49 protein-coding genes, 1 pseudogene and 1 riboswitch (2 of these 51 running past the window's edge) are annotated in these 56,475 nt (G+C 66.5%); of the genes and pseudogenes, 33 read left to right on the top strand and 17 right to left on the bottom strand.

The window, feature by feature from the left end:
- Positions 1–689: the 5' portion of an acrylyl-CoA reductase family protein gene (locus AC1PK7_RS05085; protein WP_481100057.1), read on the bottom strand. 316 nt of this gene lie to the left of the window's left edge; the window shows 689 of its 1,005 coding nt (coding positions 1–689); the start codon lies at positions 687–689; the stop codon falls past the left edge of the window.
- 141 nt (positions 690–830) lie between these two features.
- On the opposite strand from AC1PK7_RS05085, the gene hflK reads away from it, so the two are divergent.
- The 14 genes from hflK to AC1PK7_RS05155 all read left to right on the top strand — a co-directional run bounded on the left by hflK (position 831) and on the right by AC1PK7_RS05155 (position 19,366).
- Complete coding sequence (gene hflK, locus AC1PK7_RS05090; protein WP_481100058.1) at positions 831–1,973, top strand: FtsH protease activity modulator HflK; 1,143 nt, start codon at positions 831–833, stop codon at positions 1,971–1,973.
- Positions 1,970–2,836, top strand: coding sequence for a protease modulator HflC (hflC, locus tag AC1PK7_RS05095; RefSeq protein ID WP_481100059.1), 867 nt, complete (start codon positions 1,970–1,972; stop codon positions 2,834–2,836). The genes hflK and hflC overlap by 4 nt, the downstream gene beginning before the upstream one ends.
- Before the next feature lie 329 nt (positions 2,837–3,165).
- The gene (locus AC1PK7_RS05100) at positions 3,166–4,458 is read left to right on the top strand and encodes an adenylosuccinate synthase (RefSeq protein ID WP_010340110.1); all 1,293 of its coding nucleotides are present in this window, start codon (positions 3,166–3,168) and stop codon (positions 4,456–4,458) included.
- A gap of 139 nt (positions 4,459–4,597) precedes the next feature.
- Positions 4,598–5,833 carry a DUF1444 domain-containing protein gene (locus tag AC1PK7_RS05105; protein ID WP_481100060.1) on the top strand — a complete coding sequence of 412 codons (1,236 nt, stop codon included), beginning with the start codon at positions 4,598–4,600 and terminating at the stop codon, positions 5,831–5,833.
- A gap of 398 nt (positions 5,834–6,231) precedes the next feature.
- The gene (locus AC1PK7_RS05110) at positions 6,232–8,346 is read left to right on the top strand and encodes a GGDEF domain-containing protein (RefSeq protein WP_481100061.1); all 2,115 of its coding nucleotides are present in this window, start codon (positions 6,232–6,234) and stop codon (positions 8,344–8,346) included.
- A gap of 107 nt (positions 8,347–8,453) precedes the next feature.
- Positions 8,454–8,717, top strand: coding sequence for a YlcI/YnfO family protein (locus AC1PK7_RS05115; RefSeq protein ID WP_481100062.1), 264 nt, complete (start codon positions 8,454–8,456; stop codon positions 8,715–8,717).
- 6 nt (positions 8,718–8,723) lie between these two features.
- Positions 8,724–9,032, top strand: a complete 309-nt coding sequence (locus AC1PK7_RS05120) for a type II toxin-antitoxin system RelE/ParE family toxin (RefSeq protein WP_481100063.1) — start codon at positions 8,724–8,726, stop codon at positions 9,030–9,032.
- A 190-nt stretch (positions 9,033–9,222) separates the two neighbouring features.
- Positions 9,223–10,113, top strand: coding sequence for a restriction endonuclease (locus AC1PK7_RS05125; protein WP_481100064.1), 891 nt, complete (start codon positions 9,223–9,225; stop codon positions 10,111–10,113).
- A gap of 91 nt (positions 10,114–10,204) precedes the next feature.
- On the top strand, positions 10,205–10,735 hold the full coding sequence (locus AC1PK7_RS05130) for a MarR family transcriptional regulator (RefSeq protein ID WP_481100065.1): 531 nt from the start codon (positions 10,205–10,207) through the stop codon (positions 10,733–10,735).
- 51 nt (positions 10,736–10,786) lie between these two features.
- Positions 10,787–10,999, top strand: a complete 213-nt coding sequence (locus tag AC1PK7_RS05135) for a helix-turn-helix domain-containing protein (RefSeq protein ID WP_481100066.1) — start codon at positions 10,787–10,789, stop codon at positions 10,997–10,999.
- A complete protein-coding gene (locus AC1PK7_RS05140; RefSeq protein WP_481100067.1) occupies positions 10,996–13,911 on the top strand; it encodes an ATP-dependent helicase in 2,916 nt (971 codons plus the stop codon). The genes AC1PK7_RS05135 and AC1PK7_RS05140 overlap by 4 nt, the downstream gene beginning before the upstream one ends.
- A complete protein-coding gene (locus AC1PK7_RS05145; RefSeq protein WP_481100068.1) occupies positions 13,911–15,677 on the top strand; it encodes a site-specific DNA-methyltransferase in 1,767 nt (588 codons plus the stop codon). Before AC1PK7_RS05140 ends, AC1PK7_RS05145 begins: the two co-directional genes overlap by 1 nt.
- On the top strand, positions 15,667–18,351 hold the full coding sequence (locus AC1PK7_RS05150) for a TnsA endonuclease N-terminal domain-containing protein (protein ID WP_481100069.1): 2,685 nt from the start codon (positions 15,667–15,669) through the stop codon (positions 18,349–18,351). The genes AC1PK7_RS05145 and AC1PK7_RS05150 overlap by 11 nt, the downstream gene beginning before the upstream one ends.
- A 739-nt stretch (positions 18,352–19,090) precedes the next feature.
- Positions 19,091–19,366: an XAC0095 family protein gene (locus AC1PK7_RS05155; RefSeq protein WP_481100070.1), complete on the top strand. Its 276-nt coding sequence runs from the start codon at positions 19,091–19,093 to the stop codon at positions 19,364–19,366.
- Between the two features lie 54 nt (positions 19,367–19,420).
- Here the strand turns inward: AC1PK7_RS05155 and AC1PK7_RS05160 are convergent, their stop codons facing one another.
- The 4 genes from AC1PK7_RS05160 to AC1PK7_RS05175 form a co-directional block, all read right to left on the bottom strand.
- The gene (locus tag AC1PK7_RS05160) at positions 19,421–20,005 is read right to left on the bottom strand and encodes a hypothetical protein (RefSeq protein ID WP_481100071.1); all 585 of its coding nucleotides are present in this window, start codon (positions 20,003–20,005) and stop codon (positions 19,421–19,423) included.
- A gap of 64 nt (positions 20,006–20,069) precedes the next feature.
- Complete coding sequence (locus AC1PK7_RS05165) at positions 20,070–20,492, bottom strand: hypothetical protein (protein ID WP_267119292.1); 423 nt, start codon at positions 20,490–20,492, stop codon at positions 20,070–20,072.
- A gap of 78 nt (positions 20,493–20,570) precedes the next feature.
- Positions 20,571–20,831: a hypothetical protein gene (locus AC1PK7_RS05170; RefSeq protein ID WP_481100072.1), complete on the bottom strand. Its 261-nt coding sequence runs from the start codon at positions 20,829–20,831 to the stop codon at positions 20,571–20,573.
- Positions 20,832–20,978: 147 nt separating this feature from the next.
- On the bottom strand, positions 20,979–21,440 hold the full coding sequence (locus tag AC1PK7_RS05175) for a GNAT family N-acetyltransferase (protein ID WP_481100073.1): 462 nt from the start codon (positions 21,438–21,440) through the stop codon (positions 20,979–20,981).
- 223 nt (positions 21,441–21,663) lie between these two features.
- Here AC1PK7_RS05175 and AC1PK7_RS05180 point away from each other — a divergent pair, with 223 nt between their 5' ends.
- Both AC1PK7_RS05180 and AC1PK7_RS05185 read left to right on the top strand, forming a co-directional pair.
- The gene (locus AC1PK7_RS05180) at positions 21,664–22,305 is read left to right on the top strand and encodes an HD domain-containing protein (RefSeq protein ID WP_481100074.1); all 642 of its coding nucleotides are present in this window, start codon (positions 21,664–21,666) and stop codon (positions 22,303–22,305) included.
- Between the two features lie 127 nt (positions 22,306–22,432).
- The gene (locus AC1PK7_RS05185) at positions 22,433–24,949 is read left to right on the top strand and encodes an excinuclease ABC subunit UvrA (protein ID WP_481100075.1); all 2,517 of its coding nucleotides are present in this window, start codon (positions 22,433–22,435) and stop codon (positions 24,947–24,949) included.
- Positions 24,950–25,116: 167 nt separating this feature from the next.
- Here AC1PK7_RS05185 and AC1PK7_RS05190 read toward each other — a convergent pair whose 3' ends face one another.
- Positions 25,117–25,746, bottom strand: a complete 630-nt coding sequence (locus AC1PK7_RS05190) for a DUF4291 domain-containing protein (RefSeq protein WP_481100076.1) — start codon at positions 25,744–25,746, stop codon at positions 25,117–25,119.
- Between the two features lie 175 nt (positions 25,747–25,921).
- Here AC1PK7_RS05190 and AC1PK7_RS05195 point away from each other — a divergent pair, with 175 nt between their 5' ends.
- From AC1PK7_RS05195 to AC1PK7_RS05205, 3 genes and pseudogenes are all read left to right on the top strand, one after another.
- A complete protein-coding gene (locus AC1PK7_RS05195) occupies positions 25,922–27,307 on the top strand; it encodes a DUF763 domain-containing protein (protein WP_481100077.1) in 1,386 nt (461 codons plus the stop codon).
- Between the two features lie 391 nt (positions 27,308–27,698).
- Complete coding sequence (locus AC1PK7_RS05200) at positions 27,699–28,271, top strand: phosphatase PAP2 family protein (RefSeq protein ID WP_420009126.1); 573 nt, start codon at positions 27,699–27,701, stop codon at positions 28,269–28,271.
- 124 nt (positions 28,272–28,395) lie between these two features.
- Positions 28,396–28,890: pseudogene (locus AC1PK7_RS05205) on the top strand (DUF6496 domain-containing protein); the annotation flags it as partial.
- A gap of 473 nt (positions 28,891–29,363) precedes the next feature.
- On the opposite strand, the gene AC1PK7_RS05210 reads toward AC1PK7_RS05205, so the two are convergent.
- Complete coding sequence (locus AC1PK7_RS05210) at positions 29,364–29,714, bottom strand: nucleotide pyrophosphohydrolase (protein WP_481100078.1); 351 nt, start codon at positions 29,712–29,714, stop codon at positions 29,364–29,366.
- Between the two features lie 179 nt (positions 29,715–29,893).
- Here AC1PK7_RS05210 and AC1PK7_RS05215 point away from each other — a divergent pair, with 179 nt between their 5' ends.
- Positions 29,894–31,057 (top strand): zinc-dependent alcohol dehydrogenase, encoded by a 1,164-nt coding sequence (locus AC1PK7_RS05215; RefSeq protein WP_010340268.1) that lies wholly within the window; start codon positions 29,894–29,896, stop codon positions 31,055–31,057.
- Between the two features lie 646 nt (positions 31,058–31,703).
- On the opposite strand, the gene AC1PK7_RS05220 is transcribed toward AC1PK7_RS05215, so the two are convergent.
- Entirely contained in the window at positions 31,704–33,815 is a 2,112-nt protein-coding gene (locus tag AC1PK7_RS05220) for a catalase (RefSeq protein ID WP_481100079.1), read from the bottom strand.
- Positions 33,816–34,047: 232 nt separating this feature from the next.
- Positions 34,048–36,909, bottom strand: a complete 2,862-nt coding sequence (gene gcvP / locus AC1PK7_RS05225) for an aminomethyl-transferring glycine dehydrogenase (protein WP_481100080.1) — start codon at positions 36,907–36,909, stop codon at positions 34,048–34,050.
- Positions 36,910–37,010: 101 nt separating this feature from the next.
- Positions 37,011–37,114: riboswitch (glycine riboswitch) on the bottom strand.
- A 289-nt stretch (positions 37,115–37,403) separates the two neighbouring features.
- Between gcvP and AC1PK7_RS05230 the strand changes: the two genes are divergently transcribed.
- From AC1PK7_RS05230 to AC1PK7_RS05275, 10 genes are all read left to right on the top strand, one after another.
- Complete coding sequence (locus AC1PK7_RS05230) at positions 37,404–38,654, top strand: multidrug effflux MFS transporter (protein WP_481100081.1); 1,251 nt, start codon at positions 37,404–37,406, stop codon at positions 38,652–38,654.
- A gap of 50 nt (positions 38,655–38,704) precedes the next feature.
- Complete coding sequence (locus AC1PK7_RS05235; RefSeq protein WP_010340260.1) at positions 38,705–39,115, top strand: hypothetical protein; 411 nt, start codon at positions 38,705–38,707, stop codon at positions 39,113–39,115.
- A 4-nt stretch (positions 39,116–39,119) separates the two neighbouring features.
- Positions 39,120–39,650 (top strand): GNAT family N-acetyltransferase, encoded by a 531-nt coding sequence (locus tag AC1PK7_RS05240; RefSeq protein WP_481100082.1) that lies wholly within the window; start codon positions 39,120–39,122, stop codon positions 39,648–39,650.
- A 512-nt stretch (positions 39,651–40,162) separates the two neighbouring features.
- Complete coding sequence (locus AC1PK7_RS05245; RefSeq protein ID WP_040900440.1) at positions 40,163–40,801, top strand: hypothetical protein; 639 nt, start codon at positions 40,163–40,165, stop codon at positions 40,799–40,801.
- Positions 40,802–40,850: 49 nt separating this feature from the next.
- Positions 40,851–41,978 (top strand): TrbL/VirB6 family protein, encoded by a 1,128-nt coding sequence (locus tag AC1PK7_RS05250; protein WP_481100083.1) that lies wholly within the window; start codon positions 40,851–40,853, stop codon positions 41,976–41,978.
- Positions 41,965–42,525, top strand: a complete 561-nt coding sequence (locus AC1PK7_RS05255; protein WP_481100084.1) for a DUF4189 domain-containing protein — start codon at positions 41,965–41,967, stop codon at positions 42,523–42,525. The genes AC1PK7_RS05250 and AC1PK7_RS05255 overlap by 14 nt, the downstream gene beginning before the upstream one ends.
- Positions 42,526–42,672: 147 nt before the next feature.
- Positions 42,673–42,999: a hypothetical protein gene (locus AC1PK7_RS05260; protein WP_481100085.1), complete on the top strand. Its 327-nt coding sequence runs from the start codon at positions 42,673–42,675 to the stop codon at positions 42,997–42,999.
- Positions 43,000–43,023: 24 nt separating this feature from the next.
- A complete protein-coding gene (locus AC1PK7_RS05265; protein WP_481100086.1) occupies positions 43,024–43,548 on the top strand; it encodes a hypothetical protein in 525 nt (174 codons plus the stop codon).
- A 70-nt stretch (positions 43,549–43,618) separates the two neighbouring features.
- A complete protein-coding gene (locus tag AC1PK7_RS05270; RefSeq protein ID WP_481100087.1) occupies positions 43,619–44,209 on the top strand; it encodes a hypothetical protein in 591 nt (196 codons plus the stop codon).
- Positions 44,210–44,302: 93 nt separating this feature from the next.
- Positions 44,303–45,595 (top strand): Tle-like phospholipase domain-containing protein, encoded by a 1,293-nt coding sequence (locus AC1PK7_RS05275; protein ID WP_481100088.1) that lies wholly within the window; start codon positions 44,303–44,305, stop codon positions 45,593–45,595.
- An 86-nt stretch (positions 45,596–45,681) separates the two neighbouring features.
- Here the strand turns inward: AC1PK7_RS05275 and AC1PK7_RS05280 are convergent, their stop codons facing one another.
- The 3 genes from AC1PK7_RS05280 to AC1PK7_RS05290 form a co-directional block, all read right to left on the bottom strand.
- Complete coding sequence (locus tag AC1PK7_RS05280) at positions 45,682–47,670, bottom strand: M2 family metallopeptidase (protein ID WP_481100089.1); 1,989 nt, start codon at positions 47,668–47,670, stop codon at positions 45,682–45,684.
- Between the two features lie 126 nt (positions 47,671–47,796).
- The gene (locus AC1PK7_RS05285; protein WP_481100090.1) at positions 47,797–49,458 is read right to left on the bottom strand and encodes a phosphoethanolamine transferase; all 1,662 of its coding nucleotides are present in this window, start codon (positions 49,456–49,458) and stop codon (positions 47,797–47,799) included.
- Complete coding sequence (locus tag AC1PK7_RS05290; RefSeq protein WP_481100091.1) at positions 49,455–50,234, bottom strand: phosphatase PAP2 family protein; 780 nt, start codon at positions 50,232–50,234, stop codon at positions 49,455–49,457. The genes AC1PK7_RS05285 and AC1PK7_RS05290 overlap by 4 nt, the downstream gene beginning before the upstream one ends.
- Before the next feature lie 304 nt (positions 50,235–50,538).
- On the opposite strand from AC1PK7_RS05290, the gene AC1PK7_RS05295 reads away from it, so the two are divergent.
- On the top strand, positions 50,539–51,240 hold the full coding sequence (locus AC1PK7_RS05295) for a response regulator transcription factor (RefSeq protein ID WP_010340248.1): 702 nt from the start codon (positions 50,539–50,541) through the stop codon (positions 51,238–51,240).
- Entirely contained in the window at positions 51,230–52,546 is a 1,317-nt protein-coding gene (locus AC1PK7_RS05300; protein WP_420009143.1) for a sensor histidine kinase, read from the top strand. Before AC1PK7_RS05295 ends, AC1PK7_RS05300 begins: the two co-directional genes overlap by 11 nt.
- 4 nt (positions 52,547–52,550) lie before the next feature.
- Here AC1PK7_RS05300 and AC1PK7_RS05305 read toward each other — a convergent pair whose 3' ends face one another.
- From AC1PK7_RS05305 to AC1PK7_RS05325, 5 genes are all read right to left on the bottom strand, one after another.
- Positions 52,551–53,042, bottom strand: a complete 492-nt coding sequence (locus AC1PK7_RS05305; protein ID WP_481100092.1) for a hypothetical protein — start codon at positions 53,040–53,042, stop codon at positions 52,551–52,553.
- 126 nt (positions 53,043–53,168) lie between these two features.
- Positions 53,169–53,426: a cell division topological specificity factor MinE gene (gene minE / locus AC1PK7_RS05310; RefSeq protein WP_010340245.1), complete on the bottom strand. Its 258-nt coding sequence runs from the start codon at positions 53,424–53,426 to the stop codon at positions 53,169–53,171.
- A 2-nt stretch (positions 53,427–53,428) separates the two neighbouring features.
- Positions 53,429–54,238, bottom strand: a complete 810-nt coding sequence (gene minD, locus AC1PK7_RS05315; protein ID WP_010340244.1) for a septum site-determining protein MinD — start codon at positions 54,236–54,238, stop codon at positions 53,429–53,431.
- 36 nt (positions 54,239–54,274) lie between these two features.
- Complete coding sequence (gene minC, locus AC1PK7_RS05320) at positions 54,275–55,036, bottom strand: septum site-determining protein MinC (RefSeq protein WP_209245820.1); 762 nt, start codon at positions 55,034–55,036, stop codon at positions 54,275–54,277.
- Between the two features lie 2 nt (positions 55,037–55,038).
- Positions 55,039–55,632, bottom strand: coding sequence for a GNAT family N-acetyltransferase (locus AC1PK7_RS05325; protein WP_010341204.1), 594 nt, complete (start codon positions 55,630–55,632; stop codon positions 55,039–55,041).
- Between the two features lie 140 nt (positions 55,633–55,772).
- Between AC1PK7_RS05325 and AC1PK7_RS05330 the strand changes: the two genes are divergently transcribed.
- On the top strand, positions 55,773–56,475 hold the 5' portion of the coding sequence (locus tag AC1PK7_RS05330; RefSeq protein ID WP_041500026.1) for a sensor histidine kinase. 488 nt of this gene lie beyond the right edge of the window; 703 of the gene's 1,191 nt are visible here — the first part of the coding sequence; the start codon lies at positions 55,773–55,775; its stop codon lies off the right edge, out of view.

Here is a 56,475-nt window from a genome sequence, read left to right on the forward strand (position 1 = left end):
AGCATCGCCCCGCCCACGTTGTCCAGACCGCCGCCGAAGCGCACCGACTCCAGCGGCCGGCTGGTCTGCAGGGCGTCGCGGCCCAGCACCTGGCTGGCGCCCCAGGCCTGGAGTTGCGCGGCGCGGTCGGCCTTGCCGCTGACCGCATGCACCTCGAAGCCGGCGCGGCTGAAGAGGTCGACCGCCAGCGAGCCGACCCCGCCGGTGGCGCCGGTCACGCACAGCGGGCCGTGCGCCGGGGTCTGACGGTTGTCGAGCAGGCGCAGCAGCGCCAGCGCCGCGGTGAAGCCGGCGGTGCCCAGCACCATGCTCTCGCGCAGGCTCAGTCCGGCCGGCAGCGGCACCACCCACCTGGATTCCAGGCGCACGTACTCGCTGTAGCCGCCGTCGCGGGTCTCGCTGAGGCCGCAGCCGGTGACCAGCACCGCATCGCCTTCCTTGAACGCGGGGTCGCGGGAGGCGGCCACGTGCCCGGCCACGTCGATGCCGCCGACCAGCGGGAAGCGGCGCAGGATCTTGCCCTGGCCGGTGCCGGCCAGCGCGTCCTTGAAGTTCACCGACGACCAGGCCGCGCGGATCACCACCTCGCCCTCGCTGAGCTGGTCCAGCGACAGCGGGACGAGGCCGGCGTGGTAGCCGCTGGCGTCCTGGTGGATGCGGAAGGCGGAGAACTGGGCGGGAACGGACATGGAACACCTTGGTCGGCACGCAGGAATGCACCAAGATACCCTTTCGAAACGGCGGGTCTGCCCCATCTTGTAGAATCGGCGACTCATTTCCGGTGACCGGCGCGTGACCGACGCGGCGCCACCTTCCTTCTTGGAGCATGCATGGCCTGGAACACACCTGGCGGCAAGGGCGGAGACGGCCCGGACAATCACGGGCGCGGTCCCTGGCCGCCGCGTGGCGGCAATGGGGGAGGCAAGTGGGGTGGGTTGCCCGGTCCGTTGAAGGACCTGTTCGGCGACGGCGGCGGCATCGGCCGCTGGGTCCTGGGCGCGGTGGTGCTGGTGCTGCTGTTCAGCAGCTTCCAGTTGATCGGCGAGCAGCAGCGCGGCGTGGTGCTGCGGTTCGGCCAGTTCTCGCGGATCCTGCAGCCCGGCCCGAACTTCAAGCTGCCGTGGCCGATCGAGACCGTGCGCAAGGTCGACGCCACCCGCATCAAGACCTTCGACAGCCAGTTGCCGGTGCTGACCGGCGACGAGAACATCGTCAACGTCTCGCTCAACGTGCAGTACCGGGTCGAGGATCCGCGCACCTACGTGTTCGGTGCGCGCAGCGCCGACCTGGTGCTGGAGCAGGCCGCGCAGAGCGCGGTGCGCGAGCAGATCGGCCGCTCGGATCTCAACACGGTGCTCAACAACCGCGGGCCGATGGCGGTGGCCGCGCGCGAGCGCCTGCAGGCCGCGCTGAAGGCCTATCACACCGGCCTGATCGTGACCGGCCTGACCCTGCCCGACGCGCGTCCGCCGGAAGAAGTGAAGTCGGCCTTCGACGAGGTCAACGGCGCCCAGCAGGTCAAGGAGCGGCTGATCAACGAGGCCCAGGCCTACGCCGCCAAGGTGGTGCCGGAGGCGCGCGGCCAGGCGGCGCGCACCCGTACCGTGGCCGAAGGCTACAAGGAAGCGGCGATCGCCCGCGCGCAGGGCGACGCCGAGCGCTTCACCCTGCTGCAGCAGCAGTACCAGAACGCGCCGGACGTCACCCGCAAGCGGCTGTGGCTGGAGACGATCCAGCAGGTGCTGGCGGAGAACCGCAAGGTCATCGGCGGCGACGGCCGCCAGCTGATCTATGTGCCGATGCCGGCCGACAGCAAGGCGCCGGCGGCGGCGACCCCGCCGACGCCCACCACGTCGCTGCCGACGTTGCCGCAGGAGGTGTTGCTGCCGGCCTTGAACAGCACGTCGGCCGAAAGTGTCCGCAACCCGGAGCGCACGCCGCGCCCGACCGGCCGTGAGGAGATCCAGCGATGAGACTGTCATTGTGGGCGGGCATTGCCGTCGTCGCGCTGTTCGCGCTGCTCAGCTCGGTGTTCGTGGTGCCCGAGGACAAGGCGGCGATGGTGCTGAACCTGGGCCGCGTGGTGCGTGCCGACCTCAAGCCGGGCCTGCACTTCAAGGTGCCGCTGGTCGAGTCGGTGCGCATGTTCGACCGCCGCTTCCAGGTGATCGACACCAATCCCGCGCGCTACTTCACCGCCGAGCAGAAGGACGTCAGCGTCAGCTTCTTCGCCATCGGCTACATCTCCGACGTGCGCGCCTTCTTCCGCGCCACCCAGGGCGGCGACGAGAAGGTGGCCAACAGCCTGCTGGCGCCGATCATCACCGATTCGCTGCGCAACCAGATCAACTCGCGCACCCTGCAGCAGCTGGTGTCCGGCGACCGCAGCGAACTGATCGCCAAGCAGTTGGTGGCGATCAACGCGGCGAGCAAGACCCTGGGCATGCAGATCGTCGACCTGCGCATCAAGCAGATCGACCTGCCGACCGACAGCCAGGTGATCAACGACGTGTACGAGCGCATGCGCGCGCAGCGCAAGCAGGAAGCGGCCAAGCTGCGCGCCGAAGGCGAGGAGCAGGCGCTGACCATCCGCGCCCAGGCCGACCGCGAGAGCACGGTGCTGGTCGCCGAGGCCGAGCGCGACGCGCAGAAGCTGCGCGGCGAAGGCGATGCCGAAGCCGCCAGCGTGTACGGCAAGGCCGGCTCCGCCGACCCGTCGTTCTACGCCTTCTACCGCAGCCTGGAGGCCTACCGCGGCGGCATGGCCGACGGCAACGGCGTGATCGTGCTCGACAAGAACGATCCGTTCCTGCAGTACCTCAAGAGCGAGCGCTGAGGGGGCGGGATTGGGGATTCGGGATTGGGGATTCGCAAGAGCGGGTTCCCGGTCGCCAAGCATCTGTAGGAGCGGCTTCAGCCGCGACAGGCGTTACTGAACGCGGCCGGTCAGGGGGTGGTGACCGCCACCCAAAACCCGGATAATGCACAAAAGCCGGCCGGGCCCGCTCCACGTGAGCGTCTCGACCGGCTTTTTCCGTGTATGGGCCCTGCCGCCGCCTGGACGCTCCCCGATGGAGCGGCCGCACCGGCGCCGGTCGGACCCCGCACGGCCACCACATCCGCGTGGCCCCGACGGTCGCGCAGCAAACCAGGAGTTACCCAGCCATGGGTCAGTCAGTTGTCGTGCTCGGCGCCCAGTGGGGCGATGAAGGCAAAGGCAAGATCGTCGATCTGCTCACCGAGGAAATCGGTGCCGTCGTGCGTTTCCAGGGCGGCCACAATGCCGGCCACACCCTCGTCATCAACGGCAAGAAGACCGTCCTGCACCTGATCCCGTCCGGCATCCTGCGCGCCGACGCGCTGTGCCTGATCGGCAACGGCGTGGTGATCTCCCCGGCCGCGCTGCGCAAGGAAATCGAAGAGCTGGAGACCTCCGGCGTGGAAGTGCGTTCGCGCCTGAAGATCTCGCCGGCCGCGCCGCTGATCATGCCGTACCACATCGCTCTGGATCAGGCCCGCGAGAAGGCCGCCGGCGGCAAGGCCATCGGCACCACCGGCCGCGGCATCGGCCCGGCCTACGAAGACAAGGTGGCGCGCCGCGGCATCCGCGTCGCCGACCTGCATTACCCCCCGCAGCTGGAAGAGCTGCTGCGCACCGCGCTGGACTACCACAACTTCGTGCTGACCAAGTACCTGGGCGTGGAAGCGGTCGACTTCCAGAAGACCTTCGACGAAGCGCTGGCCTTCGGCGAATACGTGCAGCCGATGAAGTCCGACGTCGCCGGCATCCTTCACGACCTGCGCAAGCAGGGCAAGCGCGTGCTGTTCGAAGGCGCGCAGGGCGCGCTGCTGGACATCGACCACGGCACCTATCCCTATGTCACCAGCTCCAACACCACCGTCGGCGGCGCGCTGGCCGGCACCGGCGTGGGCGCGCAGGACATCGACTACGTGCTGGGCATCGCCAAGGCCTACGCCACCCGCGTCGGCGGCGGCCCGTTCCCGACCGAACTGGACGACGAGATCGGCCAGGGCATCCGCGATCGCGGTGCCGAGTACGGCGCTTCTACCGGCCGCCCGCGCCGCTGCGGCTGGATGGACATCGTCGCGCTCAAGCGCGCGGTGGCCATCAACGGCATCTCCGGCCTGTGCATCACCAAGCTCGACGTGCTCGACGGCATGGAGAAGCTGAAGGTGTGCATCGCCTACGAATACCGCGGCAAGCGCACCGAGTACGCACCGCTGGACGCGCAGGGCTGGGAAGAGTGCACCCCGGTGTACCTGGAGTTCCCGGGCTGGAGCGAGAACACCCACGGCATCACCGTGTGGGACGAACTGCCGCCCGCCGCCCGCGCCTACCTGCGCGCGCTGGAGGAACTGGCCGGCTGCCCGATCTCGATCGTCTCCACCGGCCCGGACCGCGAGCACACGATGGTGCTGCAGGATCCGTTCGCCTGATCCTGGCGCGCGCTGCGGCGTTCAGCGAAAGCCCCGCCTTGGCGGGGCTTTTTTGCGAGAGGATGGTGGGCCAGCAGCCACCCGCGCGATAGGCGTGCGACGGCGCGTTGCACGCACCCGACTCCAAGGAAGATCGCCGATGTTCAATGGCCTGTTCGACATGCTGTTCAACCGCAAGCCGCCGGGGCCGGATGCGTTCGCCCGCTTGTTCCTGGAGGCGTTGCAGGCGCGCGGCTATACCGAACCCCTCACGTACCAGCCGGACGCGTTCCGCCTGGTCGGCCAGAACGGCCGCACCATCCATCTGCACAACGCTTACCACTCCTACACCCAGGCCGACCGGCGCAGGCGCGACGAGGCGCTGCACAGCTATGTCGCCGCCTTCCTCAACGAGCAGGAGGAAAGCCGCCAGCAACGCAGCTTCGAGGTACTGCGCGCCACGCTGATGCCGGTGATCCGCAACCGCGGCATGTTCGAGGACCTGCGCCTGGAGCAGCAGTGCGAGAAGGGCATGGACGTGCCGTTTCCCTATGCCTGCCGCGACATCGCCGAGGATTGCGTCGAGTTGCTGGCGCTGGACCTGCCCGATTCGACCTCCACCCTGATCGCCGGGCCGCGGGCGGAGTGGGGCATCACCCTGGACGAGGGGTTGGCCATCGCCCGCGACAATCTGCGCGACGCCACCGAGGATCGCTTCGCCGAAGTCGCTCCCGGCGTGTTCCGCGGCGCCTGGTACGACGCCTACGACACCAGCCGCGCCTTGTTGCCGGATGTGCTGCATCGCGCGCCGGTGGCGGGGCGTCCGGTGTTCATGCTGCCCACGCGCGATTGCCTGCTGGTGGTCGGCGAGCGCGACCACGTGGCCATGGCGCTCATGCTGGAACTGAGTCTGCAAGCGGCCGAGCACGGTCGCTGCATCTCCTGGCTGGCCTTCACCTATGACGACGCGCGCCGCATGGTGCCGTTCGCCCTGACGGCGCCCGAGCACCGGCAGCGCCAGGCCGACCTGCGGCGGAGGCTGGATACGCCCGCCTACGCCGGCCAGAAGGCGCTGCTCGACAGGCTGCACGAGGCCAACGACGTGGATGTGTTCGTGGCTTCGTTCAACGTCTACCAGGACCGCAACGACAGCACGCAGCAGGTGTCGGTCGGCACCTGGACCGAGGGCGTGGACACCTTGCTGCCCAGGACCGACCACATCGCCTTCGTCGTCCCGCGCGACGACGGCGAAGCCGACGTGACCGTCGCCGAGTGGGAGCCGGCGTTCGCCCTGCTCGGCGACCTGATGGAGCGCCAGCCGAACCTGTATCCGCCGCGCTACCGTGTGCGCGCCTTCCCCAGCGCGGAGCAGTTGCGGCAATTGCCGCCGGTGTGAATGCCGGCGTGCGGGGTGGTGCCGTGGCGAAGAGGGCATATGTGCAGGATCGCCTCGTGTCGCAAAGCTGCACGTCTCGCGCCTGAGTGCCCTCGGGCGGTGCGTCATGTGCGCTACGTGGCTTCCCGCATGAGATGGGGCTCAAGAATCCGGCTGCCCAGCCGATAGCAGCGCACGGATCGGCGTCGCTGCACATCGGCAGCGACACGCGGGGAACCAGATTGCGACGGCAACTGCCGCGCCCAGGGCTCCGGCGTGCGCCGCGGCATCTTGGGGAGAACGCAGTGCGCAGTCGCTTGGTTTGGCAGTCGCTCGGGGCGCTGCTGTGGTGGGGAGTGCTCGTGCCGTGCGTATCGGCACAGACAGCGGCAGCGCCCGCATGTGCGCCGGCGCAGGCGTTGCCCGCATGCGTGGCGGCGGTGCGTGCCGACAACCCGGCGGCCGCATTGCGCATGGGTATGCCGGCCTGGGACGCCGCCGCCGACAAGCAGGGCCTGGTGCCCCTCGGGCTGGAACTGGTGGATGCGGCGTCCGCCGCCGGCAAGCCGGAGACCGTGGTCGCCCTCGGCTCGGCCCTGCTCACCCAGCCGTTGTCGCCGCTGCAGCGGCTTCGTTTGTTCAAGCAACTCAACGGCGCCATCTGGCAGCCGCGCGACGCCGCCCGCATCGCCGAACTCGAAGCCGACCTGCAGCGGTTGGAGAAGGAACTGCCGGACGACCCGCATATCGCCGAACTGTGGCGGCAACTGGCCGCGTCCTACTACCGGATGGGTGCGCAGGACGACGCCCTGCGCGTGGCCCGGATCGCGTTGTCGAAGGTGCGCAAGCATCCGGACCTGGTGGAATACAACGCCAACCAGATCATCTTCATCGTGTCCTCGCAGCAGGGGCGCATGCCCGACGCGATCGCCGCCCTGCTCGAGGTCGAGCGGTTGGGCAAGGCGCTGGGCAAGCCGGACGACGCCGCCATGCTGCACAACGCCACCGCGGTGTTCATTTACGCCCACGAATGGGAGAAGGCGATCGCCTACGGCCAGCGTGCGCTGGCCGCCTACGACGCCAAGCCGCGCAAGGGACTGCCACGCGCAGCCGTGCTCGGCAATCTGGGCGCGGCCTATGAAGGTGCCAACGAACTGCAGCGCGCCGAGGCCATCTACCGGCAGGCGCTGGCGTCGGCGCGCGCCGATGGCAACGCCTCGCTGATCGGTCCGCTCAACAACCTCGCCAACGTGCTGTCCAGCCAGCATCGCCCACAGGAAGCCTTGCCCTTGCTGCGCGAAGCGGCTGCACTGCTGGAGAACGCGGCGCACACTGGCGATCACGGCGACAACGGCGAAGGCGCCATCGTTTATTCCACCCTCGGCGCCGCGTTGGCCGATCTCGGCCAGCGCGAAGCCGCCGCCGACGCGTTCGCGCGTTCGCGGCAATTGTTCGCGCAGTCGGACAACGTGACGCGGCGCTTGGAACTGTACCCGCGCATGATCGACAACCTCGACGCGCTCGGCCGCGACCGCGAGGCGCTGGCGCTGATGCGCGAATACAAGGCGGTCAACGACGAGGCGGTGAACGTCGAATCCAAGACCCGCATCGCCGAGCTCGAATCGGCGGTGGACCTGGCGCGCAAGAAGAGCGAGCTGGCCGCGCTCGGCCGCACCCGCGCCGCCGAACAGGCCGCTTACGCGCAACTGCAGGCGCGCGAACAGCGCCAGCGCAGCGTGCTCTACGGCCTGCTCGCCGCACTGCTGGCGCTGGCCGGGTTCTTCCTGCTCAAGGTGCGCGAAGGCCGCGTGCGCCGGCGCATCAACGCCGAACTGGCGCGCAAGAACGACGAGATCCAGACCCAGCACCGCGAACTGGAACAGCTCACCGCCACTATCCGCCGCCAGAGCGAAGAGGACGCCCTTACCGGCCTGCGCAACCGCCGCTACGTCACCGCCTGGTTGCAGGCACGCGAGGCCGCGGCGACGCCCGAGCGCACGCAGGAGCCGCTGCTGATCGCGCTGCTGGATATCGACCACTTCAAGCGCGTCAACGACCTGCACGGCCACGAAGGCGGCGACCACGCCCTGATGCATCTGGGCGACTTGTTGCGCGAGTGCGCACGCAGCTCGGACATCATCGCCCGCTGGGGCGGCGAAGAATTCCTGTGGATCTGCCCCGGCGGCACCCTGGCCGACGCCCCGCGCCTGTTCCGCCGCCTGCGCGAACGCCTGCAGGCCGACCCGCTGCTGCGCCCGAGCGGCCGCATCGCCCTCACTGTATCGATGGGCGTCAGCCTGTTCCCCGCCCACCCCGGCGGCGACTGGCCGCTGAGCCTGCGCATCGCCGACGCCGCGCTTTACCGCGCCAAGCATGCCGGCCGCGATCGGTGGGTGGGGTTGACGTTGGAAGGTGGGGCGACTGACCTCGGCGCCGATGTGTCGCTGGAGGCGCTGGAGGCAGAGGGGCGGTTGCGGCAGAGCGGGGGTGGCGGCGATGGGGTGGTGTTTGTGGTGGGGCAGGGGGTGGCTTGAGGAATTGGCCTGGCGATTCGAGTGGCGCCCACACGAGTTGGTTCTTGGTTGAAGACATTGCGTCCGCCTGTCATCATGCGTTGCAATTGCAACGCATGAGGTGTCGCATGAAGTCAGCATCCCTACCTTCGCTCCGGGTCGATCCTGCGCTGCGCGAGGCCGCCGAGGCGGTGCTGCAAAAGGGCGAAACCCTGTCCAGCTTCGTCGAGCAGTCCGTGCGCGCCCAAGTTCAGCTGCGACAGCAGCAGGACGCGTTTATCGCGCGCGGCCTGGCATCGCGCGATAGCGCCCGGCAGTCGGGCCGCTACATCGACGCGAAAGACGTGCTGGCTGGGCTGCAGTCCCGGCTGGATGCGGCCCAGAAGGGCTAAGGCAGCGTGGGATTCACCGTCCGCTTCACGGAGGAAGCGCGCGAAGACCTCTCGCGCCTCTACGACTGGCTGCTGCAACGCGCAGAGGGCGATTTCACCGTGGCCGAGCATGCGCTGCAGGCCATCCGAGACGGCATCACCGTGCTTGAACTTGCGCCGTTGAGCTGCCGCAAGGCAGGCCCAGGGGATCCATTTCTGCGCGAGTTGGTGATCGGCTTTGGCGCCAGCGGCTATGTGCTGCTGTTCGAGATCGAGGACAGCCAATGCGTCACGGTGCTGGCGGTTCGGCATCAGCGCGAAGACGACTATCACTGACTTACGTGGCGGGCTGTGCGTTACCGACCTGCTACTTATTGAAGACGCTGAGAACCGAAGATATGAGCCCGCAGATGCCTTCGCTTCGACAAAGCGAGTGCGAGGCAAAGCGTGGCCGGAATCTCGCAAGGCGTGAAGGCGGCTATCATGCCCGCGCCCCGCGCCAATACACCGGAGACATGGAGAGCCGATGGCCAACATCACCAAGCGCCGCAAAGGCGAACTGATCCGCATGCTGTTCCAGATCCTCAAGGCGCAGCCGGAGGGGATGCGGGCCAGCGATGCGCTGGAGGTGCTGGCGAAGCAGGTCACGATGACCGAGTACGAGGCAGGGGACTACCAGACCGGCGGCCGCCGCTTCGAGAAGATCGTGCGCTTCAGCACCGTGGCGCCGGTGAAGGCCGGTTGGATGGTCAAGGACAAGGGCATCTGGACCCTGACGCCCGATGGCGAAGCTGCCTTGCAGGCCTATCCCGACCCCGAGCAATTCACCCGTGCGGTCGGCCAGCTCTACCGCAAATGGAAGAGCGCCCAGCCGGACCCCGTGGAGGACGACGAAGGCGAGGAAGAACTCGGTGAAGGCTCGGCCACCATCACCCTGGAAGAAGCCGAGGAGATGGCATGGACCGAGGTCGAGGCATACCTGGCGGCGATGCCGCCGTACGATTTCCAGGAACTGGTCGGCTCGCTATTGAAGGCGATGGGCTACCACGTCGCCTGGATCGCCCCGCCCGGCAAGGACGGCGGCACCGACATCATCGCCTACAACGACCCGCTCGGCACCCGGCCGCCGCGCATCAAGGTGCAGGTCAAGCGCAACGCGAACTCTCCGCGCATCGACGTGATGGGCCTGCGCAGCTTCATGGCCGTGCTCGGCGAGGGCGACGTGGGCCTGTTCGTGGCCTTGTCCGGTTTCACCAAGGATGCGGACTACGAGGCGCGGCAGTCGCATCGCCGCATCAGCCTGATCGATGCGCGCAAGCTGCTGAGCTTGTGGACGACGCACTATGCCCAGCTCGACGACATCGCCCGCGCGCGTTTGCCGCTCAAGCCGGTGTGGTTTCTTGCTGGGGGTGAGTGATTGGTTGATGCTGCAGACATTTCGATTTGTCGCTTGAAATAGCATCTTTGCTAAGTCAGTATTCGCTATTCGCGAATAGCGAATACGAGCCGTGGACCTGAAACCCCAAGAACTGCTGGTGCTGCTGAAGGTTTGTGCCCATCCGGAGCGAAAGTTCACCTTCGCTGCGCTTGCGCAGGAGTTGTTCATGAGCGCGGCGGAGGTCCACGCTAGCGTCAAGCGGGCCACGGCTGCCGGATTGGTGAACGAACGGGGCAGGGGGGACTGGCTGCCGATCCACTCGGCGTTGCAGGAGTTCCTAGTTCATGGCGCCCGTTACGCGTTCCCAGCCGAGATTGGTTCGGTCAAGCGGGGTGTGCCGACTGCGCACGGTGCCGAGCCACTTGCGAGCCTAACGCATGTTTCGGATGACACGCCTGTATGGGCGCATCCCAAAGGCTCGGCCAAAGGCCCGTCGGTCTCGCCGATCTATCGCACTGCGCCGCAGGCGGCGCTTGCCGATCGAGCGTTGTACCGTCTGCTGGCCGTCTTGGATGCATTGCGGATCGGGCGGGTTCGGGAGCGAGAACTTGCCATCCAGATCCTGTCCGACACGCTGAAGCTGCTTGATGCAGCGGCCTGATTCCAGCCTGCCGCATCTTGATGTGATCACCGAAGTGTTATGGGAAAGACGATGAGCGACTGCCCCAGCGAAATGCTCAATATTGAGGAGCTAGCAGCCAATTTGAATGCAGGCGAGCACTTGGTCTATCGTCGTGTGGCGAGCAGAAAGCTCGCAGCCGTCAAATTGAGAGGGGTGTGGCGCTTCCGGCGCGGCGATCTGGATCAGTGGATCGTCAGCCGCATGGACAAGGCGATGGCGGATGATGACGGGGAGGCTGAATGATCATCAGCGCTGCCGCCCTTCAATCCAAGGCGAACCCGCAACAGCTTGAGGCCATCCTTGCCACCGATGGCCCGGTGCTCATCATCGCTGGGCCTGGTTCCGGCAAGACTTTCACGTTGGTCGAGCGCATCGTCTACCTTGTAACGCAGAAAAGCGTCGCACCGGAGTCGCTGTTCGTCGTCACTTTCACCGACAAGGCAGCGCGCGAGCTGACCACGCGTATCTCGAACCGTCTGACCGAGATGGGCATCAAGTTCAACCTGAATGAGATGTACCTGGGCACTTTCCACTCCATCTGTCTCCGGCTGCTGGAGGACTTCCGCGAGTTCACTCGGCTCAAGCGCAGCTTTACGCTGTTCGACCAGTTCGACCAGCAATACTTCCTGTACCAGCGCATCAAGGACTTCCGCGAATTGCCCGACGCTCAACTTGTCATGGGCGACGACCAGTCGGGGCGCTGGGCGCAGTCGGAAAACCTGCTCAAGTGGCTCAACAAGGTCAGTGAAGAGGCGCTCGACGCCGCCACGCTGGCAGCGGCCTCAGAGACAGAAATCCGCGCTCTGGCTGCGTGCTTCGCCAAGTACCAGGAGCTGCTGCACGAGAACAACTCGCTCGACTTCTCGGGCATCCAGTACGAGGCGTTGCAACTGCTGAAGAAACACCCCGAAGTGCTGGCGCAGGTACGCGAAAAGCTGTCATATCTGATGGTGGATGAATATCAGGACACCAACACCATTCAGGAGCACATCCTGCTGCTCCTCGCGGGCGAGAAGAAGAATCTTTGCGTGGTGGGCGATGACGACCAGGGCTTATACCGCTTTCGCGGAGCCACCATCCGCAATATTCTGGAGTTCCCTGCGCTGTTCGACGGTGGCCAGTGCAAGCAGGTCAAGCTGACCGTCAATTACCGCTCGCACCCGGACATCATCCGCTTCTACAACGAGTGGATGAAGGAGCAGATGTGGGACGACGGCACACGTGCCTTCCGCTTCGCCAAGCAGATGCTGCCGCGCGAGGGCGACTTCCCTGACATGCCCACAGCGGTTCGGCTGGCCGCCAGCGACGCCAAGGGCGAGACCACCAACTGGCATGCCGAGGTGCTGGCTTTCCTCAATGGGCTCAAGGCGTCGGGCAAGCTTACGGACTGGAATCAGGTGGCTTTCCTGTTCCGCTCGGTGAAGAACGACAAGGTAGTGGCGCTGGCGCGCTTTCTAGAAACCGAGGGTGTACCCGTGTTCTCGCCCCGATCAAACATGTTCTTCGAGCGCGAGGAGATCCGTCTGATGATCGGAGCACTGATCTTCCTGTTCCCGCAGTTCCCCAAGGTGCGGGCATGGGCAGAAGGCGTCCAGCTAGACATCTGGGAGTACTACGACCAGCTCTGCTTCAAGCTCTTCACCGACGAGCTGCGTAAACCGGAGAACAAGCCGCTGCTGGATTGGGCGCGCCCTTTAGCCAAACGGCACGCCATACTCACGCAGAACACCGACTACGCCTTCTCCGGCCTGTTTTACCAACTGCTCAAGTTTCCGCTATTCTCGCGCTTTCTCACCGAAGAAGCTGCGCAAGGCGTTGACAAGGGGCGCGCGGCACGCAACCTTGGTACCTTCTCCAAGCTTCTCACCAAGTTCGAGTACCTGCATTTCGTCAGCGTATTGAACCCGGAGTGGCTGGAGAAGAACATCCGCGACCTGTTCAACCAGTTCCTGCGCTTTCTTCAGGATGGCGGCATCGGCGAGTACGAGAACGAATCCGAGTACGCGCCCAAGGGCTGCGTGTCGTTCCTCACCATCCACCAGTCGAAGGGGCTGGAGTTCCCGATCGTCGTCTGCGGCTCGCTGGAAGCAGTACCGCGCAAGCAGTACGGCGCACTCGACGTGCTGCTGGAGGATGGCGGCTACCTCTCGAAGGAGCGCTTCGAGCCGCTCGACCACATCAAGAACTTCGACTTTTCGCGGTTATTCTACACAGCCTTCTCGCGCGCGCAGAACCTGCTGGTGTTGGCGGCGCAGGAAAAGCAAGGCCGGGGAAAATCGCCCTCGAAGTATTTCGAGCGCCTGTTCTACGAGGTGCCGAACTGGCGTGATGTCGATCTGTCGGCGCTGACCTATGAGTCGGTCAAGCAGATCAATCTCAAGCGCGAATACTCGTTCACGTCTGACATCACCGTGTTCGAGAACTGCGCCGAGCAGTACCGCTTCTTCAAGGAACTGGAGTTCGCCGCCATCCGCGAAAGCCCGATGCTTTTCGGTACCTTAGTGCATCAAACTATCGAGGACATCCACAAGACTGTGCTGCGCGGCGAGGAAGGCAGCATCACCCTCGACAGCATCAAAAGCTGGTTCGCGGTCAACTACGCCGTGTTGTCAAAGAAGGAGCGCGTGTACCTTGCGCCCAGCTCGCAGCAGGCGGCTTTGCTGCATGTGCTTCGGTACTACGAGCGCGAGAACGGAAATTGGGATCGCATCAGGGAGGCGGAGGTGGAGATTTCGCTGGTCAAGGACCGGTACATCCTCAAGGGTAGCGTCGACCTGATTCGCGGCGAGCACGACACGGTCGAGATCATCGACTTCAAATCAGAGAAGAAGCCCGACATGGAGAAGGATCGGGATCGGCTGCGCCGGTATCAAAGCCAGTTGGAGGTGTACGCCCATCTGGTCGAGGAGCGCACCGGGCATAAGGTCAGCCGTATGCACCTCTACTACACCGGCGAGGACAGTGCGAACCCTTACGTCTCCTTCAGCAAAGACGACCGCGCCATCGGCAAAACCATCGCGCGCTTCGACGACATCGTGGCGCGCATCGAGCGTCAGGACTACGGCATCACCTCGCGCCCGGCGAAGCTGTGTCAGAACTGTGATATGCGCGCCTACTGCGATAGCAAGAACTGGAAATTCAGGAATAGCGATTGATGAGCAAGAGCACACACTTGCAGGAAAGCCTGCAACTGGCTACAGCCGATGGCGGCACCGCCAACGTTGAGAAATATGAGTTCGAACCGATCAAGGGCTACCCGATGCTGAACTGGCGCGGCAAGCGCCCGTTTACCTCGACGCACTACTACCCGGCACAGTTGAAAGAAGTCCACGGGGAGGAAGTGGATGGCTGGCGCAACAAGATCTTCTGGGGTGACAACCTTCAGGTGATGAGCCATCTGTTGAAGTTATATCGGGGAAAAATCAAGCTCATCTACATTGATCCACCATTTGACTCGGGTGCTGATTATAAGATGCGCATCAGCCTGCGTGGTCAGATGGTCAATGGTGACAACGCATTCTTCGAGGAGAAGCAGTACACCGATTTGTGGACTAACGACGAGTACCTTCAGTTCATGTTCGAACGCCTAGTTTTGCTTAAAGAACTTTTGGCGGAGGATGGTACGTTCTATTTGCATTGTGACCCAACTCGAGGGCATTACATCAAGATCCTTCTTGATGATGTCTTCGGTCATTCCAAATTTCGGAATGAAGTTGTTTGGACATATAGCGGTGGCGCAGTTCCCGACACCGATTTCCCTCGAAAGCACGATACGATCTTTAGATATTCGAAAGGGGCGACGTGGACTTTCAATACCGTCTATCGACCTTATAACGAACTCACGGCAAAGCGGATGCAGTCGATTCACAAGGGGGTGAAAGTTGATGTGGATCGGGGTACCCCGATAACTGATTGGTGGACTGACATCAAGGTTCCAACAGGCCCGAGGAATCAGGAGAAATCAGGCTACCCGACCCAGAAGCCCCTAGCTCTTTTGGAGCGGATCATTTCCGTTTCATCCAATCCAGGTGATATTGTGCTTGACGTTTTTGCTGGCTCTGGGACGGCGCTTATCGCAGCGCAAAAACTTGGCCGGCGATTCATCGGAGCAGACATTAATCTTGCTGCCATTCAAACGACGACAAAACGTCTCCTGAATGCAGCAAGTCCAACGCAGCTCAATTTGGAGGAAGAGGAAGCTGCTTCGGGCGGCGATGGTTGTGGTTTTGAAATTTTCAACGTCAACCACTACGATATTTTCCGTAATCCGGCTCAGGCTAAAGAACTGTTGATTGAAGCTCTGGAAATCCAGACGTTGGAGTTTAGCACCGTGTTTGACGGCGAAAAGGACGGGCGCATGGTCAAGATCATGCCCGTCAACCGCATCGCCACGCGAGCTGACCTGAACGAATTGATCCACAACTTCGACCAGAAAGCATGGCAGCACCGGCACAACGAGCACCCGAACCGACCAGTCGAGAAGATCACCCTCGTCTGCATGGGCCACGAGCCCACCTTGCGGGCGGAGCTGGAACTAGCCGCCAAGCCTTTCAAAATCGACGTGGAGGTGGTGGACATCCTGCGCGACAAGGCCGATCTGGAATTCAAACGCGATTCTCAGGCCAAGGTGTCCATCAAGAATGGCGAGCTGGTCATCGATAAGTTCTATCCGATGAACCTGCTGCAAAAGCTCTCCCTGCAGAAAGAAGCGGTCGCCGACTGGAAGGAGCTGGCCGAGTCCGTGCTTATCGACTGGAACTATGACGGTGCGGTGCTGCAACCGGCAGTGGTTGACATTCCGGGCAAGAGCCAGCTGGTCAAGGGCGCGTACAAGGTGCCCGATGATGCGGGCACCATCCGCGTTAAGATCACCGACCTGCTATCAGAGTCGTGGGAAGGGAGCGTAGCGAATGGCGACTAAAAGCGCAGCCAAATCAGTGGGCGCGTCGCTTGACTTCGCCTTCTTTCAGTTTCTCTGGCAGTTTTATCAGGCTAATCGGGGTGCAGTCCGCCAACACTACAAAGAGCTGACGCGTAAGTTCCTTGACTTCAATAATCCGGATCGCAACCCGAAGGCTTTTTTGCGCGAGCCACAGTTCGAGGCGCTAGAAACCTACGTCTTCCTGAAGGAGTTTCTCGGAAACGCCAAGGTTGAGGAAGTCTTTCAGCAGTGGTTCGAGAGGCAAGGCCGCTTTGCCGATCGCGCCGAGGGCGGCGTGGTATCTGGCAGTACGGGCCAAGTTGGTCTGTTCGACAAGATCACGCAAGATCAATATAAGGCAGTGTTCGCGGCTATGCGCAAGAACTCGCGTGCCTACCCTAACTATATCTTTGCGTTAACGATGGGCACCGGCAAAACCATCCTGATGGCGACATGCATCTTCTACGAGTTCCTGCTAGGCAACAAATTCGAGAAGGACGCACGCTACTGCCATAATGCGCTGGTGTTCGCGCCCGACAAAACCGTGCTGCAATCGCTGAAGGAGATCGAGGCGCTTGACCTTACCCGCGTGGTGCCGCCGGAGTATGTTAACTTCCTGACCACGCACCTGCGATTCCACTACCTCGAAGACGCCGGCACCTCGCTGGACACGCTAGATCGCTCACGCTTCAACATCATCGTCTCAAATACCCAGAAGATCATCCTCAAGCGCCAGCGCAAGGAGAAGACTCCTGTTGACAAGCTGTTCGCCGCGAAAAAAGAGACGCTTTCGGCCAGCGGCGTCTATGCCGACGCCGCCGATCTCTACAACTTCGACCAGCCGGAAGAAGAGGGCGAACTAACTACCAACCAACGTTTCGAGAAACTGCGCCGGCTGGAGCAGCTGGGCATCTATGTGGACGAGGCGCATCACGCCTTCGGCAAGGCGCTGGCCAAAGACATGGGCGTTGGCGCAAAGGAAACCGACACCAGCCTGCGCACTACCATAGACATCCTCGCCGCGAGCCTGAGCGCGGCTGGCACGCGCGTGGTGGCCTGCTACAACTACACGGGCACGCCCTATGTCGGGCGTGAGGTGTTGCCGGAAGTAGTGTACGCATACGGCCTGAAGGAAGCCATAGACAAGGGCTTCCTTAAGAAAGTGACGCTGCATGGTTACGCCAACACGCGCACCGATGAGTTTGTGGACATCGCCATCGAGAGCTTTCTGAAAGAATCGGGGGGGCTGCGCCCGGAGGGATTGCTGCCCAAGCTAGCCTTCTTTGCGGCCACCATCGACGAGCTGACTGGCGAGCTGCGCCCAGCGGTGGAGCGTGCGCTGCTCAAGCGCGGTCTTCCGATCTCGCGCATCCTGGTCAACGTGGGCGACGACAAGCTCACCACCAATGACGACATCCGCGAGTTCAACCGTCTCGATACCGAGAGCTCGGAAAAGCAGTTCATCCTGCTGGTCAACAAGGGGCGTGAGGGCTGGAACTGCCGCTCCCTGTTCGGCGTGGGCCTGTTCCGTGAGCCGAAGTCCAAGGTGTTCGTGCTGCAAGCCACCATGCGCTGCCTGCGCGCCATCGGGCAAGCCCAGCACACGGGCCACGTTTTCCTCTCCCACAGCAACCTCAGCACCCTAAACGAAGAGCTGCTACAAAACTTCCACATCAGCGCCGACGAACTGCAAAAGGTAGCCAAGGACAAAGAGCGAGTTGAAATTCGCGTGGTTGAGCCCCCGGTCAAGATAAAGCTGGTGCGTGTGCGCAAGCAGTACCAGATGCGTGAAAAAGCGCTCGCGCATGGCCAAGCCTTAGGGCTTGATCGCACCAACAAGGAGGCATGGGGTGCGCTGGTCGAGAAGTACCGCCTTATCGAAACGCAGCAGGACGGGCTGACGGCCGCTGACGCGGCCCGCGCTTCGGGTAGCCGTACTTTCGACCTAACCGACCGGCGCGAGAAGCGCACGTTTTCCCCGCTGACGCTAGTTGCCGAAGTGTCGCGCTACCTCAATCGCACCCCACTAGAGATCGAGGAGCTGCTCGATGCCACGAAGGAAGGCACCGACGAACTCGTGGCCATCACCAATGAGTTCAACGAACTGCTCTACGACGAGATCATCCCGCGCTTGTTCCGTCAACTCTACGAACTAGACGAGTCGCAACAAACTGAGGAGCACGAGGTCGATCTGATCAAGTTGCCCCCGAGCGGCTATTACGAGGTGTCGGCAGCTAAGGACAAGATCGTCCGAATGCACGACGCTCGCATCAACGACGAAGAGCGCGCCAAGAGCTTCCACCTCGATACTTACTGTTTCGATTCTGGCTCGGAGAGTTGGTTGTTCTGGGATCTGCTCCGTGAGCGACGGGTGAAGAAGATTTACTTCACCGGAATGCTTACCCATGGGCAGTCCGACTTCTTCATTCAGTACATTGATCCAGACTCGCGCTCGGTGCGTAGTTACTATCCAGATTTCATTTTTCAGCGGGAGGAGGTAGACGGTAGCATGAAGTTTGTCATCGTCGAGGTCAAAAATGACTCTCAGATCGAAGACGCGGTGGTGCAAGCCAAGAAGGACTTTGCTCAGCAGATCGCAGTGGCCAGCGGCATGGAGTACCGCATCTTAAAGTCATCAGATGCGGACAGGCGAAACTTTCGAATGCTGCTGTAAATGGTTGGAAAATAAAATGGCGATGGCGAGTCAGAGAGCAATGGTGGGTGTAGCCGGCGCGACATGAATATCTGTTGCGCAAAGTTGTAGCTGGACGCTGCCTTCGTGTGCCATCACGTTGAATTCATGTGGTAGCGGCGTGTGACTAGGATTGATAGGAGGAGAGGCGGCTTCGGTCTCGGTCGGTCTACCGCTTTGTGCCTGAATAATGCTCTCTTTGTTGGCGGTGGAAGACGTGAATCACTGTTTGAGATTGACGGTAAACCCCCACTGTTTTTCTGCTTCGCCAAGCCCGCTCAGGATTAACTCGATGCGCTTTGAAGTCTGCTCGAACCGATGCAGGTGGCGGTCAAGGCTTACGGCGGCGTGCACTATCGGTAGGTCTGCATGGCAGATTCTTTGGAGTAATGCGTGTACAGCTCTGACTTGCGCCGATTGCCGTTTGCCATTTGATATAACGGGCTAATAACGCGACTTGACGCGTCGTGTCGTTGGTAGCAAGATCGCCTCACGGAGCCTAGAAACTCCGCTTACAGCGGTACCCACCTCCGACAAGCCGGTGGGTTTTTTGTGCCTGCATGCTTTGTGGGTGCATGCCGACGCGATCTCTGCGTCGGGAGGGCGGTGAATACAACACCCGCGAGGGGAATAAGCCCGCCGGCTGTAAGCGGTTTCTAGCCTCCCGACTTCCCGTCCGCCATGGCGGCGGACGGCCACTTCATGGATGGAGGCGGCGGCGATGTCGGACGGCAACGTGGATTTCGAAGCGACAGGTTATTTTCTGCCGGAGGAGAGTCAGTTCCGGCTGGTGCGGTTGGGCGAGCACATCCGGTTCCTGGCGAGGCTGGCCCGCCCGCGCAGTGCGGACGAGGAGCGCGAGATCGCGGCGATCGCGCGGACCGGCGAGTTGTCGGCGTGCATGGAGCTACTGGCCGAGCAGGTGGAGATGGTGCTGCGCGAGATCTCGTGGCCGGGGTTGCAGCAGTCGTCTTATGCGCCGCGGACACGTCGATAGCGAGTCTGTACAGGTTTTTTATGTTGCGTTGGTGCCTCGCCCACCACAGTCAGTTCAGAGCGCGTGCGCCATCGGCCGTATCAGCTGTTCCTGTTCGCCCGTTGAGTGATACCGCAGTGCCTCGGTGCGTTCCGGCGAGAGCATGCGGTTGTCGATGCCCGGTTCGAGGCGTCCGGGGAAGCGCTGCACGGGCACGTCCATCAGTTCGCCGAAGGTGCGGTAGGCGGAGTTGCTGTTGACGGTTTCGCCGAAGACCTTGAAGCCGTAGTTCGGATAGTCGCGGTCCTGTGCGTTGAGTTCCGGCACGGCGCGCACCGCGGTATTCCAGCGCTCCAGGATTTCGTGCTTGTCGCCTGTGGCCACCGTGCGCGCCGGCTGGTCGTCGCGGATGTAGGTGGTGCTGTCGACCTTCTCGCCGATGGAGCGGGCAAAGGCAGGATCGTGCGGGTGGTGCCAGGCGCGCAGCGAGTGCCGGGTGGCGTCGGTGCCGATGGGGATGGCCTGGCCGGTCTGGCGATCGGTGGCCAGGCCGTGCAGTTCCGCCACGGCCTTGCCGTGTTCGTCGCGCAGTACCCAGAAGGCGTGGCCGGCGATGCCGATGACACCGAGCGAGCGGGCTTCGATGGCGTAATTGGGCATGGTCGTGTCCTTCCTTGGTCGCTGTGATGGCGCGGGGATCAGAACCGCCGTGTCCTATTCGGGCTCAATGCGGTTGCGTGGCGACGCAGCGAACCAGTGCGGTCTTGAGATCCTGCATCGCCTGGTCGACGCCCAGGTCGACGAAATAGGCGCCGGCGCCCTTGAGGGCGAGTTTGGCCTGGCTCGCGCCCGGCGGCCGCTCCAGGCGCAGGCGAAAGCCGCTGCGGTTCGTTTCGGGGAAGTAACCCGATTCCAGGATGCCTTTGGCCGGATCTTCGCGGGTGACCTTGGGCCAGGAACTGCTGGTCTCCGACAGGGTGGCGATGCTGGATTCGGCGCAGTCGAACAGGCGCTGGTTGGGCAGGTCGGCCGGGATGCTCAGCACCGCCGAAGCCATGGGCGTCTTGCGGGCGGCGGCGGGCATGCTGCAGGCGCTGGCGACCAGCGCCAGGCCGGCGAATTGGGCGATGCGGTGCCATGCCGTCATGAGGACGTTCCTTGCGTGGGCGGTGGCGAGCTTCCTGCTCGGCGCATGCTGCCGGATGCGCTGGATGTTGCTGCGCGGTCAGCGCCGCGCGCGGCGCCAGGCGATCAGGGCCACGGCGGCCAGGGCGGCGACGGTGCCGACCGCGGCCACCTGCGCCGCGCGCTTGGCGCGTTGTTCGCGAAGGCGCAGCGCTTCCGCGTCGGCGTCGTCGGCAGACAGCGGCGAGCGGTACACGCTGTGCGCGGCGGCGCGGCCGGAGATGGCGGCACGGCGCGCGGGCGGGGTCGGGGCGCTGTCGGTGGCGGTGTCGTCCACGGCGTGGACGGTGTCGGTGATCATGGTGGGTTGCATCCTCGGCGCTGCGTTCATGCGTGTCTGTCGATCGAGCGGTCGGTTGGTGGCTGACGCCCTATCTTTCCAAGCGCCACGTTAACGCGGCGCGGGGGAAAAGTAATGTGCAGACGCCCGGGTCCCGCTGGCGTTGGCTCAGCCGACCTGGCGGACCATCAGCAACACGCGGCTGCCGTAGGAATCGGCTTCCTGCACGGGCTGCCAGCCGTGGCGGGCGTACAGGCCGCCGTCCAGATGCTCGGTCTGCAGGTGCAGGGCGCCCAGGCTGAGGTCCGCGGCGTCGGCGAGGGCATGGGCGAGCAGGCGACCGGCGATGCCGCGTCCGCGGTAGGGATCGGCGACGTACATGCCGCCCAACCAGTACGGGTATTGCGGGAAGGCGTCCATTTCCCGGTATTTCAGCTGCACGGCGGCGATCAGGTCAGGGCCGTCGAAGGCCGCCAGCACGCGCGGCAGGCCGTGCGCATCCGGTGCGCGCTGGAGCTGGCGCAGTTCGTCGTCCAGCGAGAAACCGGCCTCGCGGCCCCAGGCCGCGTGGTACCAGGCGGCGATCTGCGGCAGTTCCGGGGCGTGCTGGTCGAGATGACGGACGTCCATGTGCGGGCGTTGCGGTGATAGGAGAGCAGGCAAGTGTAAGCGGGGAAGGAGCTTCGACCAGGGCAGGGCGACATGGCGGCCCGCGTCCATGCGATCTGTCGGCCGATCACGCAGGCAACGCTTGCACGCGCGGCTCGAACGGCGGCCTTGGCTACGCGCGTCTCCACGCGCTCACGTCGGCAAGTTTGGCGATAATGCCGGCCTGTTCCGTCAGGATCGCCGCATGACCGCTCTCACCGAACGTTACGCGCGCGCCGTGGATTATGCGCGCATCGCCCACGCCGGCCAGTTCCGCAAGGGCGGCACGGTGCCATATCTGAGTCATGTGCTGGGCGTGTCGACGCTGGTGCTGGAGGCCGGCGGCGACGAGGACCAGGCGATCGCGGCGCTGCTGCACGACGTGGTGGAGGATTGCGGCGCCGGGCACGAGGCGGTGATCCGCGCGCAATTTGGCGAGGCGGTGGCGGACATGGTGATGGCCTGTACCGACGCCACGGCCGAGCGCAAGGCGGTGCCGGCAGACGTGCCCGCCAAGCGCCGCGACTGGCGCATCCGTAAGCAGGCCTATCTGGCGCATCTGGCCGAGGCCCCGGACGCGGTGCTGCTGGTGTCGGCCTGCGACAAGCTCTACAACGCGCGCAGCATCGTCGCCGACCTGGAAGACCCCGACGTCGGTGCCGCGGTGTTCGAGCGCTTCACCGCCGGCCGCGACGGCACGCTGTGGTACTACCAGGCGCTGCATGCGATCTATGCCGAACGCGGCGTGGCGGTGCTGCGCGCTTTCGACAGCGCGGTGATGCGGATGCAGGCGCTGGCCACGCGTGCCGAAGATGCCGATACGCTGACGGCGCCCGCGTTGAGCTGAGACTTGCGTCGCCGGCGACGGTGCGCCTTCGCCGACGACCGAGCGCGCTGCAGCGCGATGGCCGCGACACGCCCATGGCGGCCGACCGGCTAAGCTTGCGCGCTCCTTCGCGTTGCCGGTCCTGCCCATGTCCACGCCTCCCGCTTTCGCCGCTTCCGGCTTCGTGCGCGTCCGCGGTGCGCGCGAGCACAACCTCAAGGACGTGGACGTGGAACTGCCGCGCGATGCGCTGGTGGTGTTCACCGGCGTGTCAGGTTCGGGCAAGTCGTCGCTGGCGTTCGGCACGCTGTTCGCCGAGGCGCAGCGGCGTTATCTGGATTCGATCTCGCCGTATGCGCGGCGCCTGATCGACCAGGCCGGCGTGGCCGACGTCGACGCCATCGATGGCCTGCCGCCGGCGGTGGCGCTGCAGCAGCATCGCGGCGCGCCAAGTACGCGCTCGTCGGTCGGCAGCGTCACCACCATCTCCAATTCCTTGCGCATGCTGTATTCGCGTGCCGGCACCTATCCGCCCGGGCACGGCATCATCCATGCCGACGGCTTCTCGCCGAACACGCCGGCCGGCGCCTGCCCCACCTGCCACGGGCTGGGCCGCATCTACGACGCCACCGAGGCGTCGATGGTGCCGGACCGTTCGCTGAGCATCCGCGAGCGGGCGGTGGCGGCGTGGCCGCCGGCCTGGCACGGGCAGAACCTGCGCGACATCCTCACCGCGCTCGGCCACGATGTCGACGTGCCGTGGGCGAAACTGCCGAAGAAGACCCGCGACTGGATCCTGTACACCGACGAACAGCCGACCGTGCCGGTGTATCCCGGCTTCAGCCTGGCCGAAACCCAGCGCGCGCTCAAGCGCAAGCAAGAGCCGGCGTACATGGGCACCTTCAGCAGCGCGCGCCGCTACGTGCTCCACACCTTCGCCACCACGCAGAGCGCGCTGATCAAGAAGCGCGTGGCGCAGTACCTGATCAGCACTGCGTGCCCCAGTTGCGACGGCAAGCGCCTGCGCCGCGAGGCGCTGTCGGTGACCTTCGCCGGGCTGGACATCGGCGAGCTGTCGCAGCGCCCGCTCGGCGAGGTGGCAGAGCTGCTGCGTTCCGCGGCCGAGGGACGCCTGCAAGGCCGCTCGCGGCATCCGGAACAGGCGCTGGCCGCGCAGCGCATCGCCCAGGATCTGCTGGCGCGGATCCAGGTGGTGGAGGCGCTGGGCCTGGGCTATCTGACCCTGGAGCGCAGCACGCCGACGCTGTCGCCCGGCGAACTGCAGCGGCTGCGCCTGGCCACGCAGATCCGCTCGCAGCTGTTCGGCGTGGTCTACGTGATGGACGAGCCGTCGGCGGGCCTGCATCCGGCCGACACGCAGGCGCTGCTGGGTGCGCTGGACCAACTCAAGGGCGCGGGCAATTCGCTGTTCGTGGTCGAGCACGAGATCGACGTGATCCGCCACGCCGACTGGATCGTCGATGTCGGCCCGGGGGCTGGCGAGCATGGCGGGCAGGTGCTGTACAGCGGGCCGCCGGCCGGACTGGCGCAGGTCAAGGCCTCGTCCACGCGCCGCTATCTGTTCGCCGAACCGCAGGCTGCTGCGCAGGCGCCGCGAACGCCCGAGGCCTGGCTGCAGTTGCGCGAGGTCAGCCGCAACAACGTGGTCGCGCTGGACGTCGACATCCCATTGGGCGTGTTCACCACCGTCACCGGCGTGTCCGGCTCGGGCAAGTCCTCGCTGGTCAGCCAGGCGCTGGTGGAATTGCTGGGCACGCAATTGGGCCAGGCGCCGGCGGAGGCGGAGGAGGAACTGGATCCGCTGGAGCGCGGTGCGCGCCTCGCCACCGATGGCTACATCGCCGACGGCCTGCAGCATGTGCGGCGGCTGGTGCAGGTGGACCAGGCGCCGATCGGGCGTACGCCGCGCTCCAACCTCGCCACCTACACCGGCTTGTTCGACCACGTGCGCAAGCGCTTTGCGGCCACGCCGGCGGCGCGCAAGCGCAAGTACGATGCCGGGCGCTTTTCCTTCAACGTGGCTAAGGGCCGCTGCGAGACGTGCGAAGGCGAGGGCGCGGTGAGCGTGGAACTGCTGTTCATGCCCAGCGTGTATGCGCCGTGCCCGACCTGCCATGGCGCGCGCTACAACGCCAAGACGCTGGAGATCGAACTGCGCGGCCAGAACATCGCCCAGGTGCTGCGCATGACCGTGGCGCAGGCGCTGGACTTCTTTGCCGACGATGCGGCGATCGCGCGGCCGCTGCAGGTGCTGGTGGAGGTGGGCCTGGGCTATCTGCGGCTGGGCCAGCCGGCCACCGAGCTGTCCGGTGGCGAGGCGCAGCGCATCAAGCTGGCCAGCGAGCTGCAGCGTGCGCAGCGCCGCGGCACCGTGTACGTGCTGGACGAACCCACCACCGGCCTGCACCCGGCCGACGTGGACACGCTGTTGCGGCAATTGCACGGGCTGGTGGAGGCGGGCAACACCGTGGTGGCGGTGGAGCACGACATGCGCGTGGCCGCGGCCAGCGACTGGATCATCGACATGGGGCCGGGTGCGGGCGGGGCAGGCGGCAAGGTCGTGGCGGCGGGCGTGCCAGCTTTGGTGGCGCGACAGGCCGACAGTCGAACCGCGCCGTTCCTGGCAGCGGAGTTGGCAGGGTGATCGGGCTGCTGCAGTGAGCGCCTGTCGCCTGATGTAAATCCCACGTAGGAGCGGCTTCAGCTGCGACGGGCATCTCCGGGAATGCCTGTCGCGGCTGAAGCCGCTCCTACGACGGTCGACGAGCCCGCCCGCGCGCCTGGGGCGTGCGGCGCGGCGGCCGACGAGGGCTACTGGTCGTCCAGGCCGACGTTCTGCGCCGCGCTGGCCGGCGGTACGTAGATCCGTTCGTGCGGCACCTGCAGCGCCGCCTCGCCGCGCTGCAGGTTCAGCGCCTGCGCATGCACGAAATCGGTGATGTCGGTGATCGAGAGGGCCTGCCGTTCGCCGTACTGGCGCAGCGCCTGGCCGCACAGCCCCAGTTGCAGTGCGCGACGCGGCAGCGCGCTGCCGTCGGGCGCGTGGTCGGGGTCCCACTGCAGGCGCACGTCGGATTGCTGGACTGCGTCCTTCCACGCGGCATGGCTGGCGAAGCGCACCGGATCGAACGTCGACGGGACCGCGGCGCGCAGCAGTTCGTCGAAGAAGGCGCGCGGCAGCCGGATCGCCAGGATCCGCTCCTGCCCTTGCTTCTGCGCCCAACCGGCGCGGTACATCATCCACAGGAAGTTCGGCTTGATCCAGCTCATGCGGTCGTAGCTGAACTCGCCGCCGAAGCGTTGATGGGCCACCGCGAACTGCGCGATCGCGGGGCGGTAGGCCTGGTAGACATCGATCGCATCGGCGTTGTAGTGCGCCAGGATGTGACGGCCCTGGCGGGGCCAGGCGGGCTGCAAGGCAGCATAGGGAACGGAATGCATCTGCGCGCAGTCTACGTCGCCGCAACAACGGCGTCGATCCGCTGCCGCGTGTCCCCTGGCCGGTTGCCTGCGGTCGCACCTGCGTGCACTGAACCGCTCAGCCTGCGCTCGCCCCAGACTCGCGCACTGAGACCGGCACTGGCTACCCTGGTGCACCGCCCTTCCCGGAGTCCCCATGAGCCGACGTTCCGGCAGCGCCGATCTGCCCCTGCACGGTGGCCGCGTGCCGAACTGGCTGGGTGCGCGCATGACCCGGCTCGGTGCGGTGATGTGCCAGGCCATCGTGCACAGCTACGGCCGCGACGAACTGCTGCGGCGCCTGGCGCATCCGTTCTGGTTCCAGTCGCTGGGCGCGGTGATGGGCATGGACTGGCACTCCTCCGGCATCACCACCAGTGTGCTGGGCGCGCTCAAGCGCGGCCTGGCGCCGTTGTCCGGCGAACTGGGCATCCATGTGTGCGGCGGCCGCGGACGGCATTCGCGGGCGACGCCGGACGAACTGCTGGCGGTGGGCGAGCGCACCGGCCTGGACGGTGCGGACCTGGCGCGGGTCAGTCGCCTGGTGGCCAAGGTCGACAGCGCCGCGGTGCAGGACGGCTTCGACCTGTACATGCATGGCTTCATCGTCAGCGACGAGGGGAGCTGGGTGGTGGTGCAGCAGGGCATGCACGGCGCACGCAAGCAGGCGCGCCGCTACCACTGGCTATCGGAAGGCCTGAGCAGTTTCGTCGACGCGCCGCATGCGGCCATCGACGGTCCGCGCCAGGGCCGCATCGTCAATCTTGCCGATCACCGTGCCGCCGCGGCGCGCGCGGCGCAGGTGGACCTGCTGCAGACGCTGGCGCCTGAGCGCATCGCCCGCGTGTACGCCGCGCTGGAGGCCGCGCAGGCGTCGGCACCGGTCGCCGCAGCGCCGGCCCGCACCGCGCAGCCGCGGTGCGACACTGTGCCGGCCGTCGATGCGCTGTTCGCCGAGACCGGCGACCTGTTCGCGCCGGCAGCGGCTGCGCTGCCAGAGCGTCGGCCCGCCGACCTGCCGCATCTGTCGCTGCCCGACCGTCACGACATGCGCGGCAGCGACGTCGTGGTGCGGCGCCTGCACGGGGCGCTGGCCGCCGCCGCCGAATGCGGCCCGCGCGATTTCCAGGATCTGCTGCAGGTGCCGGGCATCGGTGCGCGCACGGTGCGGGCGCTGGCGCTGGTGGCCGAGGTACTGCACGGTACGCCGTGCCGCTTCAGCGACCCGGCGCGTTTCTCGCTGGCCCACGGCGGCAAGGACCGGCATCCGTTCCCGGTGCCGACGCGGGTCTACGACCACACCATCGGCGTGCTCAAGACCGCGGTGGCGCAGGCGAAGCTGGGCCGCGAGGAGAAGCTGGAGGCGATTCGCCGCCTGGACGCGCAGGCGCGCCTGCTCGAAGCGACCGCGCGTGGCCCATCGGTGGAGGACTACATCGCCGAGGAGCGCGCGCAGTCGCATGCCTATGGCGGGCGCAGCGTGTTCGGCTGGGAGCCGGCGCCGCAGGCTGCTGCAGAGAGGCGCGCCGCACGCGCCACCTGAGGGGCACGTGCGGCGGGTTGCTTGCGTCGCGCGCGAACGGATCCGGGATGTCGTGCAGAAGCGGCGTCCGGGCGACTGTGATGATTGCGATACGTGCTGTAGGAGCGGCTTCAGCCGCGATGGGCGTTCCCGTTCAAGCCCGTCGCGGCTGAAGCCGCTCCTACGAGGGGCTGGCTACGAGGGGCTGGCTGTGGCTCGGGAAGCCGCCGGGACGCGCATTGCGATGCGGCGGCTGGATCAGGGGCCGTGCTTGTCGTCGCCACGCTTGCGCCTCCGTCGCGCGCTGCGCACCGCGTTCCTCACGCTTCCTGGATCGCCCGTATCATGGCGGCCACGGCGCACTGCATCGCTGCCCCCAAACGACGCGTACGCCGAAGGACGTTTTTTTAGCATGTGGTCTGCCATCAGCAACTTCGGCGACGCGGCGATGACGCTGCCGCTGGCGCTCGCCTGCGCCCTGTGGCTGGCGCTCGGTGGTGGCGGTTGGCGCGCCGCCGGCACCTGGCTGGGCCTGCTGGCGGCCGCCGCGGCGCTGGTGGGAGCGACCAAGATCCTCTACGCCGGCTGCGGCGTGGAGCTGCGCGCACTGCAGTTCCGGGTGATCAGCGGGCATACCATGCTTGCCGCCTGCGTGTGGCCGATGGCGTGCATGCTGTGCCTGCGCGCGCGACCACGTCCGCGGCTGGCCGTCGCCTGCGGGTTCGCCATCGCCAGCGCGATCGCCATCGCCCGCGTCTACGCACGTGCGCACAGCCTGTCCGAGGTTGCGGTCGGCGTGGCCGTCGGGGCCGCGACCACCGCCTGCTATCTGCAGTGGCGCGGTGCGCCGCAGTTGCCCGCGCGCCTGCGCGTGTACGCCATCGCGTCGGTGCTGTCGGTCTGTGCGCTGATGTACGGACGCCACGCGCCGATCCAGCACGCCATCCAGACCTACTCGCCGGCGCTGTGCGGCCGCGATGGCTGAGCGCGGCGTCGCTGGCGTGCAGGCATGTGCACGCGCGCTTCGCCTGTCGTATGCCTGCTCTTGACCTGGGCGTTGCTACACCCGGAAGCGATGGCCGTCATGGTCGCTTTCAGGAGACGTCGCGATGCCGGAGCAATCCACCACCACCCGTGCGCGCCGCGCCAAGCGCGAAGGCAAGGCCGGCACCACCCAGGCCGGCGAATTCGTGCGCGAGGAGATCGATCGCGTGCGCGAGGGCAAGACCGAGGTGAAGTCGACCAAGCAGGCGATCGCCATCGGCCTGTCCAAGGCGCGCCGTGCAGGGGTCAAGACCGGTGCGTCGAAGACCGCGTCGAAAGCCACCAAGAAGAAGGTTGCGCAGGAAGAGGCCAAGGGCGGCAAGCAGGGCAAGCCGTCGCCGACGCGTTCGCGTGGCGCCAAGAAGGCGCTCAAGACCGCCAGCAAGGGCACGACCGCGCGCAAGACCGTCGGCAGCGAGGCGCTGTCGAAGCAGACCAAGCGCGCGGCGAAGAAGCGCAGCGCCAGCAGCCGCTCGGCCGCGGCGAAGAAGGCCGCGCAGACCAAGGGTGCGACGGTGCGCAAGGCCGCAGCCAAGAAGGCGGCGCAGACGCGGGCCAAGAAGTCCGGCACGCGCACGTCGGCCGCAAAAAAGAGCACGGCCAAGTCCGCCTCGGCGAGGAAGACGACGGCCAGGAAGGCCGCGAGCAAGACGGCTTCGGCAAAGAAGACCGCAACGAAAAAGGCCGCGACGAAAAAGACCGCTGCGAAGAAGTCGACGGCCAGGAAGACGCCGGCGAAGAAGAGCGCCACGCGTGCGAGCAGCAAGCGTGCCAGCAAAACGTCGTCCTCACGCAACGGCAGTGCGCGATAACAACGCCTAGCTGCCGCATGCGGCGCCGTGGCGCATGGCGGGCATCTCTGCGCCCAGGAACGTCCGCTGTAGGAGCGGCTTCAGCTGCGACGGGCTTCACCCGGAAACGCCCGTTGCGGCTGAAGCCGCTCCTACGGAGCAAGCTGCATTCGGCTTGTCGCGGAGGCCGGTGATTCGGGGCTTGCCGCCTCGTCGTCGCGCGGCAGCCGCCTTGCGTGCCGTTACAACTCGGTGTACTTGGTGATGCGCCCCTTGGCGCGCTCCACCGGATACTTGGCGGCGTTGGCCAGCATCTTGCGTTGCGCGGCCTCGATCGGATCGATTTGCAGCTTGTCGCACAACTGCACCAGATACAGCAGCACGTCGGCGATCTCGCTGCCGACCTGCTGCTTTTTTTCTTCAGAAAGCTGGCGGCTCTGCGCATCGTCCAGCCATTGGAAATGCTCCAGCAGCTCCGCCGCTTCCACCGAGAGCGCCGCGGCGAGATTGCGCGGACTGTGGAACTGACCCCAGTCGCGGGCGTCGGCGAAGGCGCGCTGCGCGGTCTGCAGGTCGTGGAGGCTGTCGGGCATGGGTGTCGGCTCGCAGTGGGGACGGCGCATGGTAATGCAGCGGCCGCGCATGCACGCAGGGCATCGCCTGCAAGGCACGCGCCGTGGTCGCGACATCGGACTCACGGCATGGTCACCGACGTTGCACGGCATCGACGGCAACACTGCAGTCACGTGTTCGCAGACGAAAGGAACTACCCATGCAAGCTCTGACCTATCACGGCACCCGGGACGTGCGCGTGGAAACCGTTCCCGACCCGGTGCTGGTCGAGACCGACGACATCATCCTGCGCGTCACCGCCACCGCGATCTGCGGTTCGGACCTGCATCTGTACCGCGGCAAGATCCCCGATCTGCACACCGGCGACGTGCTCGGGCACGAGTTCATGGGCGTGGTGGAGGAGGTCGGCCCGGACGTGCAACGGGTGAAGAAGGGCGACCGCGTGGTGATCCCGTTCGTGATCGCCTGCGGCGAGTGCTTCCATTGCCGCCTGACCGAGTACGCCGCCTGCGAGACCACCAACACCGGCAAGGGTGCGGCGCTGAACCAGAAGGGCATCCGCCCGCCGGCGGCCCTGTTCGGCTACAGCCATCTGTATGGCGGCGTGGCCGGCGGCCAGGCCGAATACGTGCGCGTGCCCAAGGCCAATGTCGGCCCGCTGGTGGTGCCGGACGTGCTGCACGACGAACAGGTGCTGTTCCTCTCCGACATCCTGCCCACCGGCTACCAGGCCGCAGTGAATGCGGGCGTGCGTCAGGGCAGCACGGTGGCGATCTTCGGCGCCGGCCCGGTCGGGCTGATGACCGCCGCCTGCTGCCGCATGCTCGGCGCCGAGCGCATCTTCATGGTCGACCGCTACCCGTACCGGCTGGATTTCGCCCAGCGCACCTACGGGGTGATCCCGCTGAATTTCGAGGAGATCGACGACCCGGCCGACATCATTGTCGGCCAGACCGACGGCCGCGGCGTGGACGCCAGCATCGACGCGGTGGGCTTCGAGGCCAAGGGTAGCACCGTGGAAACGGTGATGGCCACGCTGAAGCTGGAAGGCAGCAGCGGCACCGCATTGCGCCAGTGCATCGCCGCCACGCGTCGCGGCGGCACCGTCAGCGTGCCGGGCGTGTATGCCGGTTTCATCCATGGCTTCCTGTTCGGCGACGCCTTCGACAAGGGGCTGAGCTTCAAGATGGGCCAGACCCACGTCCAGCGCTTCATGCCCGAACTGCTGGAGCATATCGGCGAGGGCCGGCTGCGCCCCAACGAGATCATCACCCACCGCCTGAGCCTGGCCGAGGCGGCGCAGGGCTATTCGATCTTCGACAAGAAGGAGCAGGACTGCCGCAAGGTCATCCTGACACCGTAAAACGGCGAGATGCGGCCGGGTGTCCCGCTGGCGGGCCGCCCGGCACCGTGCCGGGAGGGGGCGGACGGGCAAAGAGCGCGTTGCGCCGCAACACGTTAAGGCTGCCGCTGCGATCGCGGATCGCGTCCGGATGGCTTCTTGCGCGGCGGCGCGCGGGCGCGCCAACCGTTCGTCGCGAACAGGTGAAAATTTCACGCCCCCTTCACCCGTCGTCACTGTAGACACGGCGCCCCGCAGTTCGGGATAAGTTTTTGTCGCGCCCTGGGCGCAACCGTTGGCTGGGAGTGGCTTGCCGGCTTCTTGTCAAGCCCGTGACAGGCTTTATGACGACAGATCAATAACTTAGTTGTTCCGCTCAGGTGAGGAAGGCGTTGGGCTGTTGTCCACAGGGGGTGTGGATGACTTCTGCATAAGGTTGTGGATAAGCCCAAGGCCGGCCCGTGACACAACAGTGTCAAGAGGGGTGGCGAAAAATTGACCAAGCGATTTTTTGGGGCGCCTTTGGGGTGCCTCCCGGGACTGTTCCAGCCTCGTTGGGCATGTCCTGGACCGCGCTGGGGCAACTCCAGGCCTAGCCAGGCCCACAGGCATCGCCATCGCCATGGCGCCAGCGGAACGGCGCCATGGCGGAAACCGCAGCCGCCGCTCAGGCCAGCAAGCGCAGCTTCGGCTCGCGGCTCCACTGGCGGGTCTTGGCCGCGGTCACGAAGCCCTTGCTGTCGCTGGCCTCGACCACGCCTGCATCCTTCTGTACGTTGCCGGCCTTCAGCAGCGGCTGCGCGCCGGCGTCGGCGGCGATGGCCTTGAGGTGGGCGAAGGCGTTGCTGACGAAGTCGATGGCCGCCGACTCCTTGCTCAGCCGCTTGCCGGCCTCGGCCGACAGCACCACCGCCACCGCGTCGAACACGAACGATGGGGTGCCGGCCAGTTGGCCGTCAGCGGCCAGGCGCTTGCCGTCGCTGAGCACGGCGCCGCCCAGCTTGGGCGCGACGATCTTGACCGCCGCGCCGGCGTCGGTGGCGGCCTTGCGCAGGTCGCGCACCAGTTTCGCGTCCGAGCCCTCGTCGATCAGGATGCCGATCGCGCGGCCCTGCAGCGTCGGCTTCATGCGGCCGATGAGCTGCAGCGCCGGCGACAGCGGCAGGTCCTGCGGCGCGACCGCGGCGGGCGGCGCCGGCGGCAGCGTGTCCAGGCCCAGGCCGTCGGCGACGCGTTGCGCCAGCTTGGGATCGACGTGGCGCAGGTGCCCGACCACCGCCTCGCGCACGTGCGCGGTGTCGACCTTGGACAGCTCGAACACCAGCGCCGAGGCCACATGCGCCTGCTCCGGCTGCGTCTGGCTGCGGTAGAACATCCGTGCCTGGCTGTAGTGGTCGGCGAAGCTCTCGGCACGCACGCGGCCCTTGGCACCATCGTCGGGCTGGGTGCGGTGGCTGACGAAGCCGCGCGCGGTCTCGCGCGGGCTGTCGGCCTGCAGCGAACTGGGTTCGTAGGCCACGCGGCCCTTGGGCACGCCCATCTGCATGTGGCCGTCGCGCTGCATGTTGGCGAACGGGCACTTCGGCGCGTTGATCGGCAACTGGTGGAAGTTGGGCCCGCCCAGGCGGCTGAGCTGGGTGTCCAGGTACGAGAACAGGCGGCCTTGCAGCAGCGGGTCGTTGGAGAAGTCGATGCCGGGCACGATGTTGGCCGGGCAGTACGCCACCTGCTCGGTCTCGGCGAAGAAGTTGTCCGGCCAGCGGTCCAGCACCATGCGCCCGACGATCTGCAGCGGCACCAGCTCTTCCGGGATCAGCTTGGTCGAATCCAGATGGTCGAACGGGAAGGCGTCGGCCTGTTCCTCGGTGAACAGTTGCACGCCCAGTTCCCACTCCGGGAAATCGCCGCGCTGGATCGCCTCGAACAGGTCGCGGCGGTGGAAGTCCGGATCGGCGCCGGCCAGCTTCACCGCCTCGTCCCAGATCGTGGATTGCAGGCCGAGCTTGGGCCGCCAGTGGAACTTGACGAAAGTGCTACGCCCTTCCGCGTCGAGCAGGCGGAAGCTGTGGATGCCGAAGCCTTCCATCATGCGCAGCGAGCGCGGGATGGTGCGGTCGCTCATCGCCCACATGATCATGTGCAGCGATTCGGGCATCAGCGAGACGAAGTCCCAGAACGTGTCGTGCGCGCTCGCGGCCTGCGGGAAGCCGCGGTCCGGTTCCATCTTCACCGAGTGGATCAGGTCGGGGAACTTCAGCGCGTCCTGGATGAAGAACACCGGGATGTTGTTGCCCACCAGGTCCCAGTTGCCTTCCTTGGTGTAGAACTTGACCGCGAAGCCGCGCACGTCGCGCGGCGTGTCCACCGAGCCGGCGCCGCCGGCGACGGTGGAGAAGCGGGTGAACACCGGGGTCTTCACCCCGACCTCGGTGAGCAGCTTGGCGGTGGTGTACTTGGCCAGCGAGGCGGTCAGTTCGAAGTAGCCGTGCGCGGCGCTGCCGCGCGCGTGCACGATGCGCTCGGGAATGCGCTCGTGGTCGAAGTGGGTGATCTTCTCGCGCAGGATGAAGTCTTCCAGCAACGTCGGCCCGCGCGGCGTGGCGCGCAGCGAGTTCTGGTTGTCGGCGACCGGGATGCCCTGGTTGGTGGTCAGCGGCGGATGCGTGCCGCCGGCCTGCTGGTGCAGTTCGTCGCCATGGCCGCGCTGGTCGGCGGGGGCGGTGGATACGAGGGCGGTGGACGATGCGGAATCGTTGGGCGTGCGTTTGCGGCTGGCCATGGGAGATCGCTCCGGTGCGTGGCGGAAGAGGACGTCGCGGCGGTGTGCCCGGTGCGTGAAGGTGCGGGCGCGGCGGAAGTTCCGATCCTGGGCGGCGCGGCGTGAACGAGCCGTGCAACGCGCTGCATCGCACGCACTTGTCTACTGCGGTGCGCACGATGCGCACGCATAAAAAAACCCAGCCTCGCGCGCGAGGCTGGGTCTCGGATGCACCGTCGAACGTCGCCGCGGCTCAGACCACCGCGTCTTCCTTGTACGCATCCACCGGGATGCATGCGCACATCACGTTCTTGTCGCCGTACACGTTGTCCACGCGCGCCACAGGCGGCCAGTACTTCTGCTGCTTGAGCGTCGGCAGCGGGAACGCGGCCAGTTCGCGCGGGTAGGCGTGGGTCCACTCGCTGGCGGTGACCTGCGCGGCGGTGTGCGGGGCGTGCTTGAGCGGGTTGTCCTCGCGGTCCAGGCGGCCGTCCTCGATCGCGGCGATCTCTTCGCGGATCTGGATCATCGCGTCGATGAAGCGGTCCAGCTCGTGCTGCGATTCGCTCTCGGTCGGCTCCACCATCAGCGTGCCGGCGACCGGGAAGCTCAGCGTCGGCGCGTGGAAGCCGAAGTCGATCAGGCGCTTGGCGATGTCCTCGGCACCGATGCCGCTGGTCTTCTCCAGCGGGCGCACGTCGAGGATGCACTCGTGCGCGACCAGGCCGTTGCGGCCGGTGTACAGCGTCTTGTAGTACGGCGCCAGGCGCTTGGCGATGTAGTTGGCGTTGAGCAGCGCGACCTGGGTGGCCTTGCGCAGCCCGCTGTTGCCCATCATGGTGATGTACATCCAGCTGATCGGCAGGATCGAGGCCGAGCCGAAGCTGGCCGCCGAGACCATGCCGACGTCGCCCTCGCCGCCGAGCGTGCGCGGCAGGTACGGCGCCAGATGCGCCTTCACCGCGCATGGGCCGACGCCGGGGCCGCCGCCGCCGTGCGGGATGCAGAAGGTCTTGTGCAGGTTCAGGTGCGACACGTCCGAGCCCCACTTGCCGGGCTTGGCCAGGCCGACCAGCGCGTTCATGTTGGCGCCGTCGGTGTAGACCTGGCCGCCGTGCGCGTGCACCGCTTCGCAGATCGCTACCACGTCTTCCTCGAACACGCCGTGGGTGGACGGGTAGGTGATCATCAGCGCGGCCAAGCGCTCCGAGTACTTCTCGGCCTTGGCGCGGATGTCGGCGACGTCGACGTTGCCGTTGCCGTCGCACTTGGTCACCACCACGGTCATGCCGCACATCTGCGCCGAGGCCGGGTTGGTGCCGTGCGCCGATTCGGGGATCAGGCAGATATCGCGATGGCCTTCGCCGCGGGCGCGGTGGTAGGCGCGGATCGCCAGCAGGCCGGCGTACTCGCCCTGCGCGCCGGAGTTGGGCTGCAGGCTGACCGCGTCGTAGCCGGTGCACTCGACCAGCATCGCTTCCAGTTCGTCGATCAGCTGCTTGTAGCCGACGCTCTGCTCGGCCGGAGCCAGCGGATGGATCGCGCCGAACTGCGGCCAGGTCACCGGGATCATCTCGGCGGTGGCGTTGAGCTTCATGGTGCAGCTGCCCAGCGGGATCATGGTGCGATCCATCGCCAGGTCCTTGTCGGCCAGCGCGCGCATGTAGCGTAGCAGTTCGTGCTCGCTGTGGTGGGTGTTGAACACCGGGTGCTGCAGGAACGCGCTGTGCCGCAGCAGCTGCGGCGGCAGCGCGTCGGCGGTAGCGGCGTCGAGCGCGTCCACGTCGGCCTGCGCGCCGAACAGCTGCGCCAGCGCGACCACGTCGGCGCGGGTGGCGGTCTCGTCCAGGCTGATGCCCAGCGACGCGCTGTCGATCGTACGCAGGTTGATGCCGGCCGCACGCGCCTTGGCGTGGATGGCCTCGGCATCGACGCCGGTGACGTGCAGGGTGTCGAAGAAGCGCTCGCCGACGGCGACGCCTGCACCACGCAGCGCTGCGGCCAGGATCGCGGCCAGGCGGTGGGTGCGGCGGGCGATGCGCACCAGGCCCTCGGGGCCGTGGTACACCGCGTACATCGAGGCCATCACCGCCAGCAGCACCTGCGCGGTGCAGATGTTGGAAGTGGCCTTCTCGCGGCGGATGTGCTGCTCGCGGGTCTGCAGGGTGAGGCGGTAGGCGGGGTTGCCGGCGGCGTCGATCGACACGCCGATCAGGCGGCCCGGCATCGAACGCTTGTAGGCGTCGCGGCAGGCCATGAACGCGGCGTGCGGGCCGCCGAAGCCGAACGGCACGCCGAAGCGCTGCGAATTGCCGACGACGATGTCCGCGCCCCATTCGCCGGGCGCGGCGATCAGGGTCAGCGCAAGCAGGTCGGTGGCGACCGCGACCAGGCCGCCTTGCGCGTGCACCGCGTCGGCCAGGGCCTTGTGGTCACCGATGTGGCCAAAGCTGTCCGGATACTGCAGCAGCACGCCGAAGCATTCGGACTGCAGCGCTTCCTCCGGGGTGCCCACGCGCAGCATGATGCCCAGCGGCTCGGCGCGGGTGCGCAGCAGTTCCAGGGTCTGCGGATGCACTGCGTCGTGCACGAAGAAGGTGTCGGACCTGGACTTGGCCGAGCGCTTGGCCAGGGTCATCGCTTCGGCCGCGGCGGTGGCTTCGTCCAGCAGCGAGGCGTTGGCGATCTCCATGCCGGTGAGGTCGGCGCACATGGTCTGGAAGTTGATCAGCGCTTCCATGCGGCCCTGCGAAATCTCCGCCTGGTACGGGGTGTAGGCGGTGTACCAGGCCGGGTTCTCGAGGATGTTGCGTAGGATCACCTTCGGCGTGTGGGTGCCGTAGTAGCCCTGGCCGATGAAGCTGCGGAACACGGTGTTCTTGTCGGCGATGGCGCGGATCTTGGCCAGCGCCTCCTCCTCGGTGACGGCATCGGGCAGCGCCAGTGCGGCCGGCGATTTGATGTTGCCCGGCACGATGGCATCGGTCATCGCCTCCAGCGAGTCGTGGCCGACGGTGCGCAGCATGTGCGCGATCTCGGCGTCGTTCGGGCCGATGTGGCGCTCGATGAAGGCGCAGTGGTGTTCGAGGTCGCGCAGCGAAGAGGTGTGAGACATGGCAGTCGTCCGGCTGAGGAAGGCACGAGGAGGCGGGGACGCGCGCAAGGCCGTCGTCGGCCGCAGCGGCGGGCACGATCGACGGGAAGCGCGTGTCTTCCCAATGCCCCTCTGTCCTTTTGCCTGAGAGTTTGGAAGCGGCGGCTGGCGCGCGCTTCGTGCCCCTTCGGCGCCGGGTTTGACCGGTCTCTCCAGAGTCTTGGTGCGGGTGGTATCGGGCCTGAGCGATTACGGGCGTTTGCGCCTTCGGCAGCGGGTTGCCCCGCTTCTCCCACCTTGCTGCGCTGCGATTATAGCGTGGCCGGCGCCGCCCACGGCGGGCCGTTCGCCCCCACGCCAGGCTGAATGGGCAAGCCGTGGCGGATGCGCGCCGGCGGCGGCTGCGCGTATCATGCCCGCACTCCCTTCTCTCGCGCCCGTCCATGCCGGACGGCGTCGTCGCGTGTGCGCCGGTCCTGCGGCCGCCGCGGCCGGCTTTTCAGGATGATCTCCCCATGACGCTCCCGTCCGTGTCCACGCGCCGCATGGCCCTGTTGCTGGCCGGGCTGGCGATGTTCGGCCCGTTCTCCATCGATACCATCTTCCCGGCGTTCCCGCAGCTGGCGCAGCGCCTGCACGCCGATCCGGTGGCGATCCAGCAGACGGTGAGCGTGTACCTGCTGGCCTACGCGCTGATGGGCCTGGCCCACGGGCCGCTGTCCGACGCGCTGGGGCGGCGGCGGGTGATCGTGGCCGGGCTGGTCGTGTTCATCCTGGCCTCGGCCGGCTGCGCGCTATCACGCGACCTGCCGACCCTGCTGACGTTCCGCGCGCTGCAGGGCGTGTCGGCCGGGGTCGGCATGATCGTCGGCCGCGCGGTGATCCGCGACCTGTTCCATGGCGACGATGCGCAGCGGCTGATGAGCCAGGTGTCGATGATCTTCGGCATCGCCCCGGCGATCGCGCCGGTCATCGGCGGCTGGATCCTGGGCAGCGGCCGCGGCTGGCCGATGATCTTCTGGTTCCTGGTCGGCTTCTCCTCGCTGCTGCTAGTGGCGACCCTGCGCTGGATGCCGGAGACGCATCCGCCGCAGGCGCGCACGCCGCTGGCGCCGCGCACGCTGCTGCGCGACTACATCGGCATCGCGCTCAATCCGCGCTTCCAGCGCCTGGCCGCGGCCGGCGCGTTCAATTTCGGCGGGGTGTTCCTGTACATCGCCTCGGCGCCGGTGTTCATGATCGACCTGCTGGGCAAGACCGAGCGCGACTTCGCCTGGCTGTTCCTGCCGACCATCGGCGGCATGACCCTGGGCGCGTTCCTGTCCGGGCGCATGGCCGGGCGGCTGGGGCCGATGCGCCAGGTGCGCTTCGGCTTCGTCTGCTGCGGCCTGTCGATGGCCGGCAACATCGCCTATACGGCGCTGACGCCGGCGATCGCGTTGCCGTGGGCGGTACTGCCGATCTTCTTCGCCGGCCTGGGTACTGCGCTGATCTTCCCGATCCTGGCGCTGGCGGTGCTGGACATGTACCCGCGCCAGCGCGGGCTGGCCTCGTCGCTGCAGGCCTTCACCCAGTTGATGGTGACCGTGCTGGTGGCCGGGGTACTGTCGCCGCTGCTCAGCGGCCATGCGCTGCACCTGGCGCTGGGCTCGGGCGCGTTCTTCCTGCTCGGCTGGGGCTTCTGGCGCTGGGAGCGGCGCAGCGGCAAGCGCCTGCCGCGGCCGGACGCGCAGGTGCCGCGACTGGAACCGGCGGACCCGCTGTGAGCGGCGTCGCGGTTGGGCTATCGTCGTCGGGTCATCGTTGAGGAAACCGCATGTCCATCCAGTCCAAGCAGCGCCGCGATCTGCGCAAGAAGCTGGCCGAGCGCCTGCGCCACCGTGCCGAGGACGCCGCGCCGGCCGCGCCCATCGAGCCGCATGCGGAACTGCGCGACCAGCAGCGCACGCTGCTGGCCGGCATCGTGCGCCGCGACGGCGAGTGGGTGCTGGGCATGGACGGGCGCATCGCCGGCCAGAGCGAGAGCGCCGCGCAGGTGCTGTCGCTGATCATGCAGGCGGCGGAACTGCACGAACGCGCCGGCACGCCGGTGCGGCTGATGTACTCGGACGCGCTGAAGGACGCCGCGCACGCCGATGCGCAGGCGCAGGGGCTGAGCTTCGACGAGTTCAAGACGCGCCACGCCCAGGTCATGCGCCGCGACGACGGCGCGGCGGCCCCGGCCTGAGGCCATGGGCCAGAGCGCGGGCCAGGCTGCGCAGGAGGCCGTGTCGCTGGCGCGGGTGCGGCGCCGCGACGGCATCGCGCTGATCCAGGCGCACCGCGCCAGCGTCGCCCTGCATCACCCCTGGACCTATCCGTTCACCGACGTGCCGGGGTTCGAAGCCTGGTACGCGCAGACCCTGGACGGCAGCAACATCGCGCTGCTGGCGCGCGAACGCAGCAGCGGCGCGCTCGCCGGCCTGTTCACCTTCAGCCAGGTGGTCGGTGGCTGCTTCCAGAGCGCCTATCTCGGCTACCACGCCATGGCCGGCTGCGAAGGCCGCGGGCTGATGACGCATGCGCTGCGCCTGTGCGTGGCCTACGCCTTCGCCGAACTGGGCCTGCACCGGGTGGAAGCCAACATCCAGCCGGACAACATCCGCTCGCTGGCCCTGGCGCAGCGCGCCGGCTTCCGCCGCGAAGGCTATTCGCCACGCTACCTGCGCATCGGCGGGGTCTGGCGCGACCACGAGCGCTGGGCGCGGCTCGCCGACGACTGAACGGTCGCATCGCGGTCGGCTGAAGCGGGCTGGCGCGGAGCTGGCTGCGCAAAACCGGCGGTGACGGCGTCGCTGCCCGGCTCGGGACATGCCGCGACGCAATGTCGGAGTTTTCCTACCCCGATCGGCGAAACCGTTGGCGTGCCTGGCTTCGCTGAATACGCCTCCCTACGGGGCCGCATGGGGCGGTGGAAATGGAATGCACTTCATGCAAGAGTCCCGCGCCACCTGACTCATCCGCTCATCAAGGACGATGGCCGCAGCAGGCTCGCGAACCCAATCATCCAGTGGCCGCGCTGCGGCCGCTGACGGCTGTTCGTTGCCGCCTGTCGCCGTGCAGTCGCCGCGATGATCGCCACCCCCTGTATCGCACCAGACTTGCCGAGACCGCCATGACCCACCCCTCGACCCGTCGCCACCGCTTCTCGCGCCTGTTCGCAGGTGTCGCGCTCGCCGCCTGCCTGGTCGCTGCGCCCGCCAACGCGACATGGATCGTCAACGACCCGATGTCGATGGCCAAGGCGCTGCAGGAATACGCCGAGCAGGCCAAGCGCTGGAGCGAGACGATCAAGCAGTACCAGATGCAGTTGGAGCACTACCAGCAGCAGCTCATCAAGCTGCAGCGGCTGCAGTTCGGCGATTCCACCATGGCCGACAACTTTCCGGAGCGGCCCCAGGACTATGGGCTGGAAGACGACTGCCCGGGCGCGAGCCAGAGCGGCATCGCCGGGCTTATAAATCAGTTCAAGGCGCTGGCGCCGGACTTGAACGGCAACGCCGTCGACGAGCAGATGAAGGTCTGCGCGCGCATCGTGCTGGCCAAGAACGCCCAATACAACGAGACGGTGCGCATGCTCAAGCGCCTGATCCAGCGCAACGAGCAGTTCAAGCAGGTGCAGGCGCAGCGCGACAGCGTAAAGACCAGTCAGGGCGCCCTGGCCGCCAACGACAACGAAGTGCAGCGTTTCGTCGCCCAGAACGCCATGGACCTGGATTACTGGCAGGCGCAGATGAAGGCCTACGACACCTACATCGTGGCGCTCAAGGACGACCAGTCGCGGTTGGCGCGGCGGGCGCTGGACGGCAACAAGAACAACATCCTGGGGCAGGTGATCCAGGCGGGTGTGCTCGCCGGGGCGCTGTCGAAGTGACGGCGCAGGCAACTCCAACACAGCACAGGACATCGGGCAGGCACGCAGCATGAACGGACTTTTCGACACCGCCACGCACTGGACGCAACCGTTGGCGGACGCCAATCTGGGGGACTTCCTGTTCTTCCGCCTGGTGAATAACTACTTCACCGACGAGATCGCCGATTTCGGCCTGGAGCTGATGCGCCGGGCGATGCATTGGGTGAGCGTGATCGCGCTGACCGCGACCACGTTCTGGGTCCTGATCCAGGGCTACCGCATCGCGACCGGGCAGTCGCGCGAGTCGGCGATGGCGACGATGGTCAAGGCGGCTAAGGTCGCGGTGATCCTGATGATCGCCTCGACCCTGGGGGCGAACGGCGCGGCGCTGCACAAAACGATGACCGACAACCTGGACAAGGAGATCCATGGGTTGTTCACCGGCGACGACACCAGCAGTGCGGCCGACTCGATCGACGACAACCTCAAGTACACCCAACTGGCCCTGTCGGCGCTGGATGCGGTGCGTGTGGACGCCAGCGATCCCGAATCGATCGAGAAGAAGGGGCGCTCGATGCTGCTGGCCAGCTTCGGCACGGCCAGCCCACCGATGGCGGCGGGGGCGATGTTGCTGCTGTTCAAGTTCACCATGGCATTTCTGGTGGGCATCGGCCCGATCTTCATCTTCTTCCTGATGTTCGACCAGACCAAGGACCTGTTCCGGAAGTGGCTGTTCTACGTGCTGGGCACGTTGTTCTCGATGTCCATGCTGTCGGTGGTGTCGGCGATGGTGCTGAAGTTCACCGCCAAGGTGGCGGCGGCGTACTGGGCGATGAAGTTCATTCCGTTGGCCAACGCCGAAGGCCTGTCGTCCCAGGCCTTGCAGCAGGGCGGGATCGGGTTGCTGATGACGGTGCTGATCGTCACGGTGCCCACCATCGCGGCGGCGGTCTGGCAAGGCAACATGGGCACGTTCATGACCTACACGGCCTTCGGCCCTGCGACTGCGTCTTCGCCGGGGCCGCAGGGGCAGCCGCCGGGGTCTTATGTTCCGCCACAAGCACCTCATCAAGGAGCTTCGTCCTCTGGAGATCTTAACCACGGATCAGCAAGAGTGAGCGGTCGTGGGATGGAGGAACAAAGCCAGCCTACTGGTTCTCGAGGGTTGGCTGGATCAAGGAATAGTGCCGTCATTTAAATTGCGAGACTTGGTAATGAATTCATGTAAGTGGATCGGCATCTTCCTAATGCTCTTCTCTTTGACCGCGATGGCTGAGGGCGGCTGCCCTGCTGGGCAGTACCCGATCGGAGGGCAGGGTGCAGTTGGATGTGCCCCGATCCCTCCGGATCAGTCCGCTCAGCAACAAGCTCCCCGTCCGCTGGGAAAGTGGATCAAAACGTGGGGGGCGGTTGCCATGGGTGAGGTGGGGCTCGCGCGTGACTATGGTGTATCTACTGGAAAGCTTTCAAAAAAAGAAGCTGAGCAGGATGCGCTGGCTCGTTGCTCCAAGAACGGAGCAGCGAATTGTCAGGTTGGATTAGCTTATTTTAATCAATGCGTCGCGGTCGGAGAGCCGCAGGTCGAAGGGAAGCCGGATTTGATGGGGACTGTAAGTTTCAATGGGGAAGGTAGCCTTGAAAAGGCCGTTTCTTCCGCTCAGGCAGGGTGTGAGAAAAAAAATCCAGAAAATTCCTGCAAGGTTATTTATAAGGCTTGTACGGATCAGGTATTCAAAAAGTTCTAGGGCCGCTAGGGCTGATTTTTATCACTTGCGTATCTCGTTGTAGTTCATCTTGGTACTGCTATCGAAGCCTCGACTCGAATAGCGGTTTTATAAGCTCTAGAGCCGGCAAGTGCAAATCCGCAAAGCGCTGCATGGAGGAAGGAAGTCATGGCAAAGCGTGCATTTTTCGCAGCGTTCCTGTTTTATGCTGCGTCGGCGCCCTCGTCGGCGCAGACAGACGGCTACTACGAGTTCATTCCGTACTACGGCAACGATCCGTTTCTCTTTTGCACGATCGGTGTGCCCAGCGACTGCTGGGCGCCGATCAATCCCGCCACGGGCGCCTTCACCGTCACCAATCCTTACTGCTACAACGCGTACTCGTCTGCAATGTATGCGCGTGTCTGCCCCCATGCATTCACGAGCGGGAAGGTGGGGGCAGCGGCGGCGACGCCGCGCTCTTCCGTGGTACGGGATAGCGCTGCCGTTCCCTGACTTGGTCGATGCAGGAGCCGTGACATGTCCCACGTGCTGTGGTCGAAGGAGTGGCAGCTATGCGTGCGGCGCACGTGTGCGCTGCTGACCACGGCGCTGCTCGCACTGCTGCTCACCGCCGGGATGGCTGCGCTGGCCTACCGTCATGCGGGCGGCACGGCGCTGCTGATGGCCCAGGCGCTGGCGGTGTTGGGTGCTCTGCTGCAACTGGGCATGGTGGGCATGCTGGCGCTGCTGGTCGTGCGCGCGTCGCGCGCCTGGTGGCGCTTGCGCTCCGGTGGCAAGCGCACGGTGCAGTCCAGGCAGTTGTGCCACGCCATCCTGCAGGTAGCCGGGATGACCTTGCTGATGTGGTTGTCGGCGCTGGCGGCCGTCGCGCTTCCCGGTTCGCTGCCGCTCTTCATCCGGGTGCCGGAACTGGGTCTGTCGTTGCTGATGTTGATCGCTCTGTTGCTGATGCAGCGCCTGCACGTGCGCCATGGCTGTCGCCGGCTGACCGACGCCCTCGCTGCCGCCGAGCATGCCGCGCGGCGCACCATCGTGGCTTGAGGCCCTTTTCGTGAAAGCCAAGATCCTATGCGCGTTTTCCCTTCTGCTTTTGTTGACAGGATGCAACCCGATGAACGCTGCCTCGGAGAATGCCGCCAGTCCTCATGTCGACGCCCATGGTGACCCGGTGTACCGCATGAATCCGCATCCGACGCGGGCGTATCGGATCACGATGACCATCGAGGGCGCTCCGGGGCCGTTCGGATACGTGTCGGGTACGGCTTTCTACGATATGATCAATCATGCGCAATGCACGCCGATCGAACCCATCGAAGGAGTGTGGAGCAAGCCTGGCGAAAGCGGCATACCGATCGACTTCAAGAAGGTCGATGAAAGTACATTCGTCGGAACGGTCTACGCCGATGGCATGGTCGATGAAAACTATTACGGCAAAGGAGTATGCAGGTTCGCGCTGAGTGGTGTGGGCGTGACGCTGAGAGCGACCGGCAACCAGGTGGAGACCCGCTTTCAACCTGCGCTTTTCAAGGGCGAGGTCGAGAAGACTGCTTCTATTGCGACGTATTTCTGGAAAGGCGGCTATCCACGCGATCAGATGGAAAATTACCCGGATTCGGGTCATCGCGATCCAGAGAAGTTCAAGCAGGAATTGCAGCGTGCATTGTTCAAGATCACATTGTCTTCCACTAAGGAAGCGCCATGAATCTGACAAGTCAACAGTACGCTTTTCTCGCGGAAGACGTGTAGAACGCCGCGCGAGACAGGAGAGGACAGCAAGCCTGTCGTGATCGGTGGGGTGGCTTACAAGCGCCTTGAGTACGTGGATCGCCCGTCCGGTTACCAAGGGGTGCTCTATCAACGTCTAGATACGGGCGACTTGGTCGTTGCGCACCGTGGAACGGAATTCGATCGCCAACCGCTGCTTGACGGATTCGGAGTCGACGGCGGGATGGTGGCGACTCGCCACAACGCGCAGGTGGCAGATGCGATCCAGTTCACCAGGCACGCGCTGGAGTTGGCCGAACGCCAGGCGCAGCGAGATGGACACAGGCCGGCCGTCACGGTCACCGGCCACTCCCTCGGCGGTGACCTCGCACAGGTCACGGCGCACCACTTCGGCCTGAAGGGCGAAACCTTCAACGCTTACGGCGCGGTCAGCCTGGATCGCCGCATTCCCGAAGGCGGCACCGATGTCGTCAACCACGTGATGGCCGGCGATCCCGTCAGCGCGGCCAGCCGGCACTACGGCCAGGTCCGCATCTACGCCACGCCCGAGGAAGTCGCCACGCTGCAGCGCGCCGGCTACGACAACAGCAAGGGAAGCTGGGAGGCACGCAATCCCTTCAGTGCGGTCCGCGGGTTGATCGTCGAGTCGCACCGCATGCACAACTTCCTGCCGGTGGACGGCAATGGGCGGCCCGACCGCTCCGTGCTGGAAGATCCAGCGGCGCATCGGCGCGCCGCGCAGTATGCGCCGATGATCGGCAGGTACCGCGAGGATGTCGAGTCCATGCGGATCGGCACCACGCTCCTGGCGCGCGGCGTGCGCGGGCTGGCCGGTGACGCCGTCGACGAACTGCGCGGGCCACTGCCGGCGGGCGAAGGCCGGCAGGGCATCGGTGCGCCCGAATGGTCGGAGCACATGCAGCGGCTGCATCTGCCGAAGCAGGACGCTCGCGAGCCGCAGGGCTGGCATGTGCCGCTGAAGGTGCCGGAGCAGGGGGCGGCAGTGCGGGACGAAGACCCGCTGTTTCGAGCGATCAAGGAACGATTCCCGGCCGCCACGCCGGATGCGACGCTGAGGCATGCCGCGGCGCAGGCCCAGTGCGACGGCATGACGCGGCCCGAGCAGATCAAACACGTCATGGTCGACGGTGGCAATGCCTGGATCGAAGGGTCTACGCCGGGGGTTCCGGGTGAAGGTCGATCTCTCTGCGGCGCCATCGCGACTGGAAGAGACGATCGCATCACCCGCCAAGGGCGGGGCGGCGCTCGCGTTGCAGCAGGCCGACAGCGAGGCGCAGCAGGTGTCTGCACGGACGCGATGAGCATTTCAGGCATGTCGCCGCTTCTTTTCCAGCCTGACTGATCCGCACGGCGCGCATCTCCTCTACGCGCTGACGTGCACGGTCTGTCCTGACGACTGCGCTTCGGCTTTGCGCCCGCCGCGCCGCCTCAGCCTTGCTTCTGCGCCGGCACTGCAATGGGTTGCGCTGCGGCATTTGCCTCCCACCCGCACATCCGCCCCTGGTTCTGTTGCTTGAGCCACTCCTGCATCGGCGCGAAGTATTCCAGCAGCGGGCCGGCGTCGATGCGCTCGCTGCCGGTCAGTTCCTTGAGCGTGGCCTGCCAGGGCTGGCTGGCGCCGCGCTGCAACATCGACCAGAACTTCTGACCGGCTTCCTTGTTGCCGTAGAAGGTGCACTCGTACAGCGGGCCCTTGTAGCCGGCGGCGTCGCACAGACTCTTGTAGAACTGGAACTGCAGGATGTGCGAGAGGAAGTAACGCGTGTACGGCGTGTTGGCCGGCACGTGGTACTTGGCGCCGGGGTCGAAGAAGTCCTCGCCGCGCGGCGTCGCCGGCGCCACGCCCTGGTACTTGGCCTTCAGCTCCCACCAGGCCTGGTTGTAGCGGTCCGGGGCGATCGAGCCGTCGAACACGCCCCAGCGCCAGCGGTCGATCATCAGTCCGAACGGCAGGAACGCGACCTTGCTCAGGGCCATGCGCATCTGCGCGTTGATCAACGCCTCGCGGCCGACCTGCGGTGCGTCGACCAAGCCGATCGAATGCAGGTACTGCGGGGTCATCGCCAGCACCACGGTGTCGCCGATGGCTTCGTGGAAGCCGTCGTTGGCGCCGCCCTGGAACAGCGGCGGCAGCGGGTTGTAGGCCAGGTCGTAATAGACGTGGCCGAGTTCGTGGTAGATGGTGGTGAAGTCTTCTTCGTTCGGCTTGACGCACATCTTGGTGCGCACGTCGCCGGCCATGTCCATGTCCCAGGCGCTGGCGTGGCAGACCACGTCGCGGTCCAGCGGCTTGATGAACTGGCTGCGCGTCCAGTACGTGTCGGGCAGCTTGGGCATGGCCAGCGAGGTGTAGAAATCCTGCGCGCGCTCGGTCATTTGCCGTGCGCTGAGCAACTGCGCCTCGCGCTGGGCCATGAACCGCGCTTCCGGCGAGGTGTCGCCGTTGCGCCGCGCCAGCGCCGCGCTCAGGTTGCCCTGGTACTGCCGCTCCAGCGCGTCGGTGATGTCCAGGCTGCCGGCGCCGGGGTAGGGCTGCAGCAGGTCCCACAGGTTGCTCCAGTCCTGCTGCCACATGTTGCCCATCAGGTGCGCCGGCAGCAGGCCGCCGGCCAGTTCGCCCTTGTCCTTGCCGTACTCGGCGTCGAGCTTGCCGCGCGCGTAGCAGTGCAACTGTTCGTAGAGCGGCTTGACCTGGGTCCACAGCCGGTCGGTCTCGGCAGCGAGCTGCGCGGGCGGCATATCGTAGCCGCTGCGCCATAGCGCACCGGTATCGGCGTAGCCCATGTCGCGCGCGCCCTCGTTGACCAATTCGACGAAGCGCTGGTAATCCTTGCGCATCGGTTGCACGGCGCCATGCCAGCCCTGCCAGGCATCCAGTTGCTGGTCGTAGTCGCGGCTGCGGCGCAGCACGTCCTCCAGTTCGCCCAACTGCCGGCAACGGCGCGCGTCGCCCTCGCCGGTGCAGTAGGACGCGGCGCCGTAGGCGCCCTCCATCTTCGTCGCCAGGGCGGCCAGTTCGCCCAGCCGCACCGGATCGCGCGGCGCCGGCATCGCGGTCATCTGCTGCAGCAGACGCAGCGCGCGGGCGCTGTCGGCCGACATCGGCTTGCCGTCGTAGCGCCGCGCCTGCGCGATCCAGCCGTTGAGCGTGGTCAGCCAGCGCGCATTGGCCTTGGCCGCCAGCCGCTCGCTGTCGCCGTTGATGTAGGTGGCCGACAGCCATTGCGCCGCGGTCAGTTCCGGCAACAGCGCGCGGTATTCCTCGTTGATGCGGGCGACGAACTGGTCGGCGCTTTCGCCCTCGGGCTGTGCTGCGGCCGGGGCGGCGGTGTCGGCCGCGGGTTCCTTGCGGCAGGCGGACAGCGTCAGCAGGCTCGCGCCGAGGCACAGCGCGAGCAGCGGAGAGCGGTGGTTCACGGCGAATCCTTGCAGGGCGATTGCCCGGAAGGCTAGTGGGCCGCCCGCACCGCCGCAAGTTCGGGCGGCACGCCCTCGGCTGCGCCGCCGCGTCCGATCACGCCAGGGCGGCGCGTGGACGCTCGGTCATTGCGGCTTGGCGCACTGCGCGAACAGGTCGCGCGAGCGGTCGTAGACGCCGGTCCTGACCTGCATCAGGCCCAGCACCGACGGGAACAGGTTGTCCTGGTCGGCGTAGCGGCGCGACCGCGCCTGCAGGCAGGCCAGGTCCAGGCCGCGCGCGCTGGCGAAGCCCGGCGAGAACCACATCACCATCGGCACGTGGGTCTGCTCCTGCGGCGCGATCGCATAGGGCACGCCGTGCAGGTACAGGCCCTTCTCGCCCAGCGATTCGCCGTGGTCGGAGAGGTAGAGCATCGCCGTGTCGTAGTCGGGCATGGCCTGCAGCGTGTCGATGGTGCGCGCCAGCAGGTGGTCGGTGTACAGCAGCGAGTTGTCGTAGGCGTTGGTGATCAGCTCGCGGCTGCAGTTGCCTAGGTCGGCGGTGTCGCAGGTGGGGGTGAAGCGGCGGAACGCGGCCGGGTAGCGCTCGAAGTAGCTGGGGCCGTGGCTGCCGAGCTGGTGCAGCACCACCACGCGGTCGCCGGGCTTGGCGCGCACCTGCGCGGCCAGGTCCTGCAGCAGGATCTCGTCCATGCAGCGCCCGTCCTTGCACAACTGCGGATCCTTGGCGTCGTCCAGGTGCTGGATCTGCAGGCCATCGCACACGCCCTTGCAGCCGGACTGGTTGTCGCGCCACAGCGTGCTGATGCCGGCGTGCTCGAGCACGTGCAGCAGCGACTGGTGCTTGCGGATGTTGCTCTCGTTGTAGTCGTGGCGGCCGAACGGCGAGAACATGCACGGCACCGAGACCTCGGTGCTGGTGCCGCAGGAGTGCATGTCGGGGAAGTTGATCACGTCGCGCTTGGCCAGCTCCGGCGTGGTCTGCCGCGCGTAGCCGTTGAGGCCCCAGTTCTGCGCGCGGGCGGTCTCGCCCAGCACCACCACCAGCAGCCGCGGCTTGCTGCCCGGTGCGCGCGCGGTGGCCTTGGCGTCGTGTTCCAGCGGCAGCTTCGGCGCCTTGCGCGTGGGGCTGTCGGACTTGAAGTTCTGCCGCAGCGCGACCAGGTAGTTGATCGGCGTGGCCAGGTAGCGGATCTCGCGATGGTTGCGCATCATCGCCGACAGGTCCTGGAACGAGAGCATCGCGGCGATGCCGCCCAGCGCCAGCATGCCGACCAGGAAACCTGCGCGGATCGCCAACGCCTTCAGCGGCGAACGCCGGATCAGCCGCACCCGCCACAGCACCAGGATCGGCAGCACCGCATAGAACAGCAGCGGCGCGATCAGCGCCGGGGTCATCAGCTCGCGCGATTCCTTGTGGTCGGTGGCCAGCACGTTGCGCAGCATGTCCGCGTCCAGGTAGACGCTGTAGCTGTTCATGTAGTGCGCGGCGAACGCGGTGGTGATCAGCAGCACCGTCAGCACCGGCTTGGCGATGCCGCGCCACAGCAGCAGGCCGAGCAGCAGGCCATGCACCGCCAGCAGCAGCAGGAACAGCGACAGCGCCAGCTTGACGTCGCCGGCATGGCCGCTCATCGCGCTGCGCCAGAACATGCCGTTGCAGGCCAGAGCGAAGAACGCGCTGGCCGCCAGCGCCAACATCTCGTTGCTCAACTGCGGACGCCAGGCCCACCAGCGGGCACGGGATGCGGTGGACGGCGAGGGCGGTGCGACGGGTCGGCTCATGCGGCGGCATCGTTGGTGATGGAGGGGCGCTGACCGGCCTGCAACGCCATCGCGTCCGGCCACAGCATCGCCCGGTACAGGCCCAGTGCCACGCCCCAGCACAGGGCCAGCGTCCATAGGTCGTGCGACATGAAATGCGCGCCGCGCAGCTGTTGGCCGAGACCGAACAGCAAGCCTCCCCCGAGGCCGATCGCCAGCGCTGGCCAACGCCAGGCCGGCTTGAGCGCCAACGCGACGAAGTACAGCCCCACCCAGGCATAGCCGGCACTGGAATGACCGGCGGGGAAGCATACCCCGCGCGGCATGCCCGCCGGGCGGGTCTCGAACAGGCCCACGAAGATCCGCTCGCCGCCATAGCGGACCAGATCCCAGGGGCAGTCCATGTGGGTCACCGACTTCAGCAGCGACACCACCCCGGTGCTCAGCCCCACCGCCAGCAACAGGTACAGCAACGGCAGACGGTAGCGGCGGCCATCGGGACGGCGCCAGGCCCACACCGCCAGCGCGGCGGTCACCGCCCACGCTGCGGCGCTGAGCATCTTGCCGTCGTGGTGGATCAGGCTACGGGTCAGCGCCGCATCCTTCAGGGCCCACTGTCCGCCTTCCCAGCGATACAGCAGGTCGGCGATCCAGAAATCCCCGCCCAGGCCCATCAGCGCCGTGCTGGCCAGCAGCACCAGCGCCAGCGGCACCCACAGGTGGGAAAGATAGAAGTACCGGCGCGCGCCGAGGTCGGGCGCCGCCGCAGCGGACAATCGCAGGGGCGTACTGATCATGGTCGACGAAAGCGGCCAGGGGCGGCGGGAAAGTGGGGGCATGGTCGGGTTGCCGGTGTCGGATAGCTGTCGGAACTGCCGGTGAGAGGGCCAGGGCTTCAGCCAAGGTTGCGCACGGCCGCGGTGATGCAAGCGCCGGGCCATAGGCGTCCATGGCCGGCTTGGAGGGCAGCCTGGAGGCGTCGTGTTGGGATTCCTTCCAGGTTTTGTCGAGATTCGATCAAGGGCGCGCGGCCGTTCTGACTTCGTTCCGACACGCTTCCGCTAGCATGGGCAGGTCCGTCCCCCGAATTCGAGCGCGCCCATGCGGCTGCTGGTCATAGAAGACAACCGGAACCTGGTCGCCAACCTGTTCGACTACTTCGAGGTGCGCGGCCACACCCTGGATGCGGCGCCGGACGGCGTCACCGGGCTGCACCTGGCCACCACGCAGCGCTACGACGCGCTGATCCTAGACTGGATGCTGCCGCGCCTGGACGGCCAGCAGGTGCTGCGCGCGCTGCGCGAGGAACACCATGCCGACGTGCCGGTGATCATGTTGACCGCGCGCGACGAACTGCCGGACAAGATTGCCGGCTTCCGCGCCGGTGCCGACGACTACCTGACCAAGCCGTTCGCGCTGCCGGAACTGGAAGTGCGGCTGGAGGCGCTGCTGGTGCGCGCCAGCGGCCGCGGCCGCAGCAAGCTGCTGCGCGTGGGCGACCTGCAGCTGGACCTGTCCACGCTGGAAGTGACTCGTGGCGGCCGCACCCTGCACCTGTACCCGGCCTGCCGCAAGCTGCTGGAGGTGCTGATGCAGGCCAGCCCGGCCGCGGTCACACGCGATCGCCTGGAGCAGGCGCTGTGGGGCGACGAGCCGCCGGACGGGGACATGCTGCGTTCGCACATCTACGATCTGCGCCGCAGCGTCGATGGTCCGTTCGCGGCCAAGCTGATCCACACCCTGCCGCGCATCGGCTACCGCCTGGCGGTGGTCGGCCCCCACGAGGGCGAGCATGCCGACTAGGGCCGGCCTGCGGCAGCGGCTGACCCTGTGGCTGGTGGGCTACGCGGCGCTGCTGTCGCTGGCGGTGTTCGTGCATGGCTACATCGTCAACGACCAGGCCGAGCAGCTCACCTGGCGCTCGCTGCTGACCTCCGAACTGGACCACTTCCTGGCGCGTAGCGCGGCCGACCCGGACTACCGCTGGATCGACACTCGCACGGTGAGCCTGTACGGCGACGAGGGCGGCGCGCCGCTGCCGCCGGCGGTGGCGGCGCTGGGCCCCGGCCTGCACGACGAAGTGCAACTGGAAGGCAGCGAGAAGGTGGTGCTGGTGCAGGACGTGCGCGGCCGCCGCCTGGCGCTGGCGCTGGACATCACCGAACTGCACGACCACGAGGACAACCTGGCGCTGTGGATGCTGGTGTCCAACGCGGTGGCGGTGCTGCTGCTCGGCGCGCTGGTGGCCTGGGGCATGGGCCGGGTGGTGCAGCCGCTGATTGACATGGCGCAGCGCATCGGCAGCCTGCGCCCGGACCGGCCCGGGCAGCGCATCGAGGTGCATCCGCGCGCCAGTGCCGAGCAGGTGGTGATCGCCGAGGCGCTGAACGACTACCTGGCGCGCAACGACCTGTTCGTGGAGCGCGAGCGCGCCTTCATCGACAGCACCAGCCACGAACTGCGCACGCCGGTGGCGGTGATCGGCGGCGCCGCCGAGCTGGCGCTGGAGCAGCACGATGTGCCGCCCAGCGTGCGCAACCAGTTGCTGCGCATCCGCCGTACCGCCAGCGGCGTCGGCCAACTCATCTCGCTGCTGCTGGTGCTGGCCAAGGATCCGGCGCGGATGGCGCGCGGCAGCGACCTGGTGCGGCTGGACCAGTTGCTGCCGGAGATCGTCGAGGACCACCGCCACCTGTGCGCGGACAAGCGCCTGGAACTTGCGCTGGCGCCGATGCCGGCGTGCGAGGTGGAGACGCCGCTGGCGATCCTGCAGGTCGCCATCGGCAACCTGCTGCGCAACGCCATCGAGAACAGCGACAAGGGCCGGGTCGAGATCACCATGCCGGCGCCGGGCGTGGTCTGCATCGACGATCCCGGCCACGGCATGAGCCCGGAAGAGATCAGCGCGATCTACATGCGCATGGCGCGCGGCGGCGGCAGCCGCGAGGGCAGCGGCATCGGCCTGGACCTAATCGCGCGGCTGTGCGAGCACCTGGGCTGGGCGCTGCACCTGGATTCGCTGGCCGGCAGCGGCACCCGCGCCACCCTGGACCTGAGCAGCGCGCTGAAGCGCCCCGGCGCGTCGCCGCCATCGCCCGCGGCGGAGTGACCGGCTAGTCCGGCAGCAGCCCGCGTTGCGCCAACCAGGCGCGCGCGTCGTCGGCGTCCTGCTCGAACCAGGCGCGGGTGGAGCCGAGCCGGTAGGTATAGCCCCAGGCGTCCATGTCCGCCATCAGCCGCGCGCGGCCCACCCCGGGCAGGGCGTCGGCCAGCACGATCTGCAGGTAGCAGGTGGCGTCTTCCTCTTCCACCGAGTCGGTGGCGTCGGTATGCACCTGCGCGCGCCGCAGCGGCGGCAGCACGATCAGGTGGCAGGCTTCGTGCAGCAGCGAATGCACCGGCGTGTCGTCGCGCACGTAGACGTCGCTGGCGATCACCCCGGCCTCCGGCTCGCCCCAGTAGCTGCCGGGAATGGCGGCGCCGTCGGCGACGCGGTGCAGGGTCAGCCCGTAGCCGGCCAGCAGCGCGCGCGGCGCGTCCAGACCGATCGCGCCCACGGTCAGCACCTGGGCGGAGGCAGCGGGGAGGGCGGCGTCGGTCTGCATCGTGTGGAGTTCGTCGGAGCGGAAAAGGCGCGGCGGGCGCGCCCGATCACGGCAGGCGCAGTGCGTCGCGGCGCCGACCCGGATCGGCGCGTCAGCCGCGGCGGCTGCCACGGCCGACGCGCGGCCTCAGGGCGTCGGCCCTTCCGGCAGGGCGACGGAAATGTCGAGCACGTCGTGCTCGCCGTCCTTGACCAGATCCACCTTGACCGCGTCGGCGTCGATGTTGACGTACTTCTTGATCACTTCCAGCAGCTCGCGCTGCAGCAACGGCAGGTAGTCCGGGCCGCCGCGGTGGCTGCGTTCCTGCGCGATGATGATCTGCAGGCGGTTCTTCGCGGTCTCGGCGGTGTTCTTCTTGGTCTTGAGGAAATCGAATAGTCCCATGCTCACCCTCCGAACAACTTGGTGAAGAAGCCCTTCTTCTCCACGGAGATGAAACGCATCGGACGTTCCTCGCCGAGAATGCGCGCCACGGCGTCCTCGTAGGCCTGGCCGGCCGGGGATTCGGCGTCCAGGATCACCGGCTCGCCCTTGTTGGAGGCGTTGAGCACGTCGCCGGATTCGGGGATCACGCCGATCGCCTTCAGGCCAAGCACTTCCTCCACGTCGCCGATGCTGAGCATCTCGCCGGTTTCCACGCGCGCCGGGCTGTAGCGGGTCAGCAGCAGGAACGCGGGTAGGCTCTTGCCGCTCTCGGCCTTGTGGGTCTTGGAGTCGAGCAGGCCGAGGATGCGGTCGGAGTCGCGCACCGAGGACACTTCCGGGTTGACCACCACCACCGCGCGGTCGGCGAAGTACATCGCCAGGAACGCGCCCTTCTCGATGCCGGCCGGCGAATCGCAGACGATGTAGTCGAAGCCGTCGGCGGCCAGGTCCTTGAGCACCTTCTCCACGCCTTCCTGGGTCAGCGCGTCCTTGTCGCGGGTCTGCGAGGCGGCCAGCACGAACAGGTTGTCGAAGCGCTTGTCCTTGATCAGCGCCTGCTTCAGCGTGGCTTCGTTGTGCACCACGTTGACGAAGTCGTACACCACGCGGCGTTCGCAGCCCATGATCAGGTCGAGGTTGCGCAGGCCCACGTCGAAGTCGATCACGGCCACCTTCTTGCCGCGTCGCGCCAGCCCGCAGGCCAGGCTCGCGCTGGTGGTGGTCTTGCCGACGCCGCCCTTGCCGGAGGTGACAACGATAATTTCAGCCAAAGGACTATCTCCTGATACGTTCGTAGTTGGGCCGCGTCAGTCTTGCGCGGCGATCATGATCTGGTCCTGCTCCAGCCAGACCTGGACGGCCTTGCCACGCAGTTCCTTGGGAATATCGTCCAGCACCTTGTAGTGGCCGGCAATGGCGACCAGTTCGGCGTGGAAATCGCGGCAGAAGATCCGCGCCTCGGTGTTGCCCTGGGCGCCGGCCAGCGCGCGACCGCGCAAGGTGCCGTAGATGTGGATGCTGCCGTCGGAGATCACCTCGGCGCCGGCGCCGACGGTGGCCATCACGGTCAGGTCGCAGTTCTCCGCGTACAGCTGCTGCCCGGAGCGCACCGCGTTCTTCTGCATGCGCCCGGGTTGCGGCCGCGCCGCCGGAGCGGGCGGCGGCGGAGGCGGGGGCGGCGGCGAGACCGGTGCCGGCGCGGCGGCGGGCGCGCCGCCATCGAAGCGCTCGTACTGCGCGCGGAACTTGGCCAGCAGCGGCAGGCCCAGCGCCACCGACAGCTCCTCGATCTCGCGGGTGCCGTAGGCCAGCGCCACCGGCAGCACGCCGGCGTCGCGCAGCCCGTCCAGCAGCGCCTGCGCGGTGGCCACGTCCGGGGTCTGCGCCAGGCCGCCGAAATCGATGATCACCGCGGCACGACCGAACAGCTTGGGCGCGCGCTGCACGCGCTCGCGCATCTCCTGGCTCAGCCGCGCCACGTCCAGCGTGCGCACGCGCAGGTTGGCGATGCCGACCTGGCCGATCTTCAGTTCGCCGGCCTGCTCGAAGTCCAGATTCACCGACGACACGCTCAGGTCCCGGTCGGGCGCTGCGCCCGCTGCAGACGATGGGCGTGGCCGGCCCAGGGCAGGTCGGGCAGGGTGTCGCCGTAGGTTTCGCGCACCCAGGCGTAACTGCACAGGTCCTTCAACAGCATGCTCGCACGCACCTCCACTTCGTTCATCGTGTTCTGGCCCACTTCGCGGAAGCCGAAGCTGCCATGGAACAGCAGCGCCGCATCGGCGCCGTGATCCAGAAAAACCTCGCACGCCAGTTGCGGGTAGCGCAACTCGGCGTAGCTCTGCACGTCGGCGTAGAACGCCCGGCCGACGCCGCCGCCGCGGCGGCGGCTGGCCACCACGATGCGGTCGATATAGAAAAACTGCGGGTAGCGCTCGCGGAACCAGGCGAAATTGCTGCTGTCGTGGTCGCTGTCGCTGCCGAAGCCGACCAGGAAGCCGGCCAGGTTGCCGTCGCGCTCGGCGACGCGGAAGTACTCTGCGGTTTCGTAGAAGCGGTGCAGCTTGGCCGAATCCAGCGGCAGGATCGCCAGTCCGGCGTTGTTGTTCAGGGCCAGGACCGAATCGAGCTCGTGCTCGCGCACGTCGCGGATGACGATCGACATTGAGACTCCATTGCTGATGCGCGCGCGGCCCCGTGCGGACCGCAGGGGCGGATTATCGCACGCGCGACCCGGGGCGGCGAGCCGCGCCGGCATGACTTCCGTGGGAGTGCAATGCGCGCCGTTCATCCTAAGATGGCTGCATGTTGGGATATCTCAGCCATACCCGCGTCCTGCGCTATGCCGGCCTGTTCACCTGGGCCGTCATCTGCATGCCGTTGCTGTACCTGTACTGGGAGCCGGTCGAGGAATCGGGACGGATGCCCAGCGGCGAGGTGTGGCTGCTGCTGACCAGCTACCTGGGCTTCGGCGTGGTCTATTTCCTGCTGACCCGGCGCCTGCACAGCGGCGACGGCGTGCGCTGGTACGACCGCGGCATGCTGGTGCTGCTGACCATCTGCGCGCTGGCGGTCGGCTACCTGCACCGCTCCGGGCTGGGTAGCATCCTGATGATGGTGGCGGCGGGGGTGATCCCCTGGCTGCTGCCGGTGCGCGCTGGCGTGGCCTGGCTGCTGCTGAGCCAGCTGGCGGTGCTGCCGGTGTACCTGACCATCGGCTTCCCGCCGTTCGAGGCGCTGATGCAGTCGCTGCTGTATGGCGGCTTCTCCATGTTCATCTTCGTCACCAGCCTGGTCGCGCGCCAGCAGACCCAGGCGCGCGAGGAGCAGCGCCAGCTCAACGCCGAGTTGCGCGCCACCCGCGCGCTGCTGGCCGAGAGCGCCCGGGTCAACGAGCGCACGCGGATCTCGCGCGAACTGCACGACCTGCTCGGCCACCACCTGACCGCGCTGAGCCTGAACCTGGAAGTGGCCGGCCATATCACCGAGGGCCGTGCGCAGGAACATG

The sequence above is a fragment of the Xanthomonas sp. NCPPB 3174 genome (assembly GCF_056725205.1).

Excerpts from the sequence above, each read along its gene's own strand:
- hflK (WP_481100058.1), top strand. The coding sequence starts at position 831 with ATGGCCTGGAACACACCTGGCGGCAAGGGCGGAGACGGCCCGGACAAT.
- hflC (WP_481100059.1), top strand. The coding sequence starts at position 1,970 with ATGAGACTGTCATTGTGGGCGGGCATTGCCGTCGTCGCGCTGTTCGCG.
- AC1PK7_RS05100 (WP_010340110.1), top strand. The coding sequence starts at position 3,166 with ATGGGTCAGTCAGTTGTCGTGCTCGGCGCCCAGTGGGGCGATGAAGGC.
- AC1PK7_RS05105 (WP_481100060.1), top strand. The coding sequence starts at position 4,598 with ATGTTCAATGGCCTGTTCGACATGCTGTTCAACCGCAAGCCGCCGGGG.
- AC1PK7_RS05115 (WP_481100062.1), top strand. The coding sequence starts at position 8,454 with ATGAAGTCAGCATCCCTACCTTCGCTCCGGGTCGATCCTGCGCTGCGC.
- AC1PK7_RS05125 (WP_481100064.1), top strand. The coding sequence starts at position 9,223 with ATGGCCAACATCACCAAGCGCCGCAAAGGCGAACTGATCCGCATGCTG.
- AC1PK7_RS05135 (WP_481100066.1), top strand. The coding sequence starts at position 10,787 with ATGAGCGACTGCCCCAGCGAAATGCTCAATATTGAGGAGCTAGCAGCC.
- AC1PK7_RS05140 (WP_481100067.1), top strand. The coding sequence starts at position 10,996 with ATGATCATCAGCGCTGCCGCCCTTCAATCCAAGGCGAACCCGCAACAG.
- AC1PK7_RS05145 (WP_481100068.1), top strand. The coding sequence starts at position 13,911 with ATGAGCAAGAGCACACACTTGCAGGAAAGCCTGCAACTGGCTACAGCC.
- AC1PK7_RS05150 (WP_481100069.1), top strand. The coding sequence starts at position 15,667 with ATGGCGACTAAAAGCGCAGCCAAATCAGTGGGCGCGTCGCTTGACTTC.
- AC1PK7_RS05155 (WP_481100070.1), top strand. The coding sequence starts at position 19,091 with ATGTCGGACGGCAACGTGGATTTCGAAGCGACAGGTTATTTTCTGCCG.
- AC1PK7_RS05160 (WP_481100071.1), bottom strand. The coding sequence starts at position 20,005 with ATGCCCAATTACGCCATCGAAGCCCGCTCGCTCGGTGTCATCGGCATC.
- AC1PK7_RS05165 (WP_267119292.1), bottom strand. The coding sequence starts at position 20,492 with ATGACGGCATGGCACCGCATCGCCCAATTCGCCGGCCTGGCGCTGGTC.
- AC1PK7_RS05170 (WP_481100072.1), bottom strand. The coding sequence starts at position 20,831 with ATGATCACCGACACCGTCCACGCCGTGGACGACACCGCCACCGACAGC.
- AC1PK7_RS05175 (WP_481100073.1), bottom strand. The coding sequence starts at position 21,440 with ATGGACGTCCGTCATCTCGACCAGCACGCCCCGGAACTGCCGCAGATC.
- AC1PK7_RS05180 (WP_481100074.1), top strand. The coding sequence starts at position 21,664 with ATGACCGCTCTCACCGAACGTTACGCGCGCGCCGTGGATTATGCGCGC.
- AC1PK7_RS05185 (WP_481100075.1), top strand. The coding sequence starts at position 22,433 with ATGTCCACGCCTCCCGCTTTCGCCGCTTCCGGCTTCGTGCGCGTCCGC.
- AC1PK7_RS05190 (WP_481100076.1), bottom strand. The coding sequence starts at position 25,746 with ATGCATTCCGTTCCCTATGCTGCCTTGCAGCCCGCCTGGCCCCGCCAG.
- AC1PK7_RS05195 (WP_481100077.1), top strand. The coding sequence starts at position 25,922 with ATGAGCCGACGTTCCGGCAGCGCCGATCTGCCCCTGCACGGTGGCCGC.
- AC1PK7_RS05200 (WP_420009126.1), top strand. The coding sequence starts at position 27,699 with ATGTGGTCTGCCATCAGCAACTTCGGCGACGCGGCGATGACGCTGCCG.
- AC1PK7_RS05210 (WP_481100078.1), bottom strand. The coding sequence starts at position 29,714 with ATGCCCGACAGCCTCCACGACCTGCAGACCGCGCAGCGCGCCTTCGCC.
- AC1PK7_RS05215 (WP_010340268.1), top strand. The coding sequence starts at position 29,894 with ATGCAAGCTCTGACCTATCACGGCACCCGGGACGTGCGCGTGGAAACC.
- AC1PK7_RS05220 (WP_481100079.1), bottom strand. The coding sequence starts at position 33,815 with ATGGCCAGCCGCAAACGCACGCCCAACGATTCCGCATCGTCCACCGCC.
- gcvP (WP_481100080.1), bottom strand. The coding sequence starts at position 36,909 with ATGTCTCACACCTCTTCGCTGCGCGACCTCGAACACCACTGCGCCTTC.
- AC1PK7_RS05230 (WP_481100081.1), top strand. The coding sequence starts at position 37,404 with ATGACGCTCCCGTCCGTGTCCACGCGCCGCATGGCCCTGTTGCTGGCC.
- AC1PK7_RS05235 (WP_010340260.1), top strand. The coding sequence starts at position 38,705 with ATGTCCATCCAGTCCAAGCAGCGCCGCGATCTGCGCAAGAAGCTGGCC.
- AC1PK7_RS05240 (WP_481100082.1), top strand. The coding sequence starts at position 39,120 with ATGGGCCAGAGCGCGGGCCAGGCTGCGCAGGAGGCCGTGTCGCTGGCG.
- AC1PK7_RS05245 (WP_040900440.1), top strand. The coding sequence starts at position 40,163 with ATGGCCAAGGCGCTGCAGGAATACGCCGAGCAGGCCAAGCGCTGGAGC.
- AC1PK7_RS05250 (WP_481100083.1), top strand. The coding sequence starts at position 40,851 with ATGAACGGACTTTTCGACACCGCCACGCACTGGACGCAACCGTTGGCG.
- AC1PK7_RS05260 (WP_481100085.1), top strand. The coding sequence starts at position 42,673 with ATGGCAAAGCGTGCATTTTTCGCAGCGTTCCTGTTTTATGCTGCGTCG.
- AC1PK7_RS05265 (WP_481100086.1), top strand. The coding sequence starts at position 43,024 with ATGTCCCACGTGCTGTGGTCGAAGGAGTGGCAGCTATGCGTGCGGCGC.
- AC1PK7_RS05270 (WP_481100087.1), top strand. The coding sequence starts at position 43,619 with ATGAACGCTGCCTCGGAGAATGCCGCCAGTCCTCATGTCGACGCCCAT.
- AC1PK7_RS05285 (WP_481100090.1), bottom strand. The coding sequence starts at position 49,458 with ATGAGCCGACCCGTCGCACCGCCCTCGCCGTCCACCGCATCCCGTGCC.
- AC1PK7_RS05290 (WP_481100091.1), bottom strand. The coding sequence starts at position 50,234 with ATGATCAGTACGCCCCTGCGATTGTCCGCTGCGGCGGCGCCCGACCTC.
- AC1PK7_RS05295 (WP_010340248.1), top strand. The coding sequence starts at position 50,539 with ATGCGGCTGCTGGTCATAGAAGACAACCGGAACCTGGTCGCCAACCTG.
- AC1PK7_RS05300 (WP_420009143.1), top strand. The coding sequence starts at position 51,230 with ATGCCGACTAGGGCCGGCCTGCGGCAGCGGCTGACCCTGTGGCTGGTG.
- AC1PK7_RS05305 (WP_481100092.1), bottom strand. The coding sequence starts at position 53,042 with ATGCAGACCGACGCCGCCCTCCCCGCTGCCTCCGCCCAGGTGCTGACC.
- minE (WP_010340245.1), bottom strand. The coding sequence starts at position 53,426 with ATGGGACTATTCGATTTCCTCAAGACCAAGAAGAACACCGCCGAGACC.
- AC1PK7_RS05325 (WP_010341204.1), bottom strand. The coding sequence starts at position 55,632 with ATGTCGATCGTCATCCGCGACGTGCGCGAGCACGAGCTCGATTCGGTC.